We start from the raw sequence: 56,728 nt of genomic DNA on the forward strand, positions 1-56,728 counted from the left end.
TCACCGGCGCCGATGAAGTGGCACCGCGCGATCTCCCCGAAGCCGCTGCGCAGCTCACGGCCGGGCAGGGTGGACAGATAGTCGGTGTCGCACAGCACAGCGCTGGGCTGCCAGTAGGCGCCGATCAGGTTCTTGCCGGCCGGCAGGTTGACCGCGGTCTTACCGCCGACACTCGCATCCACCTGGGCGAGCAGCGACGTCGGCAGGTGCACGACCGCGACGCCGCGGTGGTAGAGCGCGGCCGCCAGACCGACGACGTCGGTGGTGGTGCCGCCGCCGCAGGAGACGACCGCATCGTGCCGGGTCAGCCCGAACCGGGCGAACTCCCGGCACAGCGCCTCCACGGTGCTCAGGGTCTTCGCCGGCTCACCGTCCTCGGCCGGGACGAACGACGTCTCGACACCGGTGTCCGGCACCCACTCCCTCGGCCGGGCCGAGACGACGACGGTACGGCTCGCGCCCAGCTCCTCGATGACCGACGCGAGCGCGGACCGTACGCCCGCGCCGATGAGAACGTCGTACGACCGGTCGCCCAGCCGCACCGGAACTCGTCTCTCCACCGATCCGCCTTTCACGCCACGTCGTCCAGGGACCCGAGTGCTCGCTCGATCAGGCTGCTGACGTCGAGCGCGTCGATGAGCTCGTCGTCCACGGCCTCCCCGGGCGGGTCGTCGCCGTCCGTCGCGGCTGCCGCCTCGCCGTCGGCCAGGCCGAGCAGGACGTCCAGGACGCCGGCCTCCTTGAACCGCTCGAACGGCACCGACGCGAGGATCCGCCGTACGTCGTCCTCGCGGGCGGTCAGGTCGTCGTCGGCGCCGAGCAGCTCCGCGCGCAGATAGCCGACCAGCGCCTGCGGCGTCGGATAGTCGAAGATCAGGGTGGCCGGCAGGCGCAGCCCGGTGGCGGTGATCAGGCTGTTGCGGAAGTTGACCGCAGCCAGCGAGTCGAACCCGACCTCCTGGAACGCCTGTGCCGGAGCGATACCGTCGGCGCTGCCGTGACCCAGGACCGCGGACGCCTGGCTGCGGACCAGCCGGAGCAGGATCCGTTCCTGCTCCGCCTCGGCCGCGGCACGCAACGAGCTCACCAGCGAGGACGCGGAGTCCCCCGGGTCGCCGGACGGCTGGGCCGCTTCGATCGCCGCGGCCGCCTCGGGCAGGTCCGCGAAGAACGGGCTGGGACGGACCGAGGTGAACGGCGGGATGAAGGCGCTCCAGTCCATGTCCGCGACCACCACCGACGCCTCGTCGCCGTGCGCCGCCCGGGCGAGCGCTGCCAGCGCGGTCTCGGACGTCATCGGGATCACGCCGCGACGCCGCAGCTGCGTCAACGTCGCCTCGTCCATGGTCTCGGACAGCGCACCCCAGGCGATCGACATCGCGGGGATCCCCTGCGCCCGCAACCGGTCCGCCAGCGCGTCGAGGACGGCGTTGGCCGCCCCGGACGTCGCCTGCCCGCCGCCGCCCCAGATCCCGGCGATGGAGGAGAAGAGAACGAACGCGTCGAGCGGCACGCCGGCCAGCACCTCCGCGAGCCGGACGGCGAGATCGACCTTGGTACGGAAGACGCCGACGACGTCCGCCGCGCCGGTGTCGTCCAGCGCGCTGGTCTGCGCCACGTCGGCGGCGTGCACGACGGCGGTCACCGGCTCGCCGGGACCCCGGAGGAGGAGTTCGGCCTCCTCGCACGAGTCCACGGCGGTGCGCAGGCCGGCCTCCGCGAGCCGGTCCCGCAGGGCCTGCACGCTTCCGTCGGGGGTGCCGGCGCCGGTGGTGACGACCAGCCGCTCGGCACCGGTACGGGCCAGCCACAGCGAGACGTGCTGTCCCAGTCCTTCGGCGCCGCCGGTCACGAGAACCGTTCCGCGTGGGCGCCACCGACGGTCGCCCGGGGACTCGGCACCCGGCTTGCGGTGCAGGCGCCGGACGTACACGCCGGAGCGCCGGATCGCCAGCTGGTCCTCGCCGGACGCCGCGGTCAGGACGCCGAGAAGATGCCGGATCGCCCGGGCGTCCGGCTCGGCGGGCAGGTCGATCAGCCCGCCCCAGCGGTCGAGCCGCTCGAGCGCCGCCGCCCGGCCGAGGCCCCAGAGCGCCGCCTGGGCGGGCGCCGCGACGGCATCGCGGATGCCGACGTTCACCGCGCCCTGCGTGAGGCACCACAGCGGGGCGGTCACACCGGCCGTGGCCAGTTCCTGGACGAGCGTGAGGGTCGACATCGTGAGCGCCGTGGCGTCCCCTCCGCCGAGGCCCAGCAGCGACAGGACTCCGGACACGTCGTTCGCGGCCAGGACGCTCGCGAGCTCGGAGCGGTCCTCGAGCGTCACCAGGTCCAGGCCGCTGCTGCGCAGGATCTCGGGAATGGTGCTACCGGCGCCGGGCACGATCACCAGCCACGTCCCGGACGGTACGCCGAGAGCATCGCGCTGCAGCGGCACCCAGTCGACGGCGTACCGAAGCTTCTCCGTCGTGGACCGCTCCTGGCTGGCTCTGCGCCAACCGGCGATGGCCGGGAGCACGGTGTTCAGCGCAGCGCTCTGGTCGCCGGACAATTGCAGCATCTCGGTGAGGGCGGCGGGGTCGTCGATCGCGTTCCAGAAGCCGGCATCGGCACCGCCGGCCGTCTGCTCGTCGGCGTCCGTTGCGGCCTCCGCCAACCAGTAGTGCCGGCGCTCGAAGGCATACGTGGGCAGCTCGTCCACCCGCTCCGCCCCGGCGGGCAGCACCGCGGTCCAGTCCACCGCAACGCCGCCGACGAACAGCCGTGCTGCGGACGCGAGGAAGCTCGACGACCCGTCCGCGTCGCGGCGCAGGGTGCCCGAGACGAGGGGTCGTGCGGCACGCTGCGGGAGGTCGTCGACCGCGTCGGTGATCGGCTGCATCAGCACCGGATGCGAGCTGATCTCCAGGAAGATCCCGAAGCCGTCGTCGAGCAGGGCGGCGACGGCCGGACCGAAGCCGACCGGGCGCCGCAAGTTCCGATACCAGTACGCGCCGTCGAGCTTCTCATCGAGCCAGCCGCCGGTCACGGTCGAGTAGAACGGCACCCGGGGAACCTCGGCGTCGATGCCGGCGAGCGTCTTGGCGAGCACGTCCTCGATGTCCTCGACGTGATGCGTGTGCGAGGCGTAGTCCACGGGCACCAGGCGGGTCTTGACCCCGTCCCGCGCGAAGGACTCCAGCGCCTCGGTCAGCGACTCGCGGTCACCTGCGATCACCACCGCGGACGGCCCGTTGACCACGGCGAGTTCGAGCCGGCCGTCCCATGCCGCCAGCCGGTCCCGCACCTCGTCGGCGCCGAGCAGCACCGACGCCATCCCGCCTCGGCCCGACAAGGTGGCCGCGATCGCCTGGCTGCGCAGGGCCACGATGCGGGCCGCGTCGGCCAGCGACAGCGCTCCGGCCACGCAGGCGGCCGCGATCTCGCCCTGGGAATGGCCCACCACGGCGTCGGGCAGGACGCCGGCCGACTCCCAGAGCGCGGCGAGCCCGACCATCATGGCGAAGCTGGCCGGCTGCACGACGTCCACCCGTTCGAGCGTCTCGTCGTCCACCTCGCCGCGCAGGACGTCCACCAGCGACCAGTCCACCCAGGGCCGCAACGCCCGGGCGCACTCGTCGATCCGCTCCCGGAAGACCCGGGAGGTCGCCAGCAGCGCCTTGCCCATGCCGGTCCACTGCGCTCCCTGGCCGGGGAAGACGAAGACGAGCTTTCCGGGCGCGCCGGATCCGGCCACGGTTCCGGTGATCAGCTGGGGTGCGATCTCCCCACGGGCCAGCGCGTTGAGGCCGGCCAGTGCCTCCGCGCGAGTTCCGGCCAGCACGACGGCCCGCTCGGACAAGGTCGCCCGGTTCCGGACCAGCGCCGACGCGGTCGCCGTGAGCGAGGGTTTCTCGGCGCTGCCCAGGAAGGCCGTCAGCCGCGCGGCCTGGGCGGTCAGCGACCGGCTGGTCTTCGCGGAAACCACCAACGGTACGGCCACCGCCGCGGCATCGATCGACGGCTCGGCAACGAGCGCACGGACCCGGTCTGCCGGGGCCTCCTCGAGAATCAGGTGCGCATTCGTCCCGCTGGCGCCGAAGGCGGAGACGGCTGCCCGGCGCGGACGCCCGGTCTCCGGCCACTCCCGCGCCTCGGTCAGCAGCTGCACCGTGCCGGACGACCAGTCCACCTGCGGCGTGGGCTCCTCGACGTGCATCGTCGGCGGCAGGACGCCGTGGCGCAGCGCCTCCACCATCTTGATCACGCCGGCCACCCCCGCGGCCGCCTGGGTGTGGCCGATGTTCGACTTCAGCGAGCCCAGCCAGAGCGGCCGCTGCGGGTCCCGGCCCTTCCCGTACGTCGCGAGCAGCGCCTGCGCCTCGATGGGGTCGCCGAGCATCGTCCCGGTCCCGTGGGCTTCCACGGCGTCGACGTCCGCCGGGCCGAGGTGTGCCGAGGCGAGCGCCCGCCGGATCACCCGTTGCTGCGAGGGGCCGTTCGGGGCGGTCAGCCCGTTCGACGCCCCGTCCTGGTTGACGGCCGAGCCGCGGACCACCGCCAGGACGTGGTGGCCGCGCTGCTGTGCCACGGAGAGCCGTTCCAGGAGTACGACGCCGACACCCTCGGACCATCCGGTGCCGTCCGCCGTCGCCGAGAAGGCCTTGCACCGTCCGTCGGCGGAGAGCCCGCGCTGGCGGGAGAACTCGAGGAACGCGTCCGGGCTGGACATCACCGTGGCGCCGCCGGCCAGGGCCATCGTGCACTCGCCGCGCCGCAGCGCCTGGGCGGCCAGATGGATCGCCACCAGCGAGGACGAGCACGCGGTGTCGACGGTCACGGCCGGTCCCTCGAAGCCGAACACGTACGCGATCCGCCCGGAGGCGACGCTCGGCGACGTGCCGGTCATGACGTACCCCTGCACCTCGTCGGGGATCCGGTGGAGCCGGGTCGCATAGTCGTGGTGCACGATCCCGGCGAACACGCCGACCTCGTCGCCCCGGGCCGACAGGGGATCGATGCCCGCGCGTTCCAGGGCCTCCCACGAGGCTTCCAGCAGCAACCTCTGCTGCGGATCCATCGCCAGCGCCTCGCGCGGGGATATCCCGAACAGTCCCGCGTCGAACTGCGCGGCCTCGTAGAGGAAGCCGCCGGAGCGGGTGTAGCTGGTCCCGGGGTGCGCGGGATCCGGGTGGTAGAGCCGGTCGACGTCCCAGCCGCGGTCGGCCGGGAAGTCCGAGATCGCGTCCCGCTGCTCGGCGACGAGCCGCCACAGCTCCTCGGGGGTCTCCACGCCCCCGGGCAGCCGCACGCTCATGCCGATGATCGCGATGGGTTCGTCGAGGTCGGTGGCGCGAGCCGGCGTCGTGTCCCTCGCGGTCGCGTCCTCGCCGGAGAGCTCGCCCAGCATGTACGAGGCCAGCGCCCGCGGCGTCGGATAGTCGAAGACCGCCGTCGCCGGCAGGTCCACGCCGGTGAGGTCGTGCAGCCGGTTCCGCAGGCGTACCCCGCCGAGCGAGTCGAAACCGAGGTTCTTGAACGACTGGTCGTCGTCGAACAGCTCGAGGTCGATCTCGCGGTGCCCCAGGACGGCCGCCGAGGACTCCCGGATCATGTCGAGGAGCGCGCGTTCCCGCTCGGCCCGGGAGCGGTCCGCCAGCCGTACGGAGGCAGCCTCCCGGTCGACCTCGGGCTCGACCGGGATCTCCCCTTCGTCGACCCAGTAGCGCCGGTGCTGGAAGGCGTACGTCGGCAGTTCCGTGGCGAGGACCGCGGCGGAGGAGGCGGGCCGGCCGACCACGGCGGGCCAGTCCAGCGCCGCCCCTCGGACGTGCAGTTCGCCCACCGCGGCGACGACGTCGGCGGCTTCCACGCCGTCCTTGCGCAGCGTGGCGACGCATTGCGCGGCGGCCGCGCCCAGGGTCTCCGCCGCCATGGCGGTGAGGACGCCGCCCGGGCCCAGCTCCAGGAAGGTGGTCACGCCGTGATCGCGCAGGGTGGCCACCACGTCCCCGAACCGCACCCCGGCCCGGACCTGCTCGACCCAGTAGTCGGCGGTGGCGAACCGCTGCTCGGCAGGCAGCCGCCCGGTGACGGCCGAGACCGCGGGGACGACACCCGACCGGTACGTCAGCCGCTCGGCGACCGCGCGGAACTCGGCGAGCATCGGCCGTACCAGCGGGGAGTGGAAGGCGTGGCTCACCGGCAGCTTGCGGGTCTTGCGGCCGAGCTTGACGAGATCCTCCGTCACCCACCGCACGGCCGCCTCGTCCCCGGAGAGCACCAGCGACCGGGCGCTGTTGACCGCGGCCACGTCGATGACGCCGGGCGCGTCCTCCAGCAACGGCGCGACCTCGGCCTCGGTCGCCTGGACCGCAACCATCGCGCCGCCGCCGGGCAGCGCCTGCATCAGCCGGGCGCGGGCGGCGACCAGCTCCCCAGCCTCGGCCAGATCGAGCACCCCGCTGACGTGCGCCGCGGTGATCTCGCCGATGGAGTGTCCGGCGACGAAATCGGGACGCACTCCCCATGAGGCGAAGAGGCGGTACAGCGCGGTCTCCACGGCGAAGAGCCCGGCCTGGGTGTACATGGTCTGGTCGATCAGGGCGGCCAGGTCCGAGCCGGCCGTGGCGAAGACGACGTCCGGCAGCGGCGCCGCGTCGTACCCCACCCAGTGCTTCTCGACGGCCCGGCACGCGTCGGCGAACGCCTCGGCGAAGACCGGGTACGTGGCCGCCAGCTCGCGGCCCATGCCCGCCCACTGGCTGCCCTGCCCGGTGAAGAGCATGGCGAGCTTGCCGTCGCCCGGCGTACCGCTGACGGCACGGGCCGAGCCGCTCTCCAGGGCACGCAGTTCGCCGACGAGATGGTCCCTGTCCCGCACCACCAGCACGGCACGCCGGTCCAGGTGCGCGCGGGCGGAGGCCAGCGCGAGGGCGGCATCGGCGGCGGCGACCTCGGGCCGGGACTCCAGGAAGTCCGCGAGCCGGCCGGCCTGCGCCCGCAATGCCGAAGGCGTACGCGCGGACAGCGGAACCGGCACCCAGCCGTCACTGCCGGACGGCTCCGCCGCGGCCGGCTCGGCCTCCGCCTGTTCGATGATCACGTGGGCGTTCGTGCCGCCGATACCGAACGACGACACACCCGCCCGGCGCGGGCGGCCGTTGCCGGGCCAGTCCCTCGCCTCGGTCAGGAGCTGGACGGCGCCCGCCGACCAGTCCACGTGGGTCGACGGCCGGTCGACGTGCAGCGTTTTCGGCAGGACCCCGTGCCGCATGGCCTGCACCATCTTGATCACTCCGGCGACGCCGGCGGCGGCCTGGGTGTGCCCGATGTTCGACTTCACCGAGCCCAGCCACAGTGGACGGCCGGTGGGGCGGTCGGCGCCGTACGTCTCCAGCAGCGCCTGCGCCTCGATGGGGTCGCCGAGCGTCGTGCCGGTGCCGTGCCCCTCCACGGCGTCGACCTCGTCGGGGCGAAGGCCGGCGGCGGTCAGGGCCTTGCGGATGACGCGCTGCTGCGACGGGCCGTTCGGGGCGGTCAGGCCGTTCGACGCGCCGTCCTGGTTCACGGCCGTGCCGCGGACCACGGCCAGCACGCGGTGTCCGCGCCGGCGGGCCTGGGACAGCGGCTCCACGAGGAGCAGGCCGACCCCTTCGGACCAGCCGGTGCCGTCCGCCGCGTCGGCGAAGGCCTTGCAGCGACCGTCGGGTGCCAGTCCGCGCTGCCGGGAGAACTCGACGAAGGTCTCCACGGTGCCCATCACCATCACGCCGCCCGCGAGCGCCATCGAGCACTCGCCGTTGCGCAGCGCCTGGACGGCCAGGTGCAGCGCCACCAGTGAGGAGGAGCAGGCGGTGTCGACGGTGATCGCCGGCCCCTCGAGCCCCAGGTGGTACGCGACCCGCCCGGAGATGACGCTGCCGGAGCCGCCGGTCAGCCGGAAGCCCTCGACGTCGGAGGCGTAATGCGTCCGTACGGTCCAGTCGTGGCTGTTGACGCCCACGAAGACGCCGACGTCCTGCCCGGACAGGCCCGAGGGGTCGATGCCGGCCCGCTCGAACAGCTCCCAGGAGGTCTCCATCAGCAGCCGCTGCTGCGGGTCCATCGCCAGCGCCTCGTGCGGGGAGATGCCGAAGAACGCCGCGTCGAACCCGGCAGCGTCGTCGAGGAAGGCGCCGTGCCGGACGTACGTCGTACCCGGGTGGTCGGGGTCGGGGTCGAACAACCGCTCGACGTCCCAGCCGCGGTCCGCGGGGAACTCGGTGACCGTGTCGGTCTCGGCCGTGAGCAGGCGCCACAGGTCCTCGGGGCTCTGCACGCCACCGGGGAACCGGCAGCTCATCGACACGATGGCGATCGGCTCGTCGGCCGCCGCCCCGATCTCCTCGGCCGGCCGGGGCGCGACCGCACCGGCGATCTTGGCGTGCAGGTGCGCCGCCAGCGCCTTCGGCCGCGGGTAGTCGAAGATCATGGCCGGGGACAGGGTCAGGCCGGTCGCCGACGCGAGCCGGTTGCGCAGCTCGAGGGCGGTCAGCGAGTCGAAGCCCGACTCCTTGAACGTCCGGTCGACCCGTACGGCGTCCGCGTCCGGGTGGCCGAGGACGAGGGCGCACTCCCGGCGTACCAGATCGATCAGGGCCTCGATCCGCTGCTCCGCCGTCGGCAGCGCCTTGATCCGGTCGACCGGCGACGCCGGCGCCGACCGGGCGGCGGCCCGGGCGATCGGCCGTCTGGCCGGGACGAGACCGCGCAGGACCGCCGGGATCCGCGTGTCGTCGGCGGCGCGCAGAGCGGTCGGGTCGAATCCGGCCGCCACGAACGCGGCGTCGGTGTCGGGCCGGAGCGCCCGGTCGAGCAGCTCCATGGCGTCGCCGTCGGTCAGGCCGACCATGCCGATGCCGCGGTTGCGCCGGTGATCGGCGTGGCCCAGGTGGCGGGTCAGGCCACTGACCTGGTTCCAGTAGCCCCAGGCGAGGGACACGGCCGGCAGGCCCTCGCGCCGCCGTTCCCGGGCCAGCTCGTCCAGCGCCGCGTTGGCAGCGGCGTAGTTGCCCTGGCCGGGATTGCCGAGCACGCCGGCGGCCGAGGAGTAGAGGACGAACGCGGCGAGGTCGAGGCCGCGCGTCAGGTCGTGCAGGTGGCGGGCGGCGTCGACCTTCGGCCGGAACACGGTGCCGAAGCGCTCGGCGGTCAGGGCGGTGACGACCGCGTCGTCCAGGACTCCCGCGGTGTGGACGACGGCTGTCAGCGGGCGGTCCGCCGGTATCGAGTCGAGCAGTGCCGCCACCTGGTCCCGTACGGACACGTCGACGGCGGCGAGGTGCACGCTCGCGCCGAGCGCGGTCAGCTCGTCGTGAAGTTCGTCTGCGCCTTCCGCGGCCGGGCCGCGGCGGCTGGCCAGGACGAGATGCCGGATCCCGTGCTCGGTGACGAGGTGTCGTGCGGTGACGGCCGCCAGCGTTCCGGTGCCGCCGGTGATCAGTACGGTGCCGCCGGGGTCGAGCGGTCGCGCCTCGGGTGCCGCGGCGGGCGGTTCGAGCCGGGCGAGCCGGGGCACCTGCGTCCGGCCCTCGCGCAGCCGCAGCTGCGGTTCACCGCTGAGCGCGGCTGCGATCACGGTCGGGGCCGCTCGCGAGGCGTGGTCGGTGTCGACGAGGATCAGCCGCCCGGGGTGCTCCGACTGAGCGGACCGCACCAGACCCCATACGGCGGCGGAGGCGACGGGGTCCTCCATCGGCGTGACGATCACCAGGCGGGCGTCGTCCTGAGCCGGCCGGGCGACGAATGCCTGAAGGACGCCGAGGACCGCGGCCGCCACGGCGCACGGGTCATCCGTCGACGTGTCCACCGCGTGGATGAGCAGGTCCGCCGTCGTGCCGGTGATGTCCTCGGCGCCCGCGACGTACCTGGCCGTGGCACGGGCGTCCGTCGGCACCGGATGGTCGACCCAGTCGATCCGGAACAGGCCGGCCGGCGAGTCGCTGCCGCTCACCCGTTCCGAGGGTTCGGTGGCGACGGCTTCCACCGTCAGCACCGGCTGCCCGGTCGGATCAGTCAACTCGAGGCCGTCGTTTGCCGAGCGTACGTCCACCGTGGAGGCCCCGGACGCCAGCAGTCGCACGCCTCGCCACCTCGTGGGACGGTGTCCCAGCGGTGTCGCCGTACGGACCGCGGCGTCCAGCAGCAGCGGGTGGATCCCATAGTTGGGGGCCTCGGCCAGCGCCGCTTCGTCGAGAGCGACCCCGACTCCGCCGTCGGAAAACATCGGCGGCGGCATGACGGCGGCTGCCGAGGACAGGGTGCCGGTGGCGTGCCGCGTCCACTCGTCCGAGCCGGCGGCGCAGGAGTGGATCTCGAGCGGCCGCCGACCGGACGCGTCCGGCCTCCCCGCCACGATCCGCACGTCGCGGCCGCCCTGCCGCGGCAGCACGACGGGCCGGTCGACGGTGAGCTCGTCGACCACAGGGGCGCCGACCTCGTCGCCCACCCGCAGCGCCAGCTCCACCAAGGCCGTCTCAGGCACGGCAACCGTATCGCCGGCGGGAAGCCACGGAAGCCCCGCCGCCGACCACCGAGCCGTCGCGACGAGCCCGCCGCCGTCAGGAAGCCGGACGAGCGCGCCGAGCAGCGGGTGCCCGGCCCCGGCCAGCCCCAGCCGCGATGCGTCGGCAACGGCAGCGGGCCGCAGCCAGAAGCGCCGCCGCTCGAAGGGGTACGTCGGCAGATCGACCCACTCGCCGCCGTCGGCGGCCGGCGTCATGCCTCGCCAATCCACCGGAACGCCGCGCACGAACAGCTCGGCCATGGACACCGCGACGCGCCGCAAGCCACCGTCGCTGCGCCGCAGGGAGCCGCCCGCGACCGCGTCCGCGCCCGCCTCGTCGATGATCCCGGCGATCGGCTGCACCAGCACAGGATGCGGGCTGACCTCGATGAACGTGTGGAAGCCCCGCTCCAGGAGGCGGGCGACGGCCGGGCCGAAACGGACCGGCCGGCGCAGGTTCTGGTACCAGTAGTCGCCGTCCAGCACGCCGGCGTCCTCGACCGTGCTGAGGGTGACGGTCGAGTGGAACGGCACCGCCGGCGCGCTCGCCCGCAAGCCGTCCAGCGCGGCCGCCAGGCTCTCCCGGATGATCTCGACCTGGCTGCTGTGCGAGGCGTAGTCGACGGCCACCCGGCGCACCTCGACGCCGTCGCGGGTGAGCTCCTGCAGTGCCTCCTCGAGTGCCTCCGTCTCACCGGACAGCACCACCGAGGACGGGCCGTTGACCGCCGCGACCTCCACCCGGCCGGCCCACTTGGCCAGCCGGGCCGTCGCCGTGGCGGGCTCCAGCCGGGCCGAGGCCATGCCGCCCCGTCCGGAGAGCGTGCCTGCGATCGCCTGGCTGCGTACGGCCACCACCCGCACGGCATCCTCCAGCGAGAGGGCGCCGGACACGTACGCCGCGGCGATCTCGCCCTGGGAGTGGCCCACCACCGCATCCGGCCGTACGCCCGCCGACGCCCACACCGCGGCCAGGCCGGCCATCATGGTGAAGCTCGCGACCTGGACCACGTCGACGCGTTCGAGGAGCTCCGGGGCGGCGTCCCCGCGCAGGACGTCGAGCAGCGGCCAGTCGACCCACCGCTGCGCGATCCGCGCGCACTCGCCGGCGACCTCCGCGAACGCCGGGGAGGTGTCGAGCAGCTCGCGGCCCATCCCGATCCACTGCGCCCCCTGCCCGGGGAAGACCAGGACGATGCCCGAGGGAGCGTCCGACCCGGCGACGGCGCCCCGCACGACGACGGGGCTGGGCGTGTCGCCGGCCAGCGCACGCAGACCGGCGAGCGCCTCGTCGCGGGAGCCGGCCAGCACGACCGCCCGCTCGTTCATGACCGCGCGCCGGGATGTCAGGGCCCCGGCGACATCGGCCCAGGACGGCTCGCCGGCCGTCGCCACGACGCCGGCGAGCCGGTCCGCCTGCCGCCGCAACGCCTCCGGACTGCGGGCCGTCACGACGAAGGGCACGACCCGGGGCGGCGCCGAGCGCCGGCGGGACGGCAGCGAGGGCGGCGCCTCCTCCAGGATCACGTGGGCGTTCGTCCCGCTCAGGCCGAAGCTGGAGACGCCTGCGCGGCGCGGGCGACCGCAGTCGGGCCAGGCCCGGCCCTCGGTGAGCAGCTGCACCGCGCCGGCCGACCAGTCGACCCGTGACGTGGGCTCGTCCACGTGGAGCGTGGGCGGCAGGACGGCGTGACGCAGCGCCTCGATCATCTTGATCACGCCGACGATGCCGGCCGCGGCCTGGGTGTGACCGAGGTTCGACTTCAGCGATCCGAGCCACAGCGGGCGCCCGGGCTCGCGGTCCTGGCCGTACGTCGCCAGCAGCGCCTCGGCCTCGATGGGGTCGCCGAGCACGGTGCCCGTGCCGTGGCCTTCGACCGCGTCGACGTCCGCGGCGCCCAGGCCGGCCGACCGCAGCGCCTGCCGGATGACCCGCTGCTGGGCCCGGCCGCTGGGGGCGGTGAGGCCGTTGGAGGCGCCGTCCTGGTTCACCGCCGATCCGCGGAGCACGGCCAGGACGCGGTGCCCGTGCCGCCGGGCGTCGCTGAGGCGTTCCAGCACCACCACACCGGCGCCCTCGGCCCATCCGGTGCCGTCGGCGGCCGAGGCGAACGACTTGCACGTGCCGTCGCTCGCCAGGGCGCGCTGCCGGGAGAACTCGACGAACGTGCGCGGGGTGGCCATCACGGTGGCGCCGCCGGCCAACGCCAGCGAACACTCGCCCTGGCGCAACGCCTGGGCAGCCAGGTGCACGGCGACGAGCGACGACGAACACGCCGTGTCCACGGTCACCGCGGGCCCCTGGAACCCGAACACGTAGGAGACCCGGCCGGACGCCACGCTGGAGGCGGTGCCCGTCGTGACGAAGGCTTCGAGCTCTTCCGGTACGGCGCCCGCACTCCCGTATCCCTGGTCCATCACGCCGGAAAAGACGCCGACGTCCGTACCCTGCAACGAGGTGGCGTCGATGCCCGCGTGCTCGAGCGCCTCCCACGAGGTCTCCAGCAGCAGCCGCTGCTGGGGGTCCATGGCCAGCGCCTCGCGCGGGGAGATGCCGAAGAAGTCGGCGTCGAACTCGGCGGCGCCTTCGAGGAACCCGCCGCGGTCCACGTACGACGTCCCGGCCCGGTCCGCGTCGGCGTCGAAGAGCTGGTCGAGGTCCCAGCCGCGATCGGCCGGGAACGGTGCCGAGGCGCCGCGGCCCTCGCTGACCAGGCGCCAGAGGTCGTCCGGCCCGGCGATCCCGCCCGGCAGACGGCAGGCCATCCCGACGATCGCCACGGCCTCGTCCGGCTCGGACACCGTCTCGGCCTCGGCCACCGACGGCGCGTCGCCGATGAGCTCGGCATGGAGGAAGGCGCCCAGCGCCCGCGGCGTCGGGTGGTCGAAGGCCATCCCGGTCGGCAGCTTCAGGCCGGTCCGCGCCACCAGCCGGTTGCGCAGCTGGACGATCGCCGTCGAGGTGAATCCGAGGTCACGGAAGGACCGATCGGCCGGGACGCGACCGGTCTCGGAACGGCCCAGCACCGCCGTGGTCTCGCCCTGGACCAGCGCCTCCAGCCGGGCGAGCCGGGCATGTCCGTCCAGCCGCGACAGCTCGGCCCGCAGCGCCGCCGTCGTCGCCGCATCGGGGCGGGCCTGGAGGGACGGTTCCGCGTCGGGGCGGTCGCTCACCGCGTACCGCAGCACCGCCGGTCGATCCGCCAGCAGGCGCCGTTGGATCTTGCCGGAGGCGGTCCGCGGAACGGCGACGACCTCGTAGACCTGGTCGGGGACCTTGAAGGGGGACAGCTCTCGCCGGCACCGCTCGATCACGTCACTCATCTCGACGCCCGACTCGTCCGGGACCACGTAGGCGGCGGGCACCTCACCCAGCACCTCGTGCGGCCGGGCGGCGACACCGACGTCCACCACCCCGGGAACCTTGCGGATGACCGCTTCGATCTCCTCGGGATGGACGTTCTCCCCACCGCGGATGATCAGGTCGGTGATCCGGCCGCGGATCGTGAAGTAGCCGGCGGCGTCCCGCCGGGCCAGGTCGCCGGTGCGGTACCAGCCGTCCCGCAACGCGGCTGCCGTCGCCTCGGGCTTGTTGTGGTAGCCGGCCATGACGTTGGGGCCGCGGACCCACACCTCGCCGTCAACTCCGTCGGCCACGTCCGCACCGGTCTCCGGGTCGACGATCCGCACGTCCACGCCGGGGACCGGGAGGCCGCACGAGCCGTCGACGCGTACGCCCCCGGGCGGGTTCATCGTGATGGCGCCGCAGGTCTCGGTGCTGCCGTACGCGTCGACCAGCGGCACCCCGAAGCTCTCGCGGAACGACCGGCAGAGCTCCGGGCCGGCGACCGCTCCCCCGACGAGCCCGATGCGCAGGTCGGGCAGCGAGATCCCGTTTCGCTGCCCGGCCTGCACGAGATGGTGATACGTCGTCGGTACGCCGGCCAGGAACGTGGCGCGGGTCTCCCGCAGAGCCGTCAGAACGTCCTCGGCGGACGGGCTCTCCATGATCCGGGCGGTGGCGCCGACAACCGTCACCGACAGCACGCACGCGATGTGCGAGAGGCTGTGGAACAGCGGCAGCGGCCACAGCACGCGGTCGCTCGCCGCCAGCCCCGGAATGGGTACGTAGCTCGCCGCGACCGAATACAGGCAGTTGCGCTGGCTGGACAGCACGCCCTTCGGCTGGCCCGTCGTCCCGGACGTGTAGAACATCCAGGCCACCTCGTCCAGGCCCAGGTCGTCCGGGGCGGCCTCGGCGGGTTCGGTTCGGGCGAGCGCGTCGTACGGCTCCCCGGTCACCACCAGCCGGGCGTCCGAAGGCTCGAAGTCCGCCGCGTGCACGGGATCGGTGATGATGACGGCGGCGCCGCTGTCCGAGAGCAGGTAGGCCAGCTCCGCGGCCGAGGAGGCCGGATTGGCGGGTACGCCCACACCACCGGCGCGGACGATCGCGAGGTAGCTCTCGACCATGTCCACACCGTTGCGCAGACAGATCATCACGCGGTCGCCGCGCCGGACGCCGAGCGCGACCAGGTGCCCCGCCAGCCGGCGGGTACGCCGCTCCAGTTCGCGGTACGTCACCGCGCGCCGGTCGTCCTCGAACGCGACCTTCTCGCCGAAGCTGTCCGCGTTCTCCCGCAGGACGACCGGAAGAGCTTTCATCAAGGCAGTACGCACATTCGAACCCACCTGCGCCACGCTAAAGCGGCGCCGGGAGGAGAACATCCCTCAGCTTGATAAAAGGAACGGGCGGTGAAACCACAGCCGATGCTGTCGTCTCACCGCCCGGAAAAGGACGGGTGGTGCTACCGCCTCAGGCACCGCTCCGCATGCGCCGGCCGGCTTCGAAGAAGGCCCGCAGCGGCGCCACGGCGTGCTCCCCGGCGTCGGCCTTGATCGCGGCCGCCAGCGCGTTCAGCTGGACGCCGGCGATGCCCTTGGCCATCGGGTCGGCGATCGTCGGGGTGAGCTGACCGTTCTCCTCGTCCTCGACGTCGACCAGCTTGTCGCCGGCCTCGGTGAGGACCACCCACGGTCCACTGATGACGTGGGCGTGCGTGTCGTGCAGCACCCGGCCGAGGTCGGTCAAGGCGTTGCGGCCCAGGCCACGTCCGGGCGTGGCCACCATGGTGAGCACGCACTTGCCGTGCAGGGCGGCGTTCGCCATGGGGCGGGACGCCCAGTCGATCGCGTTCTTGACCACACCCGGGATCGAGCCGTTGTACTCGGGGGAGACGATGATGAGTCCATCCGCCTCGGTGATCGCATTGCGCCACCGGGTGACCGCGTCCGGGGCGCCGGTGCGAAGGTCCAGGTCCTGGTTGTACAGAGGCAGATCGCCGAGTCCGTCGAAGACGTCGATCTGCATGTCCTCCGGGGCCAACGGCCGCAGTGCCGCCAGGAGCCGGGTGTTGAACGATTCCTTGCGGAGCGAACCGGAAACGCCGAGAATCCGCAACCTACCACTCACATTCTTCAGGTGATCGGGCCTGCTGTCCGAAATGATCGAGGCACCGGCGAAAGTCAAGATCCTTTTTCTCGCCGACGCTCTCCGGTGATTATCGTAGTAAATGCGTTGCGCCCCGCATCCGTCAGGTTGACAGTCTTGCCCGCACCGGCCCCGAATTGCTTGCCCGGCCTGCGATTTCCTCCCTAGCCTGGCCGCCGTGACGATGCATACGGTCGAGTCCACGCTGGCCACGGTCCGGGCGGGAGTCCTCGACCCGGGTGCGTCGCCGGTCGCGAAGATCGAATCCGGCGACGAGGTCCTCTATCCCGACACCTGGACCAACTGGCAGAACCAGCTGCGCTACGGCATGCCGGCGGCCGAGCGCGCGCGGCTGCGCCAGCAGTACCCGGGCTGCCCCTTCCAGATCATCGGTCCGGTCGAGGTCGTCGGCGCCGAGCCCGGCGACGTCGTCGAGTGCCGGCTGGTCGAGCTGCGGTTGCACGACTGGGGCGCGAACGCCTTCCCGACCCGGGCGGGCGCGCTGCCGTACGACTTCGACAAGCCGTACTTCCACGACTTCCGCTTCGACGAGACCCGCACCCGGGCCGATTACGTGCACGGGATCACCCTGCCGCTGGACCCGTTCGCCGGCATCATCGCGGTCGAACCGGAGGGTGATGAGCAGGTCAGCGCCCTGATCGGTGGCGATCACGGCGGCAACCTCGCCCTTCCCGAGCTGACCGTGGGATCGTCGCTGTTCCTCCCGGTGGCCAAGCCGGGCGCGCGGATCTGGATCGGCGACGTGCACGCACTGCAGGGCGACGGGCTGGTCGATCAGACGGCACTCAAGTCCACGGCCGAGCGGCTGCGGATGCGCTACGACCTCCACAAGGGAGTGGGCCTGACGCGGCCGCTCGCCGAGACCGCCACCCACTGGGTCGGCATCGGGCTGGCCGACAGCCTCGAGGCCGCGCTGGTGGACTGCCTGCGCGGGCTGATCGGCTGGTTCAGCGCCGCGTCCGGAGTCAGCCCGGCGGAGGCGCACGCGCTCTGCAGCATGGCCGCGAGCTTCCGGATCACCCAGTACGCGGACCAGACCGAGGCCCACCACGTCGACGTGCCCATGCCACCCAAGGGCGTGCACGGACTGCTGCGCAAGGACATCTTCCCGGACGACGTCCGGGCCCGCGTCGACCGCTGGCTGCGCCCCGGATCCTGACCGGCAAGGGTGCTGTCAAGGTGAGGGATGGAAGGGCGGAGCAGCGGCGTTAGCCTCCGTTCAGGCTCCCTCGACAACCCTTTTATCAAGCCTTTTGACGTCCGAACGAGAAAGACGGCACCGGGTCCATGAGTACGACTCACGAGAATTACGTCCGGCAGTTGCTGACCCAATTCGACGCCGACCCGGATCGCGCCGCGGTGATCAGCCGCGACGTCACCCTCACCGCCGGGGAGCTGGCCGCGGCCACGCGCCGGGCCGCGGGGGTGATGCGCCGGGAGGGCATCGCCCGCGGTGACGTCGTGGGCATCCTGACCGAGCCGAACACCGCCGCGACGCTGATCCTGCGGTGGGCGGCCAATCTGCTGGGCGCCGCGGCCGCGCACCTGCGGGGCATGAACGCCGTCAGCCCCGACGACGAGCTGCGGCTCGAGCAGCAGCGCGCCATCGTCGCCGACGTGGAAGCCCGGATGCTGGCGGTCGACGTCGAGAACGCGGAACGGGCGCGGGACCTGCTCACCGCCGCGGACACGAAGCCGGTCCTCGCCGTGCTCGGACCCGCGGGACCGGACACCGTCGACCTGACGGCCGGGCCCGAGGGGGACGTCGAGACGGACCCCGAGCTCACCGACGACGACCTCGCGATGATCACACAGACCAGCGGGTCGAGCGGCCGCCCGAAGGGCGTCTGCTGGACCTTCGGCGTCAAGAACGACATGGCGACCTCGGCGCTGGCCCGCAGCGGGCGGGTGAGTCTGCTGATCACCGCGCCGCTGACCCACTCCAGCGGCTTCGGCGCGGACGACACGCTCATCACCGGTGGCCTGGTCGCGCTCCACCACGGGTTCGACGCGGGCGCGGTGCTCCAGGCGGTGGCCCGCCATCGCATCGGGCGGCTCATCCTCGGCACCCCGCAGGTGTACGCGCTGGCCACCCACCCCGACCGGCCGCACACCGACCTGTCCAGCCTCAGCGAGATCATCTACACGGGCAGCCCGGCGGCACCGCTGCGGCTGCGGGAGGCCCTCGAGATCTTCGGCCCGATCCTGCTGCAGGTGTACGGCACCACGGAGACCGGCGTGATCAGCATGCTGCCGCCGGACGACCACCACGACCTCGGCCGGTGCGCCACGGTCGGCCGCCCCCTGAACCCGGCGGCGCTGAGCATCCGCGACCCGGAGACCGGCGCTGAGGTGGCGCCCGGCGAGGTCGGCGAGGTGTGTGCCGTCCCGCGCTGGCTGACGGCCGGCTACTGGCACGAGCCGGACCTGACGGCGGAGATCATCCGGGACGGCTGGGTGCGTACGGGCGACCTCGCGCGCCTCGACGCCGACGGCTACCTGCACCTCAGTGGACGGCTCGCGGACATGATGAAGGTCAAGGGCATCCGGATCCACCCGGAGGCCGTCGAGCGCGTCCTCAACCAGGCTCCGGGAGTGTCGCAGGCCGCGGTGTGCGGCGTGGAGAACGCCGACCGCGTGGAGCAGATCTACGCCGCGGTCGTGCCCCGGCCCGGCGCCGAAGTGGACGTCGAGGAGCTGCGCCGGCACGTGTCCGAGGCGCTGACCGACAACCACGTACCGGCCGTGATCGAGCTGTGCGAGCAGCTGCCGGTGGTCGGACCCGGCAAGCCGGACCGCGCCCAGCTGCGGGACCGGGCCCACGCCGCCTTCGGCCGGGACGTCTCCCGCGTCTAACGAACCATGGAGGTTCGCGTGAACCGTACCGCCACCCGGCACCTCGACCACGTCCCCGCTCACCTGCGCCGGGCCTGGGCCGCCGCGGGCTACTACCCGGACCGGGACCTGTACTCCCTGTTCCGCGGCCACGCCGAGCGCAATCCCGGCGCGCCCGCCGTGCTCGACGCCGAGGGTGCCTTCAGCTACGCCGAACTCGACGAGCTGACCCGTCGCCTGGCCGCCGGGCTGGCGCAGTTCGGCATCGGCGCCGGCGACGTCGTGGCGGTGCAGCTGCCCAGCGGCCGCCTGGCCTGCGCGGTGGACCTCGCCGTCGCCGCCGTCGGCGCGATCGTGCTGCCGTTCCCGCTCGGCCGGGGCGACCGCGACGCCGAGAGCCTGCTCCGCCGGTCCGAGGCCGTCGCGGTCATCACCGTCGACGACCACCACGGCTACCCCTGCGCCGCGCGCATCCGTGAGCACTCCGGGGCGCTGCCCGCCCTGCGCGCCGTCATCGTGGTCGGCGACCAGCGGGTGCAGGGCTGCGTACCGATCAATGCGCTGCTCGCCGCGAACCCCCGCGAGTTCGTCCCCCAGGCGATCGACCCGGACGGGCCGGTCCGGATCCTGGTCACCTCCGGGTCCGAGGCGGAACCGAAGATGGTGCTGTACTCCCACAACGCCCTGGCGGGCGGGCGCGGCGCGATGATGGCCGGGCTGCACGACGGACCCGGCGCCATGCGCAACTTCTTCCTCGTGCCGCTGGCCTCGGCCTTCGGCTCCAGCGGCACCCCGGTCACCCTCGCCGCCCTCGGGGCCACCCTGGTGCTGCGGCCCGCCTTCGACCCGGTCGCGACCCTCGAGGCCATCGCCCGGGATCGCCCCACCCATCTGCTGGGCGTGCCGACCATGCTGCGCATGTTGCTGGACTGCCCGGCGATCCACGACACCGACCTGAGCAGCGTGCGAGCGGTCGTGCTCGGCGGCTCCGCGCTCGACCCGGACACCGCGCGACGCGCCCGGGAGATCCTCGGCTGCGCCGTCGTGACCCTGTACGGCTCGGCCGACGGCGTCTCGTGCAACAACGGTCTCGGCGGCTACGACAGCAGCGTCGGCCGCCCGGATCCCGCCGTCGTGGACATCCGCGTCGTCGGCCCGGACGGGGTCGAGGTGCCGACCGGTACGACGGGCGAGGTCGTGGCACGCGGTCCCATGTCGCCGATGTGCTACGTCAACTCCCCTGACCTGGACCGCTCCCTGCGTACCCCCGACGGCTGGACCCTGACCGGGGACCTCGGCGTGTTCGACGCCGAGGGCCGGCTCACGCTGGTCGGCCGGCGCAAGGACGTGGTCATCCGGGGCGGCCTCAACATCAGCCCCGCGGAGGTGGAGTCGGTGCTGATCACGCACCCGGCCGTGCGCGACGTGGCCTGCGTGCCGGTGCCGGACCCGCTGTACGGCGAGCGCGTCTGCGCCTGCGTCGCGACCACCGCGGAGCTCACCCTGGCCGACCTGACGGCGCACCTCGCGGCGTCCGGGATGGAGCCTCGCAAGTTCCCGGAACGGTTGCTGGTGCTGCCCGTCCTGCCCCTCGGCCCCGCCGGGAAGGTGGACCGGCAGGCACTCCGCGTGCAAGCCGCCGGCGAGCGGAACGACACCGTCTGCATGAGGGAGGAAGCCAGACCATGACCCAGCCGATCTCGTACCTTCAGCACTGGGATCGCACCGAACCCTTCGATCCGCCCGAGGTGCTGCACGAGCTGACCCGTACGCGGCCGTTGACGCGCATGGAGTATCCCGACGGGCACATCGGCTGGCTGGCGACGAGTCACGACCTGGCCCGGGAAGTGCTCAGCAGCCAGGCGTTCAGCCACCGATTCCACACCACGCACGCCCCGGTGACCAAGAAGGGCGAGATCTTCCCGTCCGTACCGATCGTGCCCGGTGGTTTCATCCACATGGACCCCCCGGACCACACCCGCTACCGCAACCTGCTGAGCAGCGAGTTCGGTACGCGCGCGATGGAGGCCTTCGCCCCGCGCATCACCGAGCTGGCCGCCGAGCAGCTGGCCGAGCTGCGCCAGAAGGGCTCACCGGTCGACCTCCTGCCGCACTACATCCGGCCGCTCTCGCTCCACGTGCTGTGCGACGTGCTGGGTGTCCCGTTCGTGGGCAGCTCGATCCTGGCGGCGCTGACCGACGGCGCGAACGACGACGACACCAGCCTGGAGGACGAGCGAGCGGCCGGTACGCAGGCCTTCCTCTACCTGCTCGACCTCGTCCGTACGGCGCGGATCACCCCGGGCGAGAACATCATCGGCAGGTTGGCCGCGGTGCAGGACCTGACCGACCGCGAGATCACGAACATGCTGCTGATCGTCTTCGCGGCGGGCTTCGCCAGCTGTGAGGGCGCTCTCGCGTCGTCGTTGCTGGCGCTGCTGCACCACCAGGACCAGCTGGACGCGGTCCGTGCGGCCGCGGAGACCGGTGGCACCAAGGGTGTCGAGGGCGCGGTCGAGGAACTGCTGCGCTACACGACGGTGAATCAGTTCCAGATCTTCCGCACCGCGCTCGCGGACGTGGAGCTCGGCGGCGAGCTCATCCGCGAGGGCGACACCGTGACGGTGGCCCTGCCGGCCGCCAACCGCGACCCGGCCAAGTTCGCCTGCCCCGATCGCCTCGACGTGAGCCAGGACGCCTCCGGTCATCTGGCCTTCGGGTACGGCGTGCACGCGTGCGTCGGCCAGCGTCTGGGCCGGATGGTGCTCGCCGAGGCACTGTCCACACTGCTGCGAGGGCTGCCCGGCCTCGCGTTGGACGTACCGCTGGAGAAGGTGCCGGTGCGTCTGCGTACCCCGGTGCTGGGTCTGTTGCGGCTTCCGGTCCGGTACTGACGCCGATCGTGGTCGGCCGGAGATCCTCCGGCCGACCACGCCTTGTCAGCGCTTCGGCGCGCGGTCGGCGCATTCCAGCAGGGACGCCCGGATGTGATCGTGGATCGCGTCCATCTGCTCCGCCGAGAAGCACTGCGTGCTGTACGGCATCTCCAGGCTGAACCGGCCGTAGATGGTGGTCGGCGAGGCGAGCAGCGGACCCTCACCGGCATCCGGGATCCACCGGCTGGACAGCGGGAATTTGGTCATGTCGACGATCTCCAGCCCCTGCGGGGACGGTGGGCCGGCGATCTTTCCCACGTTGGCCAGCACCAGGCTGGTGGGCCAGAGCTGCGGGTGCTGCAGCAGCCGGTCCAGTGCCTGCATCTCCATCGCCGCGTCACCGCGCTGGATCCCGGCACGCAGCTCGGTGGTGAAGCGGTGGCCGAGCTTCACCAGGTCGGCGTCGGCCGGCACGTCCAGCAGGTCACGGAACCACGACACCATCGGCACCATCGCCTCGCGGCTGACCGGGCGGGTCACCAGGTCCCGCAGGTCGACCGTGCAGAACGGCGACAGCCGGTGGTCGGCCTTCTCCGCCGGGAGACCGTTGCGTACGGCCGCGAGGAGCGCCGCGGCGACCAGTCCGTTGACCGACACCCCGGCATCCTTGGCGAAGGCGAGCAGCCCGTCGGTCTCGGACTCGGTCAGCCACAGCCGGCGCGAGGTCATGACGCCGTCGGCGGGCACGTCCGCCGCGGACCCGGCCGCCAGGTACGGCAGGGCGGCCACCGGCGCGCCCTCGGCTCGCCTCAGCCGCTCCTCGACGTACGCGTCCAGCTCCGCCTCGGTACGCGGCGGGAGCAGCTCGTCGAGCGACGGATACCACTGCTGCGAATCGGCCGAGGGCGGCGAGTACGTGCCGGTCTGGATGTCGATGTAGCGCTGCCAGACCCGGTAGCAGAACGACGTGGAGCTGCGGCCGTCACAGATCGCATGATCGACACCGAAGATCACCGTGTCCGCGTCGGAGCCGGTCAGCAGCACGGCACGGGCGAGCGGGCCGCCGAGGTGCAGCGGCGTGTTGTACTCCTGCAGCTGCGCGCCGGGTTCGTTCTGCCGTACGCGCAGGTGCGGCAGCTCGTCCGGCTCGAGCAGGCTGAGGTAGTAGTCCTCCCCGTCCTTCTCGATCCGGCTGCGCAGCGGCCGCTGTTCGGCCAGTACGGCGCTGAACGCCGCATCGAGCAGTTCCGCGTCGACGCCGCCGCGGACCACGCAGATCGACAATGCCTGCGTCCTGATCTCGCCGACGTACATCCGTTCCGACCGGGCTATTTTCCGGCGCATGCCCTTTCCTCCCCTGTCACTTTTCCTTCGAGGTTTTCCGTTCAGCCGATGTCGCCGGAGAGAATGGCGGCCCGGAGCGCGTGCCATTCGGCGTCGTCGACGATCGTGCGGGCTTTCTCGATGCCGGCTCGCACGGTCAGGTAGCGCCTGCCCTTCAGCACCACCTGGCCGTCGGGAACCGCCCGGCTGTACAGCTCGGTGCCGCCCTCACCGGCGGCCGCCAGCGCGGCGTTCACCGCCTTCTCGGCCGGGGCCCACTCGGAGCGGTCGCGGGTCTCGGGGGTGAACCGGTAGACCGTGCTCCACTGCCCCAGCTTCGGACGGCGTCGCAGCAGGACCCCGTCTCCGTCGTCGGCCAGGCCGTACCGGCAGCCGTACTGGGTCTGGTCCCGCCCGGCCGTGTCGAGGCGCAGCGGCTCGATGAAGGAAGGCCCTGCGTAACCGATGTCCACCAACCAGGGATCGCCCTCGACCCGGGCCAGGATGAGCATGTGCTCGACCTCGACGCCGTAGGACTCCAGCCCTTCCGCCGTGGTGCCGGCGATGAGGTCGGCGTCGTACCCGATGTCGCGCAGCAACCGCAGGAACAGCCGGGTCATCTGGACGCAGCCACCGCCGTTGCCGGCCGCGACCACCGAGTCGAACGTCGCGTCCTCGTCGAGGTCGACCAGCTCGACGGTCTCGCCGTTGCGCGTCGGTACGGCCAGCGACCCGGCGCTGCTGAACGGAATCGTTTCCATGTGTCGTTTGTGCAGTGCGACGAGGGTCGGCAGGTCGGGAACCGGATCGTCGATTCCGAGGCGCCGCAGGTAAACATCGATGCCGTACATCCGTGAAAGCGTATGGGGGGCGCTCGCCACGAGGCATCCCTCACATTGACAGCACCGCGCGGAGTCCATTGTCGATCGTGGAATCGGTGGATAGCCTCCACCGCATGAAGGCGATCGTGTATTCGTCGGCCGGCAGCCGCGACGTGCTGGAATTCGTCGACCGGCAGGTACCCGAGCCGGGCCCGGGCGAGGTCCGGGTCAGGGTGGTCATCTCCGGCGTCAACCAGGCCGACTGGAAATCCCGCCTGTACGGCCACCGCAACGGCGCATTGATGTTCCCCGAGGTGATCCCGCACCACGACGGCAGCGGCGTGATCGACGCCGTCGGTGCCGGGGTCGGCCGGGAGCGTGTCGGCGAGCGGGTATGGCTGTGGGAAGCGGCCTGGCATCGCCCCCACGGCACGGCCGCCGATTACGTCGTCGTGCCCGAGCGCCACGCCGTACCGCTGCCGGCCGATGTCTCGTTCGAGGTCGGCGCCACCCTCGGCATCCCGGCGATCGCGGCCCACCGCTGCCTGCTCTCCATCCAGGACGGCCCGCAGCGGCTCGGCCCCGGAAGCCTCGACGGGCGAACCGTGCTCGTCGCGGGCGGCGCCGGAGGCGTCGGCCACGCCGCGATCCAGCTGGCCACGTGGTCCGGGGCCGCCGTGATCGCGACGGTCAGCAGCGCCGAGAAGGCCAAGCTCGCCGAGGCCGCCGGCGCCGTCCACACCGTCGACTACCGGGCGGACACCGCGGCGGCGGATGTGCGCGCCGCCGCGCCCCAGGGGATCGACCTGATCGTGGAGGTGGCGCCGAGCGCGAACATCGACCTCGACACCGAGGTGCTGGCCCCGAACGGCACCATCGCCGCGTACGGCACCGAGGGCGACGGCAAGTTGACGTTCCCCACGCGGCTGGTGATCGGGCGCAACGTGCGCTTCCAGTTCGTGCTCGTGCTGACCATGCCGGGGGCCTACAAGGACCTCGCGGTCGCCGACATCACCGAAGCCGCGGCGGCGGGTGCGCTGACCGTGGGCGAGGAGGCCGGGCTGCCGCTGTCCCGCTTCCCGCTCCAGCGGACCGGCGACGCGCACGACGCCGTGCAGTCGGGCACCGTCGGCAAGGTCCTGGTGGACATCGCCTGACCGCGCGTCACTGGGCCGGGACGATCTCCAGGTCGGTGGCGGTGGCGCGGACGGCGGTGTCGTGCTCCGCCATGGCCTCCTGGCGGCCCGGCTCCTCGCGCAGGATCGCGCAGTTCAGCCATGCGTCCGGGATGGCGAACGCGTCGACCAGGGTGCGCGTGTACGGCCGCAGCTCCCGCAGCAGGTCGTTGACGACCGCGGTGACCGCCTTCGACCGGGCCGGCGTGAGTCGGCCGTGCTCGAGGAACCAGCCCCGGTCGGCCTCGATGGTGCTGAGGGCATAGAGGTCGCACACCCGCGACAGCAGCGCCCGCGCGGCCGGGTCGGTCGCGCGCTCGATGCCGGCGACGAAGGCCTCGAGCACCACCCGGTCGATGTGCGCCTCGGCGGCCTTGATGACGTGATCCTGTACGTCGTTGAAGATGGCGAACGGCTGGTCCTTCTTCGTGGCCGCACCCCGGCGCAGCCGCCGGATCACACCCTCCAGGACGTGCCGCTCCCGGTCCTCGATCATCTTCAGGTGCCAGCCGCGGTCGGTGAGGGCGACCTGGTCGTCGCGGCCCGGTACGGCGTTGACGAGACGCTCGACGAGCGACCGGGCCGCGGTGCGCTCCAGCACCATCTCGCGGACCTGCTCGGCGACGAACGCCGCCCGGCCCCAGCCGTCGAGGGAGCCGAACGCGTCCCGGTATCCGGTGAGCAGTCCCTTCGCGACCAGCTGCAGCAGCACCGTGTTGTCGCCTTCGAAGGTGGTGAAGACGTCGGTGTCGGCCTTGAGCGCGGGAAGCCTGTTCTCAGCCAGGTATCCCGCCCCGCCGCAGGCCTCGCGGCACATCTGGATGGTGCGGGTGGCGTGCCACGTCTGCGCCGCCTTGAGCCCCGCGGCACGGGACTCCAGCTCGCGCTGGCGGTGGTCGTCCACCGGCCCGTCGGCGGTCTGGACCTCGTGCAGCGCGGCGACCAGCTCCTCCTGAGCGAAGTGCAGCGCGTACGTGGTGGCCAGGGCCGGCAGGAGCTTGCGCTGGTGGGCGAGGTAGTCGTTGAGCACGACCTCGCGCTCGGCGTCGGGGGCGGTGAACTGGCGGCGGGTGTCGCCGTACCGGATCGCGATGGTCAGGGCGTTCTTCACCGCGGAGGAAGCCGCCCCGCCGATGGTGACCCGGCCCCGGACCAGCGTGCCGACCATGGTGAAGAAGCGGCGGGTGTCGTTGGCGATCGGGCTGGTGTACGTGCCGTCCGCCGCGACCTGGCCGTACCGGTCCAGCAGCATCTCCCGCGGCACCGTGACGTGGTCGAACGACAGCCGGCCGTTGTCGACGCCGAGGAGCCCCGCCTTGGGCCCGGCGTCGCCGATGGTCACCCCGGGCATGGGCCGGCCGTCCGCGTCCCGGATCGGCACGAGCCAGGCGTGCACGCCGTGCCGGCCGCTCGGGGTGACGAGCTGGGCGAACACGACCGCCATCCGGCCGTCCCGGGCGGCGTTGCCGATGTAGTCCTTCCGGGCCGCCTCGTGCGGCGTGTGCAGGTCGAACGTCTCCGTCCGCGGGTCGTAGGTGCAGGTCGTCCGCAGCTGCTGCACGTCGGAGCCGTGGCCGGTCTCGGTCATCGCGAAGCAGCCCATGACGTCGGCGGACATGATGCCGCGCAGGTAGGCGTCGTGGTGGCGCCGCGTGCCCAGGGCCATCACGGCACCACCGAACAGGCCCCACTGCACGCCCGCCTTCACCAGCAGCGAGAGGTCCAGGTGGGCCAGCATCTCACCGGCCACGACGGCTCCGCCGGGGTCGAAGCTGCCGCCGTACTCGGTCGGGAAGGCCAGCGTGACGCCGAGGTCGACGGGGAGCTCGCCGAGCAGCCGCGTGACGCGCTCGCGGGCCTGCTCCCCGGTCTCGCCGTACACCGCGGTGAACCGGTCGCCGGCGAGCTCCGTGCGCGCAGCCTGCCGGATGTGCGCCCACCGGCCGTCCAGCACGTCCTGCAGCCGGGCGGGGTCGACGGAGCCGGGCACGGAACTGGTCATGGTCCCTCGCTTCGCTGCTGACCGGTTGGGTACACCCTGTACCCGAGCGTGGGTACAGACTGTACCAGCTAGAGTGGCCGGGTGAACGATGCGGCGGTGAGACGCGACACCATCGCCGCGCGCCGGGCCGGCCGGGGTGCGGACGAACGCGCCCGCCGCCGGGAGCAGATCGTGCAGGCGGCCGTACGCGCCATCGAGGAACACGGCAGCGGCGCCGGCCTGGGCGCGGTGGCGGATCAGGCGGGCCTCCCGCGGCCGCACGTCTATCGGCACTTCGCCAGCAAGGACGACCTGGACCAGGAGGTCGCCCGGCTGGTCGCACGCCGGCTCAGCTCCTGGATCCGCCCGGCACTGACCGCCCGCGGCACCCCGCCGAAGGTCGTGCACGGCATCATCGGCCGGGTCCTGGAATGGGCCGTCGACCATCCCCACCTGTACCGCTTCCGGGCCCGGCTGGGACAGTTCGCCGCCGTGCCGGAACTCAGCCGCGCCGGGGTCGCCTACCTGCGCGCCGCCGGCTACGACATCCGGCCGCCGACATACGTCGTCGCCGGCGTCATCGGCATGGTGGACGCGAGCATCCTGTGGTGGTTCGACCACCCGGAGGAGCTGGACCGGGCCGCGCTGAACGACCGGCTCGCCGCCCAGGTCTGGCTGATCTTCGCGGACCTGCTGGACCACATCGGGCGCCCGCTCGACCCGGCCGGCGAGCTCACCCCGGTCGGCGACACCGACCGCTGGAAACCGCCTCCCGGACCGAGCGGGTGACGTTGTCGCCCGGCTGACAGCGGGCCCGCGCCTCGTGTGTCATCTTGGCGTCTCCTGCTTGCCGGGAAGAAGGACAATGATCCGATCCAACCTGCGGCTGGCCTCCGTCGTCGGAGCAGTGGCCATCACGTTGGTCGTCGGCCTGTGGAGCATTCCGCCCCTTCTCTATCCGCCGCTGTCCGCGTCCTCCCTGGCCGGCGTCGCGGACCCTCGGGCCCGCATCGAGCTGCAGCAGGCGCAATCCAAGCTCCAGAACGAGGTGCGAACGAGCCTGCTGCAGGGATTGGCGGGAATACTGGTCATCGTCGGCGCGGCCGCCACCTGGCGACAAGTGCAGATCAGCCGGGACGGACAGATCACCGACCGGTTCTCCCGCGCCGTCGAGCACCTCGGCAGCGCCAACTCCGACGTCCGGATCGGCGCCATCTACACCTTGGAACAGGTCGCTGCCAGCTCACCCGTCGACCGGCTCCCGATCCAGTACCTCGTCGCGGGGTTCGTACGCCGACACGCGCAATGGCATGCCGGTGCACCCGACTGCCCGACGCACCCCGACGTCGACATGGCCGTGCCGTGGCTGTACGTGCGTGCACCGGACGTCCAGGCAGCGATGAGTGTGCTGGGCCGCCGGCGACCGTCGCCGCGATCGCGGCGCTTGTACCTGTCACGGACGGACCTGCGCAGCGTCAACCTCGGCGGTGCGGATCTCACGGGTGCGCAGATCCGTTACGCCAATCTCGCCCGCGCCTGGCTGCCTGGCGTCACGCTGAACAGCAGCGACCTCAAGGGCACGGACCTGAGGCACGCCAATCTGGCCGGCGCCTACCTGGTCAACTCGGCGTTGCCCGGCGCCTGCCTGATGGAGGCTGATCTCACGGGGGCAGACCTGCGCGGCGCAGACCTCCGGGGTGCCGACCTGCGCGCCCGCAACCTCGGCGCGGCACGCCTCGACGGGGCGCACTGGGACGCGACGACGAAGTGGCCCGACGGCCGGCCGCCTGCTTGAAGTCGCGCCACGAAAGGGCGGAGAAGCATGGCCAACTTCCAGATCATGACCAAGGCCGAAGCGCAGGCCTTCCTCCGCTCTGGGCCTGGGCCCGCGTCCGAGTCGCATGGCGCCACGCCGGCGAAGCGGTCGACGAATCGCGCCTGCCGACGTGGTTTCCGGACCCGAGAGGCATCGGCTTCGAACGCTTCAGCGACGAAACGATCTGGCTGATCGACGCCATCGCCCGCTACTGGGCGGAGGTTCTGCTCGCCGGAGGACCACCCGACGTGCGCTGGGGTACGGGCCGTTCGAGGGTCACGGGATACCTCGACCAGAACGTCCCGGTCCTGCTCGGATTCGGCGACGACCTCCCACCGATCCGAATCATCGGCTCAACCGCGAGTAATGCACTGGAAGGCGACGAACGCGACGGACGCCTCGAGGAACTCCACCGCCTGTGGCTCGGCACTCCATCCGGCGCCCGGAAGGGCTGAAGGTTGGGCCACTCCGTCACCATCTTCGCCGGGCCATGGACCCTCGACTACCACCATCGGCCGCCTCATGCCTGCGCCGGCCGCCGTCACGGCCGTCGCCGCCGCCCTGCGAGACGCTGGCCTGGACATCGTCGTAGGTTCGCCAGAGGAGGCCGACACGGAGCCGTTCGACGAGATGGTCGCCCAGAGCGAACACCTGCTCGTGGAGGTCGCGATCGTGGAGCATCCGGGCGGCATCGCCGGCTTCGAACTGGAGGCCACCGCCGACGCCGGCAGCCGAGAAGGACCCGCGGTGAGCGCCTGCCTGGCGGTGCTGAACGAACTCCTTCCCACCGCCGAATCGCTGGGTGCGGTCGTCTGGGACGACGACACACGTGAGCCGGTGACCGCTGCAACCATCGCGGAAGCTGCGGAGGCCCTGTGACAGCTACCGACGCAGCCGGCCCCCCTGCTGAGGCCTAGTCGTTGAGCTGAGCACGCTGGATCTCCGCCAGCGTCTCCGCCATGACCTCCGTCATCGCCCGCCCGCCGCCGAGATGGGCGAGCAGCAGCGCCGCGTGCAGGCCCAGCGCGTCCGGCTTCGGCGCGGGCGAGCCGTCGTCCTCCCACACCCCGAGCGCGCCCGCCAGCAGGTAGAGCACCACCTGCGGGTCGACCTCCGGGCACCAGGGCACAGCCGACCGCACGCACTGCTCCAGCACCGTGCGTACGTCGCCGGCGTCGAGGCCGTCCGGGTGGGCCGACTCGAGCAGGAGGCGCACCGCCGTACCCAATATCAGTCCTGCCTGGACCTGGTCCTGCGCGCCGAGCTCGGCCACCGCTTCCAGGAGGGCCGCCCGGTCGTGCTCGTGGGCCGCGTGCACCGCAGCCGCGGTGGCGGCGGCGATCGGACGGGCAGGGGCGGGCAGGTGGCGCCACTGTGCGGTCATGGGACGACGCTAACCCCGGGGTCCGACAGAACCTTCTCCGGGAACCGGTCGATGTTGTCGACGACCCAGCGGCGCAGCCCGGCCAGCGGCTCGCAGGCGTCGCGGCCGAGCGGGGTGAGCGAGTACTCGACGTGCAGCGGCACGGCCGGATACACCGTACGGTCGATCAGGCCGTGCTTTTCGAGGCGCCGGAGTGTGGCGGTGAGCACTTTCGGGCTGACCCCGTCGAGCTTCGCGCGCACCTCTCCGAAGCGGCGCGGGCCGTTCTCCAGGGCGCCCAGCGCGAGCGCGCTCCACTTGTTGGCCAGCAGATCCAGCATGTGCCGGCACGGGCACGATGCGTCGTAGACGTCGTGGGTACGGCCGCAGGAGGTGGGTGCCATGCGCACCATCGTAGTACCCATCGGGAACTAGTGTCCCTTGACGGTAACTAGGGCGTACCGAATAGCTTCGCCGGCATGGCTGAACTCATGCGAGCGGTGGGCTACCGCGACGATTTCCTCGACCTCGAACTTCCCGTGCCGGAACCGGCGGACCACGATCTGGTCGTCCGGGTCCGGGCCGTCTCGGTCAATCCCGTGGATGTGAAGGTACGGGCGGGAAGCGCCGAACCCAAGATCCTCGGGTACGACGCGGCCGGTGTCGTCGAACGCGTCGGCCCGGCCGTCACCCTGTTCCGCCCCGGTGACGAGGTCTGGTACGCCGGCTCGATCGCCCGCCCGGGCACCAACTCCGAACTGCACCTGGTCGACGAGCGCATCGTCGGCCCCAAGCCCGCGTCCCTCGACTTCGCCCAGGCGGCGGCGCTCCCGCTGACCGCCCTGACGGCGTGGGAGGCGCTCTTCGACCGGCTCCGGCTGAACGCCACCAGCACCGGCACCCTGCTCGTGCTCGGCGCCGCCGGCGGCGTCGGCTCCATCCTGGTCCAGCTGGCCCGGCAGCTCACGGATCTGGAAGTCATCGGTACGGCGTCCCGCCCGGAATCCCGCCGCCACGTCCTCGAGCGGGGCGCCCACCGCGTCGTCAACCACCGCGAGGATCTGGCGGCGGCACTGCCCGACGGCGTGGACTACGTGTTCAGCCCGCACTCGGCCGGCATGGTGGAGACCTTCGCCCGGATCCTGCGACCCTTCGGCGCCGTGGTGGCGATCGACGAACCGAACCTGGACCTGCGGCCGCTCAAGTCCAAGAGCATCGCCTGGCACTGGGAGCTGATGTTCACCCGAGCCCTGTACGACCCCACGAGCACCGCCCAGCACGAGATCCTCAAGCAGGTCGCGGAGCTGGTCGACAAGGGAGTCCTGCACACCACGCTCACCGAGCGGATCGACGGGATCAACGCCGCCAACCTGCGCCGGGCGCACGCGGTGGTGGAGTCCGGGTCGGCGATCGGCAAGACGGTCCTCGGCGGCTTCTGATTTTTGTCGGAGGCACCTGGCAAGGTGGTCGCCATGAAGCTGCACGAGGCGATGGCGTCCCGCGTCGAGCGTGGCGAATTCCCCGGAATCGTCACGCTCGTCGCCCGTGGCGACGACGTGCGTGCCGACGCGATCGGCACCACGTTCTTCGACGGCGGTCCGCCGATGCGCCGCGACACCGTCTTCCGTATCGCGTCGCTGACCAAGCCCGTCCTGGCCGCCGCCACGATGATCCTCGTCGAGGACGACCTCGTCGACCTGGAGGAGCCGGTCCACCGGTTGCTGCCCGAGCTGGCCGGCCAGCGGGTCCTCGCCCGCATCGACGGCCCGCTGGACGACACCGTCCCGCTGCGCCGGCCGGTCACGGTGGAGGACCTGCTGACCTTCCGCATGGGATTCGGCATGATCACCGAGCCGGAGTTCGACCCGCCCTGGCCCATCAACCAGGCCGCGGACGAGCTCCAGCTGGGGTTCGGCCCGCCCGACCCGCGCATCCCCCACGACCCGGACGAGTGGATCCGCCGGTTCGGCACGCTGCCCCTGATGCTGCAGCCGGGCGAGAAGTGGCAATACAACGCGGGCACCCTCGTGCTGGGCGTGCTGCTGGCGCGCGCCGCGGGCAAGCCCCTCGGCGACGTGCTGCGCGAGCGCCTCTTCGACCCGCTGGGCATGCGCGAGACGGGTTTCTGGCTGGCCGAAGAGCGGGCCCGCGAGCTGCCCGGCTACTACGCGACGGACCCCGGCACCGGCACGATGACCGAGCGCACCGACACGGGCCCCGACGTGTGGAGCACCCCGCCGGTGTTCCCGTCGGGTTCCGGCGGCCTCGTGTCCACGGTGGACGAGTTCCACACCTTCGCACGGATGCTGCTGAACCGCGGCGTGCACGGCGGCACCCGGTTGCTCTCGGAGCAGTCGGTCCAGCTGATGACGACCAACCGGCTCACTCCGGCCCAGATAGAGTCGGCGGGCGTGCTGCTGAACGGCTCCGGCTGGGGCCTCGGCATGGCCGTCACGGTCGCCACCGACGAGGTCTCCGGCCCAGGACGGTACGGCTGGTCCGGCGGCTACGGCACCACCTGGTACAACGACCCGCACGAGAACCTCACGGCCATCGCCTTCACGCAGGTCAGCGACTTCCTGTGGAGCGGAGCCCTCACGGAGTTCGGCCGGCTGGCACACGCGCCGGCAGGGCAGGAGCCGACACCATGACCAACCTCGACGCAGTGACCGCGTGGGTGCAGAAATACCGCGTCGCCTGGGAGTCGAACGACCCCGCCGACGTCGCCGACCTCTTCGCCGAGGACGCCACCTACTTCACCGAACCCTGGGCGGACCCCTGGCGCGGCCGCGAGGCGATCGTGGCCGGCTGGCTGGAGCACCGGGACGCCCCGGGCACCACCACCTTCGAATGGCACCCGCTGATCGTCACGGACGACCTCGCCATCATCGAAGCCACCACCCACTACACCACGGCGCCGCCCCGGACATACAGCAACATGTGGGTGCTGCGCCTCGACCAGTCCGGCCAGGCCCGCCAGTTCACCGAGTGGTACATGAAACACCCGCCCGCCGAGGCATAGCGTCCGGGAAGGACCCGTCCCCGAACAACAAACGCGCCGCCGCGGCCCGCCCGGACGGGGTTCGCAGCAGCACGAAGGACGCCTCGGCGACGGCCCGGGAGCGCACTCCGGACCAAGCCCGGCGCAGCACGAGCCGCCCGCGGAACCGCGCCCGCAGCGCCGCCCCGTCGTAGTGCCGCAGCATGCCCGGATCCCCGCTGCGTAGATAATCGCCGGTCACCGCCGCGGCCAACTCCGACAGGCGCAAGCACGGATCCAACCCACCGGCGGTCAGCGGTGACACCGCGCCCGCGGCATCGCCGACCAGCAGCCCCTCCGGGCAGGCAAGCCGGCGCAGCACCCCACCGACCGGAATAGGCCCACCCCGCCGCCGCACCGAACCGCCCCCCACCGCGCCCATCCCATCCCGCACCGCTCTCGACCCTGCCGCCAGCCCACCCCTCTCGGCACCCAGCGCGCCCAGCCCGCCCGGCACGCGCGGCCCACCCGACGCACCCAGCCCGCCGGGCACGCTCGGCCGGCCCGTGCCAGCGCCCACCCCTTCCGTGCCGAAGCCCAGCCCGCCCGTCACGTCCGGCGCGGCCGGAGGCATTCCGAAGCTTTCCCCGAAGCTCCGCAGCAGCGCAGGCAACGGCTCCACCAGCCACTCCGGCCGCCCAGCCAGCCCGACATGCGCATGCCGCCCGTCATCCACCACCCACGCGAGATATCCCGGCGCCATCCGCGGGTCCACAACACAGTGGAACGTCGGCGCCCGATCCCCACCGGCCACCGGATACATCTCTTCAGCCCCCACGATGAAGCGCCGGTTGACATCAAGCCCGAGCCGACGGGCGACAGTGGACCGGGCTCCGTCCGCCCCGATGGTGAACCGAGCCCGCACCCCCTCCACCGGATACGAGACACCGAGCCGCACCCGCGCCCCGGCGAGCGTCGCCCGGGCCAGCGCCCACGCGTACACCCCTGCCATGTCCGCGACCCGGAACTCGTCCCGGCTGCTCTCCAGCTCGACCGGCCGGCGCAGCGACGGCGGGTAGAGCACCACCCGCCGGATCGCCGGCCCCAGAAGCCCGGGCGGTAGCGCGAATTCCGAGAGGGTCCGGCGGACGAAGATCCCGGTGGTCCGGATGCCCGATTCCAGGGTGCGCCGCCGCTCGGCCACGAGGACGTCGAAGCCCTGTTCGGCCAGCAGCCGGGCGGTGTGCAGACCGGCCAGGCCGGCACCGACGACGAGTACGTCCGGAGTCTCCATGGCCGCCGAAGGTAACGGCGTCAGGCCCGGGTCGCGGCGCCTTTCACCACACCTTCACGAGGTCTGCACCGTCAACGACGATTCGGCGCAGTGGATGGTGTGCACGGAAGGGGCGGTGTCCGAGCCGTACGCGGGACTGCCGCCGGTGCCGAGGTTCCGGGCGTACCGCGGGTGCGCGCCGCCCGATATCTGCAAGCGGAGCCGATGGCCCGCCGGTAGCCGGTGGAAGCACTGGTCCAGCCGCAGGGTGACGTGCTGCACCGAGCCGGCCGGCACCGCCGGGTCGAGCCGGAGCAGCGCGTCGGAGAAGTTCCGGGACCGCCCGGCCGGGTCCACGTCGCAGAGGCGGGCGAACACGTCCGCGTGCGGGTTGTCGAGCGACAGCGCCAAGTCCAGGACCGGCGTTCCCGCCACGTCGAGGTTCGTGGTCAGCGGCGGGGTGGTGAAGGTGACGACGTCGGCGCGGGCCTCGAGCGCGCGGTTGTCGCGGACGCCCATCGAGCCCGACAGGACCCGGCCGCCCACCGACGGGGTGGGGTCCGCCGGATCGTACCGGAAGGACACGGGCTCGGCGGCCGGGACGCTGCCGAGCGTGCCGCCGGTGCCCAGGGCGAAGCGCCGCGGTGTCGTCGGCGGTGGCCAGTCCGCGAGCTCGTGCCACTTGTTCTCCCCGGTGCGGAACATACGCACCGCCGCGGGCGTCCCCGGGTCGCCGGCGAGGTGGCGGTCCAGCCACGCCAGGGCGGCGGGTTCCGTACGGGGTGCACCCTTCGTCGCCACGCCGATGTGCGTCCACGGGCCCACGAGCAGCGACACCTCGAGGTTCCGGGCGCGCAGGGCGGCGTACTGGTCGAGGGTCTGGTCCAGGAACAGGTCCTGCCAGCCGCTGATCAGCATCACCGGCACGGTCACGCGGTCCAGGGCCACGCCGGCCCGCATCGGCTCCCAGAACGGGTCGGTCTCCTCGTGGTGGGACAGCCATTCGCGGTACCAGGGTGCGCGGCCGCGGAGGACCGGCTCCGCGGCGTCGGCCAGCGGGAGCCGCTGCAGGCCGGGGCGGATGCGGCGGGCCGCCGTGGCCAGGTTCCGGATCCGGCGCAGGCCGCGTTCCTCCTGGCCGGCGATCTGGTGGCTCCAGCTGAGGAAGTCGCCGAGGGTGAAGGCGCCGGTGCCGTAGACCGCGCTGCGGAAGTCGTGGGGGCCGACCGAGATGACGGCCGTACGCAGCTCCGGCGGTGGCTCCTGCAGCAGCGTCCACTGCGTCCAGCCGAGGTACGAGCCGCCGAGCGTCGCGAGCCGGCCGTCGAACCAGTCGCAGGTCCGCAGCCACGCCACCGTGTCCTGCCCGTCCGCGGCCTCCTGCGCCATCGGGACGAACGTGCCGCCGGAGCCGAACGTGCCGCGGACGCTGCTGACCACCACGTGGTAGCCGCGCGCCGCCAGCATGTGGCCCTGCACCAGCGAGGCGGGCAGTCCCCGGCCGTACGGGGTGCGCACCAGCACCGTGCCCCGCGCCTCCCCGGCCGGGGCGTAGTGGCCGGCCCTCAGCACCACACCGTCGCGCATCGGGATGGCGACGTCGTGGTTCACCTCGTACGTCGTCCGGGGCGGGGGCAGACGCAGTGCGCGCCCCAGCAGGGAGATCAGCGGCCGGGGCACCGCCCCATCCTGAGTGGGTGCGGTGCCCAGCGCAAGAGGGTCGTGCGTTTGCGCGTCCGGGAAGGCAGACTGCCTCGGGTGGAGGTGCAGCTGCGCAGGCTCGGTGACCGCTACACCCTGCTGGACCGGCTCGGCAGCGGCGGCATGGCGGTGGTCTGGCGCGCCCGCGACGAGGTCCTGGGGCGCGCGGTCGCGGTCAAACTGCTGGCCGGACGGTACGCCGGGGACGCCGCGTCCCGGTCCCGCATCCGCGACGAGGCGCGCGCCGCCGCCACCTTCTCCCATCCGCACATCGCCCAGGTGTACGACTACGGCGAGGCGTGGCAGAACGGCGTGCCCGTCCCGTACGTGGTCATGGAGCTCGTCCACGGCGTCACGCTGCAGCATCGCGCGCGGCACAGCGTGCTGGACCCGCGCGAGATCTGCCGGATCGGCGCGCAGGTCGCGGCGGCGCTCGCCGCGGCACACGCCCACGGCCTGGTGCACCGCGACATCAAGCCGGCCAACGTCATGGTGACCGCCGACGGCGTCAAGGTCGTCGACTTCGGGCTGGCGGCCGCCGCCGGCCCGGCCGAGCCGGACGAGGAGCTGCTCGGCACGCCGGCCTACCTGGCGCCGGAGCGGCTGACCGGCGACGCGGTGGAGCCGGCATCCGACGTGTACGCCCTCGGCGTGCTGCTCTACCGCCTGCTTGCCGGCGAGTCACCCTGGGCCGTCGACACCACCACGCAGATGCTGACCGCCCACGTCACCGTGGAGCCGGTGCCGCTGCCTCCGTTGCCCGGGGTGGCGCCGGAGATCGCCGGGCTGGTCGACCGGTGCCTGCGCAAGGATCCGCTCGAGCGGCCCAGCGCCGCGGAGGTCGCGCAGGTCCTCGGCGCGGATCCGGTCGTCCGCCCCGAGACTCCGCCGCCGGCCGCCGCGGCTTCCCGGCATGGCGGGAGGCTGATGGCCGTGGGCCTTGCGGTGGCGCTGGCCGCGGTGGGTACGACGTGGGCGCTGCTCCCCCGGGGCGCGCAAGGGGGCGGCGGCGACGACGTACCGGCAGCCGCGCCGCCCACGGTGGTGTCCGCCCGTCCGCTTCCCCCGCCGAAGCGACCGGCCGTCACGGAAGCCGCCACGACCAGGAAGGCTCCCACGACGCCTACCACGCCCATCAGCTCGCCGGCCCAACGTACGACCTCGCCGGCCGCGTCGCCGAGCACGTCCCGGCCGCCCGCATCGACCGCGACGTTCCGCTCCGTCGCGGGCACCGTGACCGCCCGATGCAACCCGGCCGGCCGCGTCACGCTCGTCGCCTGGGCGGCCGTCGACCCGTACAAGGTCGAACGGGTCAATCCCGGACCCGCGCCCACCGCCGCGGTGGTCTTCGCCCACGGCCCGAGCCGGATCCGCATGCGGGTGACCTGCGTCGCGGGCGTCCCGGTCCTGGCCACCCTCCCGCCCTGATCGATCGGCCGCCCGAACTCCTCAGCCGGACCCGTGGCCTGCCGATACTGGAGGCCGGTCCGATGGAAGGAGGCGTGATGGAGGCATACATCGACCCGGTGTACGCGTGGGTCAGCGCCCTGGTCGGCCCGCACGCGGTGATTCCCGGGTGGGCCTGGCTGGCCGGGCTGACCATGATCTTCTGGGGCGTGCTGGCGCCGGGATTCGCTGCCGCCCGGGCGCGCGAGGCGGAGCGCGAACGCATGCTGAGCCGGCATCCCGGCCTCAAGTACGTCGCTCCGGACCGCTGACCCGGCGCCGGTCATGATCGGCGTGCCCGGAACGCGTGGCGGTACGCGTGCGGGCTCGTACCCACGACCCGCTTGAACCGGTCGCGGAACGCCGTGGGCGACCCGAACCCGACCCGCACCCCGATCCGGTCCACGCCGTCCGCGGTGGTCTCCAGCAGGTGCTGAGCCCGGCGGATCCGCGCCAGGTGCAGCCACTGCAGCGGTGTCGTCCCGGTCTGCTCGCGGAAGCGGCGGTTGAGCGTACGCGTGCTCATCCCCGCGTGCGCTGCGATCTGCGCCATGGTCAGATTCCGGCCGGCGTTCTCCTCGAGCCAGCGCAGCAGCGTCTCCATGCTGGAGCCGCGCGGCGCCGGCGGCTGCTCCGGCACGATGAACTGGGCCTGGCCGCCCTCGCGTTCCAGCGGCATGACCGACAGGCGGGCCGCGTCCGCCGCGACCGCCGAGCCGTGGTCCCGGCGGATCATGTGCAGGCAGAGGTCGAGTCCGGCGGCCGCGCCGGCCGAGGTGAGCACCTGTCCGGTATCGACGTAGAGGACGGCCGGGTCGACCTGCACGCCCGGGAAGCGTTCAGCCAGCCGGGCGGCCGCCAGCCAGTGCGTCGTCGCTCGCCGTCCGTCGAGCAGGCCGCTCGCTGCCAGCACGAACGCGCCCGCGCAGATGGAGGCGATCCGGGTGCCGCGCGCCGCGGCCGCACGTAGTTCGCTCACGACCTTTTCCGGTACGGGCACAGCGACGTCCACGATTCCCGGCACGATGATCGTGTCCGCCACGCCGAGGACGTCGAGCCCGTAGCGGGGCCGCAGGACGAAGGAGCCCGCGTCGACCTCGGTCCCGGCGCCGCAGACCCGGACGTCGTACGCGGGTGACCCGTCGGCGAGCCGGATCCGGGCGAAGACCTCGAGCGGCGTGGCGAGATCGAAGGCGACGACGCCGTCGAGGGCGAGCACGGCCACCATGTGCATGGCCGGACAGCGTAGCCGCGCGGTGGCGGGAATCCGTCGGCCTATCGTGTTCCGGCCACACATTGGCACGTCCGAAATCAGGGCACTTCTGATCGTTCGTCGGATCCGCACCTCGGCCGGTCCGGCGGGAAATGAATCGATGAGCGGTACGGGTCGTTGAGCCTCTCGGTGGCGGCATTTCCGCCGGCGCCACAGCTGCCCGATCAGGAGTCCGCCATGGCCAAGGAACGACCGGTGACCGCCGGTGGCAAGACGGCGAACGACCGGGGCCGGCACCCTGCCGTGCCCCCGGCCCGTACCGCGCCCGCGGCCGGCACCCCGGGTCCGCGCCGCCCCGCCTCGGCAAGCCCCGCACAGGCCGGCCCGGCGCAGACCGGCCCGCAGGCCAGCCCCGCCGACCCGCGCCCGATCCCCCCGCCCTTCCTGACCCACCCGGCCGGATCCTCGCCGGAGGACACCGCCGGCGACGACGACGCCCGCGGCGTGGCCGCGACGCAGCCCGAAGCCGAGGCGACTCCGGCGCAAGACGCGACCGAACGGCCGCAACCCACCGTCGCCCCGCACTCCCCCGCGGCCGAGCCCGCCCAGCCCGTCCCCTCCCCCCGCTCGGACCTGCCCAAACGCGGCGTCGCCCGGGTTCCCTCACCGCGTCCCCTGCTGCCCGGCCTCCAGCTGCAGCCGATGGTCCACGTGGCCGAGATGGCCGACGCCGTGGCCTTCTACGAGCGGCTCGGCGGCGAGATCGTCCACGGCGACCGCGACGGCGAGTGGGTGCTGATGCAGGTCGGCACCGCCCAGATCGGGCTGGTCACCAGGCCGCCGGACCCGGCCCGGGGGGAGAGCACCGTCGAGCTCAACTTCTCGGCGACCATGCCGCTCGAGCGCCTCGAGAAGATGCTGCGCGACCGCGGTGTCGCCGTCGTACGCCTGGCCGTCGACCCGGACCTCGGCACCCGCCTGCACGTGGAGACCCCCGACGGCATGCCGGTCAAGATTCACCAGGTGGAGCCGGACCTACTGATCTGAGCCGGCGTGCAGCGCCCAGCGGCAGATCGCGGCGAGCGGCTCCTCCAGCGTCCGGCCCAGCGGCGTGAGGGCGTACTCGACGTGCTGCGGCGGCTCCTCCTTGACCACGTGCCGGGAGACGAGGCCGTCCGCCTCCATGTCGCGCAGCGAGGACGTCAGCACCTTCTGGGTGATGCCGGGCAGCCGCCGGCGCAGGGCGGCCGGGCGGTGCGGGCCGTCCAGCAGCGCGTAGACGAGCAGCACCCGCCACTTCGCGGCGAGCCGCTCCAGCGCCTGGCGGGTCACGCAGCTTTCCTCGAGCACGTCCGGGACGACCAGTGCCACGTTGACTCCCGTACGACAATGGGCACCGCGAAGTGCCTTCTGGGCAGCGCTCTGCGCCGAGCCTAACGTCGGTACGTGACCGACATCCGTACCGAAGACGTGACCTTCACCGCCGACGGCCTGACGCTGGCCGGGACCCTGCGCGGCGACGCCGCCGAGGCGGTCGTGCTGACCGGCCCGTTCACCGGCGTGAAAGAGCAGGTCGTGGGCCGCTACGCCGAGGAGCTGGCCCGGCGCGGCTTCACGACGCTGGCCTTCGACCACCGCGGTTTCGGCGCCAGCGAGGGCCGCCGCGCGCACGAGGACAGCCAGGGCAAACTCGCCGACCTGCGGGCCGCGGTGAGCCTGCTCGACCGCGATCGGGTGGCGGTCGTGGGCGTCTGCCTCGGCGCCGGCTACGCGGTGCGCGCCGCCGCGGCCGATCCCCGGGTACGCGCGGTGGCCGGTATCGCCGGCGCGTACAACAGCCCGGCCTGGTTCGCACGCGACCCGATCGCCTACCGCGGGGCGCTGCGCGGCTTCCTGGCGGCGTACGACGAGTTCCTGCCCGCGGTGGCACCGGAGAACGGCCCGGCGGCGATGGGCGGCGACGAACCCTGGGCCTACTACGGCACCGCCCGCGGGCACGCCGACCGGTGGGAGAACCGGGTCACGACGGGCTCCCTGCACTCCCTGATGACCTTCGACGCGCTCGGCGCCGCGCCGCTGCTCACCGAGACGCCGCTGCTGGTGGTGCACGGCCGCAAGGACGACTACTGCTCCCCGGAGCTGGCCGAGGCGATGTACGCCGCCACCCCCGGCGACAAGGAGCTGGAGTGGCTGGACGCCCGCGAGCACATCGACTTCTACGACGTCGCGCCGTTCGTCACCCGGGCGGCCGACGTGACCGCGGACTTCCTGCACAGGCACCTGCGCGATGCTCCGCGGACGGCACCGCCAGCCGCAGGATGAGCAGCCCGGCCAGCGCCCCGGCGGTGTTGGCGATCAGGTCGTTCACGTCGATGGTGCGCCGGCTTCCCAGGGTGAGGCCGAGCACCAGCTGCACCGACTCGATCGCCGCACTCGCGGCGAGGGCCCGCAGGCCGATCGCCCGCAGCCCGTCGGTCGCGGGCCACAGCAGTGGGAGCAGGACGCCGAACGGGATGAACATGATGACGTTCAGGGTGAAACTCGGAGCGTCCACGTCGCCGGGGATCCAGTGCACCATCGTCATGAACGGCTCGCCCGCCCAGTACGACGCCGGATGCACCCGGATCGGGAAGATCGTGATGGCGACGACCGCGGCGGCGTACAGAAGCAGGATTCCGACCGTCGCGCGCCGCCACATGATTCTTCAACGCTAGGGCATCTGAGAAATCACGGCTTCAGACGCTCCGGGGGGCGTACATGATGACGCCGACGCCGAGCAGGCACAGTGCGGCGCCGATCAGGTCCCAGCGGTCGGGCTTGAACCCGTCGACCAGCATCCCCCAACCGAGGGAACCGGCGACGAACACCCCGCCGTAGGCCGCGAGGATCCGGCCGAAATTCGGATCCGGCTGGAGGGTGGCGACGAAGCCGTAGGCACCGAGGGCGATCACGCCGGCGCCGGCGAGGAGCAGACCGCGGTGCTCCCGTACGCCCTGCCAGACGAGCCAGGCCCCGCCGATTTCGGCGAGGGCCGCGAGCAGGAACAGGGCGATGGAGCGCAGGACGGGCATGCGCCCCATTCTGGCGGTCAGCTCGGCCGCAGGCCCACCGAGGTACGCGGGCTCGGGGGCTCGGCACAACCCAGCAGCCCGACCAGGCCGGAGATCCAGAGCTGCCGGTAGACGGTGGGGCTGGGGTGGCTCACCACGAGCTTGACCCCGGACGCGGCCGCGGCGTGGAAGCACGCGACCAGGATGCCGATGCCGATACTGTCGATCAACATCACCCGTTGGAGGTCGAGGTCTATCCGGCCCGGCGTCTGCGAGGTCAGGACGTCGTTCACGGCGTCGCGCATGATGTGGGCGTTGTCGAGGTCGATCTCGCCGCTCGGGGCGATCTCGACCGTACCGTCGGCCAGCTGGCGAGTGGTGATCGGCAGATACACGGCTGCCCTCTTCCTGGCGTCGTGCGGGCGACGCCGAACGTTCTGCGGACTCAGCTGCGCACCCAGCTACGCAGCCCGGCGCCTCACCCAGGCCCCGGTCGGACGTCCGCGGCCAACAACTATCCGCTGGTCTGCAAGTTACGCCAGGTAGGCGCGGAACGCCAGAGTAGTTCATATGGCCGGAATGTGCTGGATCGGTCACCGGCGTCGCCTGGACATTGACGAGCCCCGACCCGGTCCGAATACTCACCGTATGCGCAGGGGTGGCCGTACGAGATGACTGACGCTCACTTCAGGACAGTGACGTCCGCGTCGGCATCCCGTGACACCGCGAGCTTCACCAGTGTCGACATCGACGACACCCGCATTCTGCTGACCCGCTTCTACTACCCCCTGGCCATCGGCGCGCCGGAAGGGGCGGAGGGTTTCGAGTTTCATGCCGATGTGATCCAACTCGGACCCCTGACCGTCGGCCACCTGGGCTTCGGCGCCCCGATGACGCTCGTCGCCCCCGAGCTCGACGCCTACCACGTGACCATCCCGACGACCGGCCGGGTGCACGCGCGGTACGCCGGCCGCGAGCTCACCGCCAAGCCCGGGACGGCCATGCTGTACGGCCCCGGCAAGCCGGTCTACAGCCTGCACACCGCGGGTTCCGCCGAGCTCGACGTGAAGATCGAGCGCCCGGCGCTGGAGGCGGAGCTGGCGACGCTGCTCGGCCGCCCGGTCGCCGGCCCGATCGACCTGCCGCCGCTCGTCGACCTCAGTTGCGGGCCGGCGCGCAGCTGGAACACGCTGGTCCGGATGCTGCGCGGCGAGATCGGCCACCCGGCCAGCCTGCTGCGGCAGCCGCTGATCGCCGAGCAGATGCGCCGCAGCGTCCTCAGCGGGCTCCTGCTCAGCGTCCCGCACCGCTACACCGAGGAGCTGACCGCTCCGGCGCCCACCGGGCCGCCGCGCGCGGTCCAGCGGGCGATCGACGCCATGCACGACGAGCCGGAGCGCCCGTTCACCGTCGCCGACCTCGCCCAGATCGCGGGCGTGAGCGTGCGGTCGCTGCAGGAGGGGTTCCGGCGCTCCGTGGACTGCGCGCCGATGGCGTACCTGCTTCAGGTCCGCCTGACCAGGGCGCACGAGACGCTGTGCCGGCAGGATCCGGGGCGCACGACGGTGGCCGCGGTGGCACACCGCTGGGGCTTCGCGCATCTGGGGCGGTTCGCTTCGGCGTACCGGGCGCGTTTCGGGGTCTCCCCGTCGGAGACCCTGCGCCGCGGCGCCTAGCTGGTCACTCGCCCGGGTCGCGACGGCGCCGCGGGCGCGGGAACTCCTCGATCCGGGTGGCCGGTCCGGCCGGCGCTCCGAAGAGGTTGCCGCGCGGCGGCACCCAGTCGCGCCATGGGCCGAGCCGCGGTGGCACCGCAGCGGCCACGCCGTCACCCGAACCCTGCAGCTCACGCAGGTACGCAAAGACCCGGCTCGCCGCCGCGCCCCCGTCCTCGGCCAGCAGAGCCATCAGCTCGTGCTCGTCACCGAGGTCGACGTCGCGGTCGCGCAGCCGGGCGGCGAGCACCGCGAGCAGGCGGACCACCTCACCGGCGTCGCGCTCGGCGTCGGGGAGGCCGCTCACCTCGCCCGGCTCTCGGCCAACGGATCCGGCCACTGCCGGGCATCCCAGCATTCGCTCATGTCACTTCTCCTCGCCACGTCGTGCCCGATCCCCGCCGGAACGCGCACACACATGACACCGCAGAAATGTATTCGTCCGGCTACACACCGTCCATCCGATGCGCGCGATGGTTGTCCGATTCGCGCTCGCCGGGATCGCCGGGACCATCGACCGCCCACTTTCCACCATGCTTGGGGCGGGGCATGCTGGGGTATCCGACCCGGAGGCAGGCAGCCACGTTGGAGGATCCATGACCGAGGAGATGCGGCCACCGCTCGAGGAGTCGCCGGAAGTCGCCGACGCGATCGAGGACGACGTCGCGGTCGACGCGTTCGTCACGGGCGGCGGTCCGGACTCGGAAAACCCCCAGTTCCTCGCGCCGGGTCAGGAGCCCGTCGTCCGCACCGGCGCGGACCAGCCGTGGGACCCGGTCGACCTGGCCATGGCCAAGGGCTGGGACCCGACACCCGAGAACATCGAGCGGGCCCGGAAGGAACTCGAACGCGACGGGCCCGCGGCGATCGAACGTACGGTGCCCTGATCACTCCACCGTCGCGGTGACGGTGTGCCAGCCGGTGGCGCCGTCGGGGAACGGCGTCGCCCGCTCCTCCGGCTGCACCGTGCCTGTGCCGTCGGTCGCGCGTACCGCCAGCGTGTGCGGCCCCGGCGTGGCGGCCCACGCATAGCGCCACTGCACCCAGGTGTCCGAGGACGGTACGGGCAGCAGCTCCGCCTTCTGCCAGGGCCGGTCGTCGACCCGTACCTCGACGCCGCGGATGCCCCGGCCCTGCGCCCAGGCGACCCCGGCGACCGTCACGGTCCCGGCCTGCACGCGGGCGAAGGGCTGCGGCTTGTCGATCCGCGAGGCGGTCTTGACCGGCCCGCGTGCCGCCCAGCCGCGCCGCACCCAGTACGCGTCGAAGGCTCCGAAGGTGGTGAGCTCGAGCTCGGCCAGCCACTTGCAGGCGCCGGCGTAGCCGTACAGGCCGGGGGTGAGCATGCGCACCGGGAAGCCGTGCTCGAGCGGCAGCGGCTCGCCGTTCATCCCGACGCAGAGCATGGCGTCGCGGCCGTCGAGGACCGTGGCGACCGGCGTGCCGATGGTCATGCCCTCGACCGAGCGGGCCACGAGCTGGTCCGCCGCCGGATCCACACCCAGCTCCGCCAGCAGCGGCGCGAGCGGTACGCCCAGCCACCGGGCCGTGCCGACGTACGGGCCGCCGACCTCGTTCGACACGCAGTTGAGGGTGACGTCCCGCTCGATCAGCGGCCGCCGGAGCAGGTCGTCGAAGGTCAGCTTCAGTTCCCGGCGCACCATGCCGTGGATCCGCAGCGACCAGCCGCCCACGTCCACCCTCGGCACGCTCAAGGCGGTGTCGACGCGGTACAGCTTGTCGGTGTAGAAGCCGGGTGCGACCCCGGTGGGCAGGGGCCGGGCCGGATCGGCGGCCGCGGGGAGGGCGATCGCCTCCCGTGATTTCGTGACGGCTGACCCGCGTACCCGTTTGACGGTCTCCGCCGCGCCGCCTGCCAGCACCGCGCCCCCCGTCACCAGCAGGGCCGTCCGCAGGAAGGCCCGCCGGTCCCGCGACGCGGGCCGCGACCGCGACCACGCCGCGAGGGTGCCGCCCGCGACCGCCGCACCGAGCAGCGACGGCAACGCGTCCGCGCCGGTGGAGGCGGGGCGGGAGAGTGCGGCAGCCGCGCCGGCCAGCCCGAACGCTGCCGCACCGGCGATCGCCACCCAGCCGCGGCGGGCGGTCAGGGCGCCCACCACCGCGGTGAACACGACCAGGACGACGGCGATGCTGCCCAGCAGCACGGGCTTGTCGAAGGTGCCGAGCGTCCGAACGGCGAACTCCTTGACCGGGGTGGGCGTCGCGTCGATGACCGCCCCGCCGACCGCGACCAGGGGTCCGGACGCCGGCCGGGTGGCCGCCGCGAGCAGTTCTGCGGCGGCCAGCCCGAGGCCTGCGGAGACGACGCCGATCAGCGCCGGTCTTCCGGTACGCCGGAGCACGTTCAGCTCTTCGGCATCAGGACGGAGTCGATGATGTAGACCGTCGCGTTCGCGGTCTGCACGTTGCCGCACACCACCGAGGCGCCGTCGACCTTGAAGTCCATACCGCTGCCGGTGACCTTGACCTCGTCGCCCTCCAGCGTCTTGTGCGAACCGGCGAGGTCGGCGGGCGCCAGCTTCCCGGGCACCACGTGGTAGGTCAGGATGCTGGTCAGCGTCTTCTTGTCGGCCAGCACCTTCTTCAGGTCCGCCGACGGGATCTTGTCGAAGGCGGAGTTGGCCGGCGCGAACACGGTGAGCGCCGGGGCGGTGTTGAGGGAGTCGACCAGCCCGGCCTTCTTGACGGCGCTGACCAGGGTGGACAGCACCGGGTTGCCGGAGGCGGCGGTGGCGACCGGCACCTGGGCCATGGCCGCGAAGCTGCCCGGGTCCGACGAGTCGGTCGGCACGGCCGAACAGCCGGCGCCGAAGTTCGTCATGGTGTCCATGGCCGGGGAGGACGGCGTCATCGGCGCGGCCGAGGTGGCCATCGGCGCGGCGGCCGCACCGGCGCTGTCCGAGGTGGAGTCGTCGCCGCAGGCCGCCAGGGACGTGGTGAACAGGACGGCCGCGGCGACGGCGGTGAGCTGGGTGGCGCGCATTTTGTACCCCTCAGTAGTAGATGCTGGCTTCACTACTGATTCGCACCGGAATGCCCACCGGATGGGTCTCAGGTGAGCTGAACCTTCGCCATGATGGTCGACGACGGCGTCGGCGACCCGCCCGCCGGCTCGAGCGAAACGGCGAAGACGTCATTGCCGGGCACTCCGTCGAGCACCGCCACACCCGACTCCTCCCCCGGAGCCATGACGGCGGGCGACACCGGACTGCCGGTGCCGCGAATCGTCCACATCTGCAGAGCCTGGTTCGCCGCGAGGGTGCGATCGGACCGGATGGTCACCACGCTCGCACGCAGAGTCGCGGACGACGCCACGGTCACCCGCCCACCGCCGATCATCGGCGCGGTCCGGACCACCAGGTCGCCGGCGGAGAGGATCGCCTGCGTACGCGCCTCCCGCAGCTGCGCCGCGGCGACTACCGCGCTGCTGTCGCGCAGCTTCTGCTCCTGGATCGCGTACACACTCGCGCCGGTGCCCGCCGCCAGGACGACCGCGGCGGCGGCCGCAATGGAATACCGCTGCCAGGCCGGCGTGCTCCGCCGGTCCGGCGAGGCGTCGGGCTCGGCGGGCGGCGGAGCCTGACGGGTACGCCCGATCTCGGCCATCACCTCCGCCCGCAGCCGGGGCGGCGGCACGGACCAGGTGCTGTCGGCGAGCCGCGCCGAGGTCTCCCGGAGCTCGGCGACCTCGGCCCGGCAGGTCTCGCACCCGGCGAGATGGCGTTCGAAGGCGGCCCGTTCCAGGTCGTCGACCGCGTCGAGCGCATAGGCACCGACCAGCGAGTGGACATCCGGTGAGGTCACAGCGCCACCTCCACGCCCAGGCAGTCGCGCAGCCGGATCAATCCGTCACGCATGCGGGTCTTGACGGTCGGCAGCGGCGCGCCGAGCAGCTCGGCCACCTCACGGTACGAGTGGCCCTGGTAGTACGCGAGCGTCACCGCCTGGCGCTGCAGCTCGGTGAGGTCGTCCATGCAGCGCCGCACCTGCTGCCGTTCGAGCCGGCCGGACACCTCGTCGACGACCTCGTCGTACGGCGTGTCGACGGACGCGGCGCCCACCCTCAGCGTGCGGTCCGCGGAGGCCTGCTCGGCCCGGACCCGGTCCACCGCCCGCCGGTGCGCGATCGTGAAGATCCACGCCGTGGCGGAACCGCGGGCCGCGTCGAAGCGGGCGGCCGTACGCCAGACCTCGACCAGCACCTCCTGGGCGACCTCCTCGGCCTGGGCCGGATCGCGCAGGACGCGCCGGATCAGGCCGTACACCCGCGGCGCGACCAGGTCGTACAGGCGCCCGAAGGCCGCCTCCTCGCCCCGCGCGACCGCGCGCAACAGGTCACCGACGTCCGTGGGCGGCGCAGGCACCGCCGACAGATGGTCCGGCCGCCGCGCAGCGCCCTGCTCCGTCATCGGTCCCGCCTTCCCGTCACTCTCGGCATTCAACGCCGATTCGGTGCGGGCGGCTACGCGGATGGGTCGCCCGCTAGGCGAGCTTGACCGTGCGCCCCTCGCTGATCGACTCGGCGGCGGCCGCGAGGATCTTGACGACCTCGGCGCCGAACCGTACGTCCAGCGGCGACGCGGAGCCGCCGTTCGCGGCCTGGATCAGCGCGTCGATCGCCCGCCCGAACGCCTCCACCGGCAGCCACGGCACCGGCGGCACGTCGGCGACGCCGGACTCGCCGAACAGGGCCGCGACCTCCCGCTCGATCTTCGCCGGGGCGTCGACCGACAGCGTCATCGTGCTGATCGCGCCGCCGGTGTGGCGCATCAGAATGTGGGTCATGTCCCGGGCACCGGCCAGCGCGGTGACCTCGCCGACCGGACCGAGCACGGGCAGCACCAGCGCGACCGCGTGCGGACCGACGTCCCACAGCCCGCCGCTCTCCTTGCGCCAGGCCGACTCGCCGAACGGGTTGCCGGGCTGGAAGATCGAGCCGAGGTGGTCGATGCGCGCCTCCAGCCAGCCGCCGGTGGCCCTAGCCCGGTCCACGAACTCCTGGATCTGCGGCATGAAGCGCCGGGTGAAGAACACCACGCTGGCGACGTCCCGCTCGGTCGCGGCGGCCACGATCTCGTCGGCGGCGGCCGCCGTGAACGCCACCGGCTTGTCGAGCAGCAGATGTTTGCCGGCGCGGGCCGCCTTCAACGCGATCTCCGACTGCACCGACGGCGGCAGCGCGACGGCGATCGCGTCCACGTCGGCGATCAGCGCGTCGACCTCCGCGTACGGCTTGGCGCCGAACTCCTCGGCCAGCGCCCCCGCCTTCTCGGCGTTGCGCCCCCAGACCCCGACGAATTCGACGTCGTCGTGCGCCGCCAGCGCCGGCGCGTGCGCCTGGTGGGCCCACGGCCCCGTCCCGAACAGTCCGAACCGCATCGCCGTGCCGCCTTCCACGCAGATCACCCGGCCGAAAGTTAACACGTCCGCGCAGATCAGTACGCTGTGCCGGTGATGAACGGCCCGCTCTCGATCGCCACGATCGTGGTGGCCCTCGCGCTGGGGGTCTGGTACCTGATCCGCACGGCCCTGAACCGCGCGCCGACCAACGCCGACCTGTGGGCCATGCTGGGCCTCGGCGCCCTGGTGGCGGTCCTCGTGGTCGTCGCGGTCGTGGGCCTCTTCGTCGGCGACCGGCCGGCCGAGTGGACCACCTTCGTCGGCTACCTGATGACCACGATCGCCTTCGCGCCGGTCGCGGTCTACCTGGCCCGCCTGGAACCGACCCGGTGGGGCACCCTCATCCTCGGCGTCGCCGCCCTGACGCTGCCCGTCCTGGTGCTGCGCCTGCAGCAGATCGCGGAGGTGACCGGTGGCTGAGCAGCCCACCCCGGCCCCGGCCCGCCCTCGGGACGCCGCCATCGGCTCCGGCCTCGGCCGCGTCCTGCTCCTCGTGTACGGCATCTTCGCCCTCTCGGCGAGCGCCCGCGCCCTGGTCCAGATCTCGACCCACTTCTCCGAGGCCCCGCTGGCGTACCTCCTGTCGGCCTTCGCCGGCCTGGTCTACATCGCCGCCACCGCGGGCCTCGCCATCGGCGGCACCCGCGGCCGCATGATCGCCCTGGTCAGCTGCTCGATCGAGCTCCTGGGCGTCCTCATCGTGGGCACGCTGAGCATCGCCGACGCGGTCGCCTTCCCCGACGACACGGTCTGGTCCCGCTACGGCAGCGGCTACGGCTACGTCCCGCTGGTCCTGCCGTTCATCGGCCTCTGGTGGCTCTGGCGGAACAGGCCACGCCCATGACCCGGTTCACGGACCTCGACGACCTGCTCTCCCGCGAGGAGCTCGGCACGAGCAGCTGGCACCTCGTCGACCAGGCCCGCATCAACGGCTTCGCCGAGGTCACCGGCGACCACCAATGGATCCACGTGGACCCGGAGCGCGCCGCCCGGGAGGGCCCTTTCGGCACGACGATCGCCCACGGCGCGCTGACGTTGTCGCTGTGCATGACCTTCCTGACCGAGGTCGTGCAGGTCGACGGTGCGAGCTACGTGGCCAACGGCGGCTTCGACCGGGTCCGCTTCAAAGCCCCGGTACCGGCGGGATCCCGCCTCCGCGGCGTCGTCACCCTCCTGGAAGCGCGGCGCATGCCGGGGGGAGCGCGCATCGTCGCCCGCACCCGAGCAGAGATCGAGGGCGAGACCCGCCCGGCCTGCGTCGCCGACCAGGTCCTCGCCTTCTACACCGGCTGAACGAGCGGCGTCAGCCGGACGCGCCGATCGTGTGCGGGAGGAAGTTGCAGCGGTCCTTCGTGACCAGGCCCTCGTCGCCCAGCCCCTCACGGATGCCCATGCCCGCCGGCTCCCCGTCGATCAGCCACGAGCCGATCACCGGGTGCACCACGCCCTCGAGCCCCTCGTACGACGGCAGCTCCAGCAGCTCCTGCACCACGAACCGCCCGTCCGCCCCGTACTCCGAGGGGTTGTCGGTGATGGTCACGCCGTCCTTGACCAGGGTGACCGAGCCGCCCTCGCGGCCCCAGACCGGCTTTTTCGCGTACGACGTCAGCTTGGCCGCCGAGGACGATTCCGCGAAGTACGCCGGCAGCAGGTACTTGCCGCGCTCGGGGTCGTCGCCGAACAGCTTCCACAGGACCGGGAGCAGGGCCTTGTTGCCGAGCAGGGCGGCCTTGTAGGGCGGTTCGATCCAGACCGTGCCGCGTTTCGCGGGGTCGGCCATGTTGCGGAAGAAGGCCTTGCCGCCCTCCTCGTTCCAGAACCATTCCCAGGGGTAGAGCATGAAGATGACGTCGATCGGCTCGGCCTTGTGTTCCTGGCCCGCGGCGGGGACGAAGAGGACGCGGTCGCCGGCCACGTCCCAGCCGATCTGGCTCATGGCGATGAGCTCGACGGGGAAGCCCGCCTCCTCGGCCGTGGCCATCAGGTAGGCCACGTTCATCCGGTCCTCGCCGGTGGTCTCGCTGGTCTCGTACGCGAAGAAGATCTTGGGTTTCTCCGGGAGCCAGGGCCGGGCCTCGCGCAGCTTGGCGATGTTGCGCCGCCAGGCGCCGGGGTTGGCGGGCTCGCCGTCGCCCGCCTCCCAGCCGACCAGGCGGTCGTGGATGGAGTTCCACTGCCGCCACGGGTGCTGGGTGAGGTTGGTCTGGTCGGCCCAGTGCCACTGGATCACCGCGGACTCGACCAGGGAGGTCGGTGTCTGGGCGTTGAACTCGAGCAGCCGGGGCACGCTGCCCGCGCCGTTGTACCAGAGGTCGAAGCGGCCGTAGACGGTCGGCGAGTAGTCGGGGGTCTGCATCGGGACCATGCCGTCCGGGTCCTTGTCCCGGTGCGTCCAGGTCTCGGCGTCACCGTCGAACCACGTACGGATGATCTGCTCGTGGGTGTATTCCGGGATGCCGATCTTCGTGAGGAAGCAGCTCTCCGGCGTGCACACCGACGTGAAGTAGCCCTGGCGGCGGCCTTCGACCGTGCGCCGCGGGCACTGCCGGACCATCCAGTCGCCGGCGTCGAGGCACATCTGGTACAGCACCGAGGTCGCCGTCTCCAGCTCCTCGATCTCGGCCTCGGTGAAGTCGTAGTACGGCCCCTCCTGCCAGTACGAGATCATCGTCCCGTCGGGCAGTTCGGTGTCGTTGTAGGTCAGGCCGAGGCTGTAGTTGGTGAGTTTCCAGCCCTCGCGGACCGGCCCGTACGGAATCCGCCGCACCGCTCAGCCACCCGACCGGCTGGACTTGCCGGAGGTGCCGCTGCCGCCCTTGCCCACGACGCTGGTCTTGATGGTGCCGTTGCCGATCTTGCCGGACGACGGCAGGCCGAAGGACGACCGGGCGGCCTTGTCGTTGTAGGCGAACTTGGATCCGCCGGCCGGCAGCCGGGAGCCGATCGGGTAGCCGGAGCGGTAGCTCGTCGAGTGCCAGATGAAGAAGCCGCCGCCGAAGCCGCCGCCGTCGTTGTCGTCGTCGCAGTAGTCCTCGTCGACGATCACGCCGTTCTCGTCGGCGCAGTAGAAGCCCTCGTCCTGGTAGTCGTCGCTGCTGTCGCAGGCTGCCGCGCCGCCCGCGGCCAGCAGCAGGAACGTGCTGGTCAGAGCCACGCTACGAGAGCTCATCCGTCGGTTCACTTCGCGCTTGCCGCCCTTTCTCGCATCGGGGTCGCCCCATCCTGTGTAGCGACCCCGATCAAGACAGGATGCTACGCGCGGGGGCCGCCGGCCACGTAGATGACCTGGCCGGACACGAAGCCGGCTCCCTCACTGACCAGGAAGGATACGGTGTTCGCCACGTCTTCGGGACGCCCCGCCCGGCCGACGGGAATCTGACTGATCGCCGCCTTCTCGAAGTCGGCGAAGTCGACACCCACGCGGGCGGCGGTGGCGGCGGTCATATCGGTCACGATGAAGCCGGGTGCGACGGCGTTGGCGGTGATGCCGAAGCGGCCCAGCTCGATCGCGAGCGTCTTGGTGAAGCCCTGCAGGCCGGCCTTGGCGGCGGCGTAATTGGCCTGGCCGCGGTTGCCGAGCGCGGACGTGCTGGAGAGGCTGACGATGCGGCCCCAGCCCGCGTCGACCATGTGCTTCTGGACCGCCCGGCTGAAGAGGAACGCGCCGCGTAGGTGGACCGCCATGACGGTCTCCCAGTCGTCGTCGCTCATCTTGAACAGCAGGTTGTCGCGGAGCACCCCGGCGTTGTTCACCAGGACGGTCGGCGCGCCGAGCTCGCTGACGACCTTCTCGACGGCGGCCGTGACCTGCTCGGGGTTCGACACGTCGGCGCCGACGGCGAGCGCGGTGCCGCCGGCGTCGTGGATGGCCGTCACCGTGCCGGCGCACGCGCCCTCGTCGAGGTCGACGACCGCCACGGCCATGCCGTCGGCGGCGAGCTTGCGGGCTGTCGCCTCGCCGATGCCGCGCGCGGCTCCGGTGACGATGGCTACCCGACTCGGCTGGGTCATTGCTGGCCTCCCACGGTTCTCGTCAGTCGGCCGACTCTAACCCACCGGTTACCGGCGAGTACCGTGATCTTTCACGGCTTGCGGCACAGCCGGATCCAGCGGTATCCGTAGCCCTTGATCGGCAAGGCGTCCAGCTTGCCGGGGTCGGGATACTCGCTGTCGGACAACACGTCGTTGGGGAATTCCGCCTCCGGGTCCAGGCTGCCCAGGTCCACGACGCCATCGTCCGGCCCGAGGTTGTGGATGAAGACCATGGTTCCCGTACGGTCGTCCGCGCGGTGCACGAGCACACCGGACGGCACCGGGACGTCGACGGGTGTGCAGGTGCCGCTGCCCACCTCGGGCGCCTCGCGCAGGGTGCGGATCATCCGCTCGAACCACGACAACAGCGACGCGCGGTCGTGGCGCTGGAGCGTGACGTTGACCTTCTCGTAGCCGTACTGCGGGTCGGACACCACCGGCCGTGCGAGGTCGCCGGCTTTCGCCGTGGAGAAACCGCCGTTGGGCAGGGCCGACCATTGCATGGGCGTACGGATGGCGTCACGCCCCTTCAGGGAGAGGTCGTCACCCATGCCGATCTCCTCGCCGTAGCGCAGCACCGGGGTGCCGCGCAGGCTGAACTGCAGCGCGTACGCCAGCTCGATGCGCCGCCGGTCGCCGCCCAGCATCGGGGCCAGCCGGCGCCGGATGCCGCGGCCGTAGAGCTGCATGTTCTCGTCCGGCCCGAACTCGGCGAAGACGTCGTTGCGCTGCTCGGCGGTGAGCCGGGAGAGGTCCACCTCGTCGTGGTTGCGCAGGAACGTCGCCCACTGCCCGCCGGACGGCAGCGCGGGCGTGTCGCGGAGCGCGTCGATGATCGGCTCGGGGTTGCGCCGGGCCAGGGCGAGCATGAGCCGGCCGTTCAGCATGAAGTCGAAGAGCATGTGGATGCGGTTGGAGGAGCCGCCGCCGTCGCCGAAGAAGTCCTTGAGCTTCTCGGGCTCGACGTTCGCCTCGGCGAGCAGCACGGCGTCGCCCTTGCGCCACTGGATGTGCTGGCGCAGGTCGGTGAGGAAGTCGAGGTCCTTGGGCGAGTTCGGGTTGCCCGGCTCGGTCTCCTCGATGATGAACGGCACCGCGTCCATCCGGAAGCCGGCGACGCCGAGCTGCAGCCAGAACGCGCAGATCTTCTTGATCTCCTCGCGGACCTGCGGGTTCTTGATGTTCAGGTCCGGCTGGAACTTGTAGAACCGGTGGTAGTACCACTGCTTGGCGGTCCGGTCGTAGGTCCAGGTCTCGTTCTGCTCGCCGGGGAAGACCATGCCCTGGTGCCGGTCCGGCGGCGCGGTCTCGGACCAGACGTACCAGTCCCGGTACGGCGAGTCCGGCGACGACCGCGCCGACTGGAACCACGGGTGCTGGTCGGAGGTGTGGTTCACGACCAGGTCGATGATCACCTTGATGCCGCGGTTGTCCGCCTGGTGCAGCAGTTCGGCGAAGTCGCCGAGGGTGCCGAAGCGCGGGTCCACGTTGTAGAAGTCCTCGACGTCGTAGCCGTCGTCGCGGTCCGGCGAGGGGTGGATCGGATTGAGCCACAGACAGGTCACGCCCAGCCGGGCGAGGTAGTCGAGCCGCCCGATCAGACCGCGGATGTCCCCGATGCCGTCGCCGTTCGAGTCCGCGTACGTGTCGATGTCAAGGCAGTAGATGACCGCCTTCTCATACCACCGGTCGCTCATGCGGCTCTACTTGTCCGCGCCGTCGCCGCAGGAAACCCCTGGTCCACTGCACGGGACGAACCTTCTCGAGGGCCAGGAAGCTCGCCAGTGCGGCGAGGTGCGGCGCGAACGAGATCGTGATGGTCGCGAACGTGACCGCGTGGAACGAGTAGAAGAAGGCCACCGCGCGGTTGCGCCAGCGCTCGTCGAGGAAGAAGATCGCGGGGCTCGTCAGCTCAAAGGCCATGATGCCGATCTGCGCGAGGATCAGCAGGTAGGGCACGCCGGCGATCAGGTCGGCCAGCTCGGTGCCGCGCCGGATGATCGCCCGCGCCAGTACGGAGCTGGTCACCCAGTCCAGTCCGCCGAAGCGCAGCTTGGCCCAGGCCGCCAGGAAATACGTGCACACCACCGCGATCTGGGTGACCCGCAGCGCCCAGCCGCCGGCCTCCGACCGGGTGGGATCGCCGTGCCGGGCCCGTCCCACGGTCGGCAGGGCGGCCAGCGCCACGAGCAGGCCGACCCGGTCGTGGTCGACCTTGCCGTAGCTCATCGCGATGACCATCCACTCGAAGTACAGCGCGAACACGGTCCACCCCAGCAGCCGCGGCGCCCGCCCGGTCGCAGCGGCGAGCGACACCGCCAGCAGCAGCCAGAAGATGCCGTGCACCAGCAGTGGCGTCGGCGTGGGCAGATGCAGCAACCGGCCGACCAGCAGCGGGCGGTAGAGGTCACCCGGGGTGGAAGCGTGGTGGCGTACCCAGGGGGTGAAGACCACGAGGTCGGCGGCGACGAAGAGATAGATCAGCGTCCGGAAGGCGGCGATCCGGCCGCGGGGCACGGCTTCGGTGAGCCACGCGACGACCCGGCTCACGGTGCCGCCGTCCAGGTGGCGATGACCTCGTCGTGGCTCTCGCCGGTCGGGCGCGCGTCCTCGATGCCCTCCCAGCGGATCACGATCCGTACGGTGGTGAGCGGTGCGGCTCCGGGGCTCTTCTCGGCGTACGCGACGGCGACCTGCCGCAGCCGCGCGGGATCGTCGACGTACGCCTGCTGCTGCCCCTCGATCTCGGCCCGGCGCAACCCGCTGTTCGCCTCGGTCAACACGATCGTCCGCCCGGTGGCGTCGACACCCTCGACCCGTGTGTCCGGCGCGTCGGCGTCCGGATCGGGCGCCGTGGAATACATCCGGAACGGCCCGAACGGGAAGTCGTCGTCCTGTCCCCGAAGGGTGCCGAGAAGCAGCAGCACGGCGCCGAGCGCGGTGACCGCGACCCGGACCGCACGGCCCCGTGAGCTCAACGTGTCCATCGCCCAGGGAACCTACCGCCGCGGCGCCACCGGAACTAATCCGACTTTCCGACGGACACGCGCACGTTGTCCCGCAGGTAGAACGCCCCCAGCACGGCGAGCGCCGCCAGCACCGGCAACCCCACCAGGAAGACGACCTCGACGAGGACCAGATCCCAGCTCACCGTGTAGATCCACTGCACGCCCGCCGCCTCGGCGAACCGCCCTTGCGCGACGGGCACGCCGGCGATGGCGGCGAGCAACACGAGGACGCGGCGCCGGACGCCGGCCTCCACCCGGGCGACGGCGGCCAGCAGTACGGCGGCAGCCGGCGGGTAGCTCAGCACCATCAACCAGTCCGACGGCGCATCCCACGCCAGGCCGCCCAGGACGCCGGCGAGCACGACGCCGCCGACCACCACCAGACTCCCGCCGAACCCGAGAACCGCCACCGGCTTCCGCGCCCGGCGGGCCACCGTCAGGAGCACGGCGGTCAGCAGCGCGAGGACCAGCACCCAGCCCGTCGACACCCAGTGCCACTGGTCCGACCAGGACGCGACCGCGCCGATCTCGACCACGACGGCGGCCATGGCGAGAGCAGCACCGGTACGACGCATGCCGGCGAGCAACGCGGCGATGACGAGGAGCCAGGCCGCGGTGCGGGCGGCGACGTCGGCGATCATTGCGAATCTCAGGTAAGA

At 72.3% G+C, this 56,728-nt stretch carries 49 protein-coding genes (2 of these 49 only partly in view); 21 read left to right on the forward strand and 28 right to left on the reverse strand.

Going from position 1 to position 56,728, the window contains the following annotated elements; all coding sequences use genetic code 11:
- From ACIBO8_RS24485 to ACIBO8_RS24495, 3 genes are all read right to left on the reverse strand, one after another.
- On the reverse strand, positions 1 to 560 hold the 5' portion of the coding sequence (locus ACIBO8_RS24485; RefSeq protein ID WP_396117588.1) for a 3-dehydroquinate synthase family protein. It extends 478 nt beyond the left edge of the window; only the first 560 of its 1,038 coding nucleotides appear in the window; the start codon lies at positions 558 to 560; its stop codon lies beyond the left edge, outside the window.
- 11 nt (positions 561 to 571) lie between these two features.
- Positions 572 to 15,190 carry a type I polyketide synthase gene (locus ACIBO8_RS24490; protein ID WP_396117589.1) on the reverse strand — a complete coding sequence of 4,873 codons (14,619 nt, stop codon included), beginning with the start codon at positions 15,188 to 15,190 and terminating at the stop codon, positions 572 to 574.
- Positions 15,191 to 15,341: 151 nt separating this feature from the next.
- Positions 15,342 to 15,998, reverse strand: a complete 657-nt coding sequence (locus tag ACIBO8_RS24495) for an NADPH-dependent FMN reductase (RefSeq protein WP_396117590.1) — start codon at positions 15,996 to 15,998, stop codon at positions 15,342 to 15,344.
- A 202-nt stretch (positions 15,999 to 16,200) separates the two neighbouring features.
- Here ACIBO8_RS24495 and ACIBO8_RS24500 point away from each other — a divergent pair, with 202 nt between their 5' ends.
- The 4 genes from ACIBO8_RS24500 (at position 16,201) to ACIBO8_RS24515 (ending at position 21,766) form a co-directional block, all read left to right on the forward strand.
- A complete protein-coding gene (locus tag ACIBO8_RS24500; RefSeq protein WP_396117755.1) occupies positions 16,201 to 17,196 on the forward strand; it encodes an acetamidase/formamidase family protein in 996 nt (331 codons plus the stop codon).
- A gap of 128 nt (positions 17,197 to 17,324) precedes the next feature.
- Positions 17,325 to 18,893 carry an AMP-binding protein gene (locus ACIBO8_RS24505; RefSeq protein ID WP_396117591.1) on the forward strand — a complete coding sequence of 523 codons (1,569 nt, stop codon included), beginning with the start codon at positions 17,325 to 17,327 and terminating at the stop codon, positions 18,891 to 18,893.
- Between the two features lie 18 nt (positions 18,894 to 18,911).
- On the forward strand, positions 18,912 to 20,561 hold the full coding sequence (locus tag ACIBO8_RS24510; protein ID WP_396117592.1) for a class I adenylate-forming enzyme family protein: 1,650 nt from the start codon (positions 18,912 to 18,914) through the stop codon (positions 20,559 to 20,561).
- A complete protein-coding gene (locus tag ACIBO8_RS24515) occupies positions 20,558 to 21,766 on the forward strand; it encodes a cytochrome P450 (RefSeq protein WP_396117593.1) in 1,209 nt (402 codons plus the stop codon). Before ACIBO8_RS24510 ends, ACIBO8_RS24515 begins: the two co-directional genes overlap by 4 nt.
- 45 nt (positions 21,767 to 21,811) lie before the next feature.
- Here ACIBO8_RS24515 and ACIBO8_RS24520 read toward each other — a convergent pair whose 3' ends face one another.
- Both ACIBO8_RS24520 and ACIBO8_RS24525 read right to left on the reverse strand, forming a co-directional pair.
- Positions 21,812 to 23,092, reverse strand: a complete 1,281-nt coding sequence (locus ACIBO8_RS24520) for a hypothetical protein (protein WP_396117594.1) — start codon at positions 23,090 to 23,092, stop codon at positions 21,812 to 21,814.
- Between the two features lie 41 nt (positions 23,093 to 23,133).
- On the reverse strand, positions 23,134 to 23,922 hold the full coding sequence (locus tag ACIBO8_RS24525) for an arylamine N-acetyltransferase (protein ID WP_396117595.1): 789 nt from the start codon (positions 23,920 to 23,922) through the stop codon (positions 23,134 to 23,136).
- 104 nt (positions 23,923 to 24,026) lie between these two features.
- Here ACIBO8_RS24525 and ACIBO8_RS24530 point away from each other — a divergent pair, with 104 nt between their 5' ends.
- Complete coding sequence (locus ACIBO8_RS24530; RefSeq protein ID WP_396117596.1) at positions 24,027 to 25,049, forward strand: NADPH:quinone reductase; 1,023 nt, start codon at positions 24,027 to 24,029, stop codon at positions 25,047 to 25,049.
- Between the two features lie 7 nt (positions 25,050 to 25,056).
- On the opposite strand, the gene ACIBO8_RS24535 is transcribed toward ACIBO8_RS24530, so the two are convergent.
- On the reverse strand, positions 25,057 to 27,069 hold the full coding sequence (locus tag ACIBO8_RS24535; protein WP_396117597.1) for an acyl-CoA dehydrogenase: 2,013 nt from the start codon (positions 27,067 to 27,069) through the stop codon (positions 25,057 to 25,059).
- Between the two features lie 96 nt (positions 27,070 to 27,165).
- Between ACIBO8_RS24535 and ACIBO8_RS24540 the strand changes: the two genes are divergently transcribed.
- The 4 genes from ACIBO8_RS24540 (at position 27,166) to ACIBO8_RS24555 (ending at position 29,743) form a co-directional block, all read left to right on the forward strand.
- A complete protein-coding gene (locus ACIBO8_RS24540; RefSeq protein ID WP_396117598.1) occupies positions 27,166 to 27,837 on the forward strand; it encodes a TetR/AcrR family transcriptional regulator in 672 nt (223 codons plus the stop codon).
- 76 nt (positions 27,838 to 27,913) lie between these two features.
- Positions 27,914 to 28,843 (forward strand): pentapeptide repeat-containing protein, encoded by a 930-nt coding sequence (locus ACIBO8_RS24545; RefSeq protein WP_396117599.1) that lies wholly within the window; start codon positions 27,914 to 27,916, stop codon positions 28,841 to 28,843.
- The gene (locus ACIBO8_RS24550; protein ID WP_396117600.1) at positions 28,840 to 29,319 is read left to right on the forward strand and encodes a hypothetical protein; all 480 of its coding nucleotides are present in this window, start codon (positions 28,840 to 28,842) and stop codon (positions 29,317 to 29,319) included. Before ACIBO8_RS24545 ends, ACIBO8_RS24550 begins: the two co-directional genes overlap by 4 nt.
- A 67-nt stretch (positions 29,320 to 29,386) precedes the next feature.
- Positions 29,387 to 29,743: a hypothetical protein gene (locus tag ACIBO8_RS24555; RefSeq protein WP_396117601.1), complete on the forward strand. Its 357-nt coding sequence runs from the start codon at positions 29,387 to 29,389 to the stop codon at positions 29,741 to 29,743.
- Between the two features lie 34 nt (positions 29,744 to 29,777).
- On the opposite strand, the gene ACIBO8_RS24560 is transcribed toward ACIBO8_RS24555, so the two are convergent.
- Together ACIBO8_RS24560 and ACIBO8_RS24565 are read right to left on the reverse strand one after the other, a co-directional pair.
- The gene (locus tag ACIBO8_RS24560; protein ID WP_396117602.1) at positions 29,778 to 30,248 is read right to left on the reverse strand and encodes a hypothetical protein; all 471 of its coding nucleotides are present in this window, start codon (positions 30,246 to 30,248) and stop codon (positions 29,778 to 29,780) included.
- Positions 30,245 to 30,631: a winged helix-turn-helix transcriptional regulator gene (locus tag ACIBO8_RS24565; RefSeq protein WP_396117603.1), complete on the reverse strand. Its 387-nt coding sequence runs from the start codon at positions 30,629 to 30,631 to the stop codon at positions 30,245 to 30,247. The genes ACIBO8_RS24560 and ACIBO8_RS24565 overlap by 4 nt, the downstream gene beginning before the upstream one ends.
- A gap of 75 nt (positions 30,632 to 30,706) precedes the next feature.
- On the opposite strand from ACIBO8_RS24565, the gene ACIBO8_RS24570 reads away from it, so the two are divergent.
- Genes ACIBO8_RS24570 through ACIBO8_RS24580 form a run of 3 tightly spaced genes read left to right on the forward strand, consistent with a single transcriptional unit; the run spans position 30,707 to position 33,249 of the window.
- Entirely contained in the window at positions 30,707 to 31,666 is a 960-nt protein-coding gene (locus ACIBO8_RS24570; protein ID WP_396117604.1) for a zinc-binding alcohol dehydrogenase family protein, read from the forward strand.
- 33 nt (positions 31,667 to 31,699) lie between these two features.
- Positions 31,700 to 32,878 carry a serine hydrolase domain-containing protein gene (locus ACIBO8_RS24575; RefSeq protein ID WP_396117605.1) on the forward strand — a complete coding sequence of 393 codons (1,179 nt, stop codon included), beginning with the start codon at positions 31,700 to 31,702 and terminating at the stop codon, positions 32,876 to 32,878.
- Positions 32,875 to 33,249, forward strand: a complete 375-nt coding sequence (locus ACIBO8_RS24580; protein WP_396117606.1) for a nuclear transport factor 2 family protein — start codon at positions 32,875 to 32,877, stop codon at positions 33,247 to 33,249. Before ACIBO8_RS24575 ends, ACIBO8_RS24580 begins: the two co-directional genes overlap by 4 nt.
- On the opposite strand, the gene ACIBO8_RS24585 is transcribed toward ACIBO8_RS24580, so the two are convergent.
- Together ACIBO8_RS24585 and ACIBO8_RS24590 are read right to left on the reverse strand one after the other, a co-directional pair.
- The gene (locus ACIBO8_RS24585; protein WP_396117608.1) at positions 33,209 to 34,501 is read right to left on the reverse strand and encodes an NAD(P)/FAD-dependent oxidoreductase; all 1,293 of its coding nucleotides are present in this window, start codon (positions 34,499 to 34,501) and stop codon (positions 33,209 to 33,211) included. The two genes, ACIBO8_RS24580 and ACIBO8_RS24585, sit on opposite strands and share 41 nt — an antisense overlap.
- Before the next feature lie 54 nt (positions 34,502 to 34,555).
- Positions 34,556 to 36,160, reverse strand: a complete 1,605-nt coding sequence (locus ACIBO8_RS24590; RefSeq protein ID WP_396117609.1) for a CocE/NonD family hydrolase — start codon at positions 36,158 to 36,160, stop codon at positions 34,556 to 34,558.
- A 78-nt stretch (positions 36,161 to 36,238) separates the two neighbouring features.
- Here ACIBO8_RS24590 and ACIBO8_RS24595 point away from each other — a divergent pair, with 78 nt between their 5' ends.
- Complete coding sequence (locus ACIBO8_RS24595) at positions 36,239 to 37,609, forward strand: protein kinase (protein WP_396117610.1); 1,371 nt, start codon at positions 36,239 to 36,241, stop codon at positions 37,607 to 37,609.
- 77 nt (positions 37,610 to 37,686) lie between these two features.
- Positions 37,687 to 37,899 (forward strand): hypothetical protein, encoded by a 213-nt coding sequence (locus ACIBO8_RS24600; RefSeq protein ID WP_396117611.1) that lies wholly within the window; start codon positions 37,687 to 37,689, stop codon positions 37,897 to 37,899.
- A gap of 11 nt (positions 37,900 to 37,910) precedes the next feature.
- Here ACIBO8_RS24600 and ACIBO8_RS24605 read toward each other — a convergent pair whose 3' ends face one another.
- Positions 37,911 to 38,861: a GlxA family transcriptional regulator gene (locus ACIBO8_RS24605; RefSeq protein ID WP_396117612.1), complete on the reverse strand. Its 951-nt coding sequence runs from the start codon at positions 38,859 to 38,861 to the stop codon at positions 37,911 to 37,913.
- 216 nt (positions 38,862 to 39,077) lie between these two features.
- On the opposite strand from ACIBO8_RS24605, the gene ACIBO8_RS24610 reads away from it, so the two are divergent.
- Positions 39,078 to 39,887 (forward strand): hypothetical protein, encoded by an 810-nt coding sequence (locus ACIBO8_RS24610; RefSeq protein WP_396117613.1) that lies wholly within the window; start codon positions 39,078 to 39,080, stop codon positions 39,885 to 39,887.
- Here ACIBO8_RS24610 and ACIBO8_RS24615 read toward each other — a convergent pair.
- Entirely contained in the window at positions 39,876 to 40,211 is a 336-nt protein-coding gene (locus tag ACIBO8_RS24615) for a winged helix-turn-helix transcriptional regulator (protein ID WP_396117614.1), read from the reverse strand. The two genes, ACIBO8_RS24610 and ACIBO8_RS24615, sit on opposite strands and share 12 nt — an antisense overlap.
- Positions 40,212 to 40,286: 75 nt before the next feature.
- Between ACIBO8_RS24615 and ACIBO8_RS24620 the strand changes: the two genes are divergently transcribed.
- Positions 40,287 to 41,162 (forward strand): alpha/beta hydrolase, encoded by an 876-nt coding sequence (locus ACIBO8_RS24620; RefSeq protein ID WP_396117615.1) that lies wholly within the window; start codon positions 40,287 to 40,289, stop codon positions 41,160 to 41,162.
- Here ACIBO8_RS24620 and ACIBO8_RS24625 read toward each other — a convergent pair.
- Genes ACIBO8_RS24625 through ACIBO8_RS24635 form a run of 3 tightly spaced genes read right to left on the reverse strand, consistent with a single transcriptional unit; the run spans position 41,077 to position 42,285 of the window.
- Positions 41,077 to 41,538, reverse strand: coding sequence for a VanZ family protein (locus tag ACIBO8_RS24625; protein ID WP_396117616.1), 462 nt, complete (start codon positions 41,536 to 41,538; stop codon positions 41,077 to 41,079). The two genes, ACIBO8_RS24620 and ACIBO8_RS24625, sit on opposite strands and share 86 nt — an antisense overlap.
- Positions 41,539 to 41,575: 37 nt before the next feature.
- Positions 41,576 to 41,911, reverse strand: coding sequence for a YnfA family protein (locus tag ACIBO8_RS24630; RefSeq protein ID WP_396117617.1), 336 nt, complete (start codon positions 41,909 to 41,911; stop codon positions 41,576 to 41,578).
- Positions 41,912 to 41,928: 17 nt separating this feature from the next.
- The gene (locus ACIBO8_RS24635) at positions 41,929 to 42,285 is read right to left on the reverse strand and encodes an STAS domain-containing protein (protein WP_396117618.1); all 357 of its coding nucleotides are present in this window, start codon (positions 42,283 to 42,285) and stop codon (positions 41,929 to 41,931) included.
- A 276-nt stretch (positions 42,286 to 42,561) separates the two neighbouring features.
- Between ACIBO8_RS24635 and ACIBO8_RS24640 the strand changes: the two genes are divergently transcribed.
- Entirely contained in the window at positions 42,562 to 43,566 is a 1,005-nt protein-coding gene (locus tag ACIBO8_RS24640; RefSeq protein ID WP_396117619.1) for an AraC family transcriptional regulator, read from the forward strand.
- A gap of 4 nt (positions 43,567 to 43,570) precedes the next feature.
- On the opposite strand, the gene ACIBO8_RS24645 is transcribed toward ACIBO8_RS24640, so the two are convergent.
- Positions 43,571 to 43,945, reverse strand: a complete 375-nt coding sequence (locus ACIBO8_RS24645) for a hypothetical protein (RefSeq protein ID WP_396117620.1) — start codon at positions 43,943 to 43,945, stop codon at positions 43,571 to 43,573.
- 256 nt (positions 43,946 to 44,201) lie between these two features.
- Here ACIBO8_RS24645 and ACIBO8_RS24650 point away from each other — a divergent pair, with 256 nt between their 5' ends.
- Positions 44,202 to 44,492 carry a hypothetical protein gene (locus ACIBO8_RS24650; RefSeq protein WP_396117621.1) on the forward strand — a complete coding sequence of 97 codons (291 nt, stop codon included), beginning with the start codon at positions 44,202 to 44,204 and terminating at the stop codon, positions 44,490 to 44,492.
- On the opposite strand, the gene ACIBO8_RS24655 is transcribed toward ACIBO8_RS24650, so the two are convergent.
- The 5 genes from ACIBO8_RS24655 to ACIBO8_RS24675 all read right to left on the reverse strand — a co-directional run bounded on the left by ACIBO8_RS24655 (position 44,493) and on the right by ACIBO8_RS24675 (position 49,008).
- Positions 44,493 to 45,971, reverse strand: a complete 1,479-nt coding sequence (locus tag ACIBO8_RS24655) for a molybdopterin-dependent oxidoreductase (protein ID WP_396117622.1) — start codon at positions 45,969 to 45,971, stop codon at positions 44,493 to 44,495.
- Positions 45,972 to 45,973: 2 nt separating this feature from the next.
- Positions 45,974 to 46,612: a fasciclin domain-containing protein gene (locus tag ACIBO8_RS24660; protein WP_396117623.1), complete on the reverse strand. Its 639-nt coding sequence runs from the start codon at positions 46,610 to 46,612 to the stop codon at positions 45,974 to 45,976.
- A 68-nt stretch (positions 46,613 to 46,680) separates the two neighbouring features.
- Positions 46,681 to 47,433, reverse strand: a complete 753-nt coding sequence (locus ACIBO8_RS24665) for an anti-sigma factor domain-containing protein (RefSeq protein ID WP_396117624.1) — start codon at positions 47,431 to 47,433, stop codon at positions 46,681 to 46,683.
- A complete protein-coding gene (sigK, locus tag ACIBO8_RS24670) occupies positions 47,430 to 48,038 on the reverse strand; it encodes an ECF RNA polymerase sigma factor SigK (RefSeq protein ID WP_396117625.1) in 609 nt (202 codons plus the stop codon). Before sigK ends, ACIBO8_RS24665 begins: the two co-directional genes overlap by 4 nt.
- A 73-nt stretch (positions 48,039 to 48,111) precedes the next feature.
- Positions 48,112 to 49,008, reverse strand: a complete 897-nt coding sequence (locus ACIBO8_RS24675) for a Gfo/Idh/MocA family protein (protein ID WP_396117756.1) — start codon at positions 49,006 to 49,008, stop codon at positions 48,112 to 48,114.
- A gap of 75 nt (positions 49,009 to 49,083) precedes the next feature.
- On the opposite strand from ACIBO8_RS24675, the gene ACIBO8_RS24680 reads away from it, so the two are divergent.
- Genes ACIBO8_RS24680 through ACIBO8_RS24690 form a run of 3 tightly spaced genes read left to right on the forward strand, consistent with a single transcriptional unit; the run spans position 49,084 to position 50,322 of the window.
- Complete coding sequence (locus ACIBO8_RS24680; protein WP_396117757.1) at positions 49,084 to 49,449, forward strand: hypothetical protein; 366 nt, start codon at positions 49,084 to 49,086, stop codon at positions 49,447 to 49,449.
- Complete coding sequence (locus ACIBO8_RS24685; protein ID WP_396117626.1) at positions 49,442 to 49,873, forward strand: hypothetical protein; 432 nt, start codon at positions 49,442 to 49,444, stop codon at positions 49,871 to 49,873. The genes ACIBO8_RS24680 and ACIBO8_RS24685 overlap by 8 nt, the downstream gene beginning before the upstream one ends.
- Positions 49,870 to 50,322: a MaoC family dehydratase gene (locus ACIBO8_RS24690; protein ID WP_396117627.1), complete on the forward strand. Its 453-nt coding sequence runs from the start codon at positions 49,870 to 49,872 to the stop codon at positions 50,320 to 50,322. The genes ACIBO8_RS24685 and ACIBO8_RS24690 overlap by 4 nt, the downstream gene beginning before the upstream one ends.
- A 10-nt stretch (positions 50,323 to 50,332) precedes the next feature.
- Here ACIBO8_RS24690 and ACIBO8_RS24695 read toward each other — a convergent pair whose 3' ends face one another.
- From ACIBO8_RS24695 to ACIBO8_RS24725, 7 genes are all read right to left on the reverse strand, one after another.
- Entirely contained in the window at positions 50,333 to 51,796 is a 1,464-nt protein-coding gene (locus ACIBO8_RS24695; RefSeq protein WP_396117628.1) for a glutathionylspermidine synthase family protein, read from the reverse strand.
- 3 nt (positions 51,797 to 51,799) lie between these two features.
- Positions 51,800 to 52,198 carry a hypothetical protein gene (locus ACIBO8_RS24700; protein ID WP_396117629.1) on the reverse strand — a complete coding sequence of 133 codons (399 nt, stop codon included), beginning with the start codon at positions 52,196 to 52,198 and terminating at the stop codon, positions 51,800 to 51,802.
- Positions 52,199 to 52,281: 83 nt separating this feature from the next.
- A complete protein-coding gene (gene fabG, locus ACIBO8_RS24705; protein ID WP_396117630.1) occupies positions 52,282 to 53,040 on the reverse strand; it encodes a 3-oxoacyl-ACP reductase FabG in 759 nt (252 codons plus the stop codon).
- Positions 53,041 to 53,111: 71 nt separating this feature from the next.
- Positions 53,112 to 54,758: an alpha-amylase family protein gene (locus ACIBO8_RS24710; RefSeq protein WP_396117631.1), complete on the reverse strand. Its 1,647-nt coding sequence runs from the start codon at positions 54,756 to 54,758 to the stop codon at positions 53,112 to 53,114.
- Complete coding sequence (locus tag ACIBO8_RS24715; RefSeq protein ID WP_396117632.1) at positions 54,739 to 55,611, reverse strand: MFS transporter permease; 873 nt, start codon at positions 55,609 to 55,611, stop codon at positions 54,739 to 54,741. Before ACIBO8_RS24715 ends, ACIBO8_RS24710 begins: the two co-directional genes overlap by 20 nt.
- Entirely contained in the window at positions 55,608 to 56,048 is a 441-nt protein-coding gene (locus ACIBO8_RS24720; RefSeq protein WP_396117633.1) for a hypothetical protein, read from the reverse strand. Before ACIBO8_RS24720 ends, ACIBO8_RS24715 begins: the two co-directional genes overlap by 4 nt.
- Before the next feature lie 35 nt (positions 56,049 to 56,083).
- Positions 56,084 to 56,728: the 3' portion of a hypothetical protein gene (locus ACIBO8_RS24725; RefSeq protein ID WP_396117634.1), read on the reverse strand. 324 nt of this gene lie beyond the right edge of the window; only the last 645 of its 969 coding nucleotides appear in the window; its start codon lies off the right edge, out of view; it ends in the stop codon at positions 56,084 to 56,086.

It is taken from the genome of Actinoplanes sp. NPDC049681 (genome assembly GCF_044465265.1).
Classification (GTDB): Bacteria; Actinomycetota; Actinomycetes; order Mycobacteriales; family Micromonosporaceae; genus Actinoplanes.

Excerpts from the sequence above, each read along its gene's own strand:
- ACIBO8_RS24560 (WP_396117602.1), bottom strand. The coding sequence starts at position 30,248 with ATGACCGCACAGTGGCGCCACCTGCCCGCCCCTGCCCGTCCGATCGCC.
- ACIBO8_RS24640 (WP_396117619.1), top strand. The coding sequence starts at position 42,562 with ATGACTGACGCTCACTTCAGGACAGTGACGTCCGCGTCGGCATCCCGT.
- ACIBO8_RS24570 (WP_396117604.1), top strand. The coding sequence starts at position 30,707 with ATGGCTGAACTCATGCGAGCGGTGGGCTACCGCGACGATTTCCTCGAC.
- ACIBO8_RS24585 (WP_396117608.1), bottom strand. The coding sequence starts at position 34,501 with ATGGAGACTCCGGACGTACTCGTCGTCGGTGCCGGCCTGGCCGGTCTG.
- ACIBO8_RS24490 (WP_396117589.1), bottom strand. The coding sequence starts at position 15,190 with ATGAAAGCTCTTCCGGTCGTCCTGCGGGAGAACGCGGACAGCTTCGGC.
- ACIBO8_RS24720 (WP_396117633.1), bottom strand. The coding sequence starts at position 56,048 with ATGGACACGTTGAGCTCACGGGGCCGTGCGGTCCGGGTCGCGGTCACC.
- sigK (WP_396117625.1), bottom strand. The coding sequence starts at position 48,038 with ATGACGGAGCAGGGCGCTGCGCGGCGGCCGGACCATCTGTCGGCGGTG.
- ACIBO8_RS24520 (WP_396117594.1), bottom strand. The coding sequence starts at position 23,092 with ATGCGCCGGAAAATAGCCCGGTCGGAACGGATGTACGTCGGCGAGATC.
- ACIBO8_RS24630 (WP_396117617.1), bottom strand. The coding sequence starts at position 41,911 with ATGCCCGTCCTGCGCTCCATCGCCCTGTTCCTGCTCGCGGCCCTCGCC.
- ACIBO8_RS24675 (WP_396117756.1), bottom strand. The coding sequence starts at position 49,008 with ATGCGGTTCGGACTGTTCGGGACGGGGCCGTGGGCCCACCAGGCGCAC.
- ACIBO8_RS24680 (WP_396117757.1), top strand. The coding sequence starts at position 49,084 with ATGAACGGCCCGCTCTCGATCGCCACGATCGTGGTGGCCCTCGCGCTG.
- ACIBO8_RS24545 (WP_396117599.1), top strand. The coding sequence starts at position 27,914 with ATGATCCGATCCAACCTGCGGCTGGCCTCCGTCGTCGGAGCAGTGGCC.
- ACIBO8_RS24555 (WP_396117601.1), top strand. The coding sequence starts at position 29,387 with ATGCCTGCGCCGGCCGCCGTCACGGCCGTCGCCGCCGCCCTGCGAGAC.
- ACIBO8_RS24500 (WP_396117755.1), top strand. The coding sequence starts at position 16,201 with ATGCATACGGTCGAGTCCACGCTGGCCACGGTCCGGGCGGGAGTCCTC.
- ACIBO8_RS24515 (WP_396117593.1), top strand. The coding sequence starts at position 20,558 with ATGACCCAGCCGATCTCGTACCTTCAGCACTGGGATCGCACCGAACCC.
- ACIBO8_RS24505 (WP_396117591.1), top strand. The coding sequence starts at position 17,325 with ATGAGTACGACTCACGAGAATTACGTCCGGCAGTTGCTGACCCAATTC.
- ACIBO8_RS24700 (WP_396117629.1), bottom strand. The coding sequence starts at position 52,198 with ATGAGCTCTCGTAGCGTGGCTCTGACCAGCACGTTCCTGCTGCTGGCC.
- ACIBO8_RS24710 (WP_396117631.1), bottom strand. The coding sequence starts at position 54,758 with ATGAGCGACCGGTGGTATGAGAAGGCGGTCATCTACTGCCTTGACATC.
- ACIBO8_RS24580 (WP_396117606.1), top strand. The coding sequence starts at position 32,875 with ATGACCAACCTCGACGCAGTGACCGCGTGGGTGCAGAAATACCGCGTC.
- ACIBO8_RS24605 (WP_396117612.1), bottom strand. The coding sequence starts at position 38,861 with ATGCACATGGTGGCCGTGCTCGCCCTCGACGGCGTCGTCGCCTTCGAT.
- ACIBO8_RS24625 (WP_396117616.1), bottom strand. The coding sequence starts at position 41,538 with ATGTGGCGGCGCGCGACGGTCGGAATCCTGCTTCTGTACGCCGCCGCG.
- ACIBO8_RS24565 (WP_396117603.1), bottom strand. The coding sequence starts at position 30,631 with ATGGCACCCACCTCCTGCGGCCGTACCCACGACGTCTACGACGCATCG.
- ACIBO8_RS24610 (WP_396117613.1), top strand. The coding sequence starts at position 39,078 with ATGGCCAAGGAACGACCGGTGACCGCCGGTGGCAAGACGGCGAACGAC.
- ACIBO8_RS24600 (WP_396117611.1), top strand. The coding sequence starts at position 37,687 with ATGGAGGCATACATCGACCCGGTGTACGCGTGGGTCAGCGCCCTGGTC.
- ACIBO8_RS24530 (WP_396117596.1), top strand. The coding sequence starts at position 24,027 with ATGAAGGCGATCGTGTATTCGTCGGCCGGCAGCCGCGACGTGCTGGAA.
- ACIBO8_RS24660 (WP_396117623.1), bottom strand. The coding sequence starts at position 46,612 with ATGCGCGCCACCCAGCTCACCGCCGTCGCCGCGGCCGTCCTGTTCACC.
- ACIBO8_RS24650 (WP_396117621.1), top strand. The coding sequence starts at position 44,202 with ATGACCGAGGAGATGCGGCCACCGCTCGAGGAGTCGCCGGAAGTCGCC.
- ACIBO8_RS24525 (WP_396117595.1), bottom strand. The coding sequence starts at position 23,922 with ATGTACGGCATCGATGTTTACCTGCGGCGCCTCGGAATCGACGATCCG.
- ACIBO8_RS24690 (WP_396117627.1), top strand. The coding sequence starts at position 49,870 with ATGACCCGGTTCACGGACCTCGACGACCTGCTCTCCCGCGAGGAGCTC.
- fabG (WP_396117630.1), bottom strand. The coding sequence starts at position 53,040 with ATGACCCAGCCGAGTCGGGTAGCCATCGTCACCGGAGCCGCGCGCGGC.
- ACIBO8_RS24575 (WP_396117605.1), top strand. The coding sequence starts at position 31,700 with ATGAAGCTGCACGAGGCGATGGCGTCCCGCGTCGAGCGTGGCGAATTC.
- ACIBO8_RS24535 (WP_396117597.1), bottom strand. The coding sequence starts at position 27,069 with ATGACCAGTTCCGTGCCCGGCTCCGTCGACCCCGCCCGGCTGCAGGAC.